Genomic DNA, 57,671 nt, shown 5'->3' with positions numbered 1-57,671 from the left:
AATTTTCATAACACCAATTATCAATATCTATAGCATCTAATGGTTTTGCTCCTTTCATTTCAGCAAAAATTGCTAAAATTCCAGTTCCGCATCCCATATCTAATACTTTTTTATTTTCTAAATCTAATTTTAACAAATGCTGAACCATCATATGGGTAGTTTCATGATGCCCTGTACCAAAACTCATTTTTGGTTCTATAACAATATCGTATTTTAAATTAGGGTTTTCATGAAAAGACGCACGAATACTTACTAATTCATCTACTTGAATTGGAGTAAAATTCTTTTCCCATTCTGAATTCCAGTTGGTTTGAGCAATTTCATTTTGGTTGTATTCAATAGAAAATTCCTCTGATTTTAAAACAAAAATATCTTCTAAGACATCTGCCGTCCAATCTGTTTTCTGAATATACGCTGTTACTCCGTTTTCATTTTCTACAAAACTTTCGAAACCAACACTTCCTAATTCTGCAATTAGAATTTCTGTAGCCGGTTCTTTTGGTGAAACTGTAAAATTGTACTCTATATAAATATTATCCATAAATTATTAAATCAAAAAAAAATGCATCGAGATTAAAAAAATCTCGATGCAAATTTATTGGTTTTCTTTGGAAATTACCTAATTAGATCGCATTAATAATTCCTGTAAAATCTTCTACTTTTAAAGCTGCTCCACCAATTAGCCCACCATCTACGTCTGGCTTAGAAAAAATCTCTTCAGCATTTGCAGGTTTTACACTTCCTCCATACAATATAGATACTTTATCTGCTACTTTTTTATCGTATTGTTTCTCTATAATACCTCTAATAAAAGCATGCATTTCTTGTGCTTGTTCTGGGCTAGCAGTTTCACCTGTGCCAATTGCCCAAACAGGCTCATATGCCAAAATAATATTTTTCCAATCTTTTGCTTCTATATGAAATAAACCATTTTTTAATTGGCTTTCTACAACTGCAAAATGATTTTCAGATTTTCTATCTTCTAACAATTCTCCAAAACAGAAAATTGCTTCCATTCCTTTTTCTAAAACTGTTGTTACTTTTTCTGCTAAAGCAGCATCCGTTTCATTAAAATAGGTTCTTCTTTCTGAGTGTCCTAAGATTACAGTTTCAACACCAATTGCCTTTAACATATCTGCAGAAACCTCACCAGTAAAAGCACCGTTAGAAGCTTGGTGCATATTTTGCGCAACAACTTCTATTTTAGATTTTTTTGCAGCTTTTACAGAAGACGCCAAATTAACAAATGTAGGAGCAACAATTACACGTGTATTCTTAAGTTTTGTGTCTTTAATTGCTTTTTTTAATTTTTTTATTAATTTTTTACTTTCTTCTTTGTCGTTATTCAACTTCCAGTTACCTGCAACAATCTTAGTTCTCATAATTATAATTTTAAAGCTTTTTACAGCTATCTGTTCAATATTTAATTCTGATGTAAATTTAAGAAATGGAATGTTAATTTGTAGTTGGAAACGGAAATAGTTACTAAAACGATTTATATAACTATTTTTAAAGCTTCTTCTATTAAAGAATCTGAAGCGCCTGTAGCTTTAAAAAGTGTTATTTTTCCTACCTCATCAATTACCATGTACCTAGGAATCCACCCTAAATTTATAAAATCTACAAAATCACCATCTTTCATTCCTTTTGGTAAATTGTAATGTTCTCCTTGTATACGAAATCTTTTAATCCCTTTTTTCCATGCATTTTTACTTTTATCAACAGATAAAAATAAGAATACAACTTCTGGGTATTCTTTCTGAAGGTTTTTAACACTTGGTAAACCTTTTATACAATCTCCACACCAAGAAGCCCAAACATCAATTAAAACCTTCTTCCCTTGGTATTTCTTTAAAACATCTTTTACCGAAAAAGATCTATTATCTATACTATAAACTTGATCATTTAAAGCCAAATCAGAAAATACTGTAGGTTTTTCTAAACTACAACTTGTAAATACAATTATAAATACTAGTATTATTTTTTTCATTTTTAAAAAGGTTATTTTCAAATTATTGTCTTCTTTACTTCTTAAAACTTACAAAATAACTTCTAAATTAAGTATTTTTGTACAACTTTATAAAAATTATGACAACACAAGAATTAGTAGCGCAAATTAAAAAGAAAAAATCATTTTTATGTATAGGATTAGATGTCGATCTAGACAAAATCCCATCACACTTATTAGATGAAGAAGATCCTATTTTTGCATTTAACAAAGCTATTATAGATGCAACGCATCATCTTTGTGTTGCTTACAAACCAAACACCGCTTTTTATGAAGCTTATGGTTTAAAGGGTTGGAAATCTCTAGAGAAAACAATTATATATCTAAATAAGAATTATCCAGAAATTTTTACCATTGCAGATGCAAAACGTGGTGATATTGGAAATACCTCTACGATGTATGCAAAAGCTTTTTTTGAAGATCTAGCTTTCGATTCTGTTACAGTTGCACCTTATATGGGAAAAGATTCTATAGAGCCTTTTTTAGCTTTTAAGAATAAGCATACAATAATGCTTGCATTAACTTCGAATGAAGGTGCTTTTGATTTTCAAACAAAAAAAATAGCAGAAAAAGAAGTTTACAAGCATGTTTTAGAAACTTCTAAAAATTGGAAAAATACTGAAAACTTAATGTATGTTGTTGGTGCTACAAAAGCAGAATACTTTAAAGAAATTAGAAAAATAGTACCTAATTCTTTCTTATTAGTACCTGGTGTTGGCGCACAAGGTGGTAGTTTAGAAGACGTATGTAAATATGGCTTATCAGAAAATATAGGACTTCTAATTAATTCTTCTAGGGGAATTATTTATGCTTCTAAAGAAGATAATTTTGCAGAAAAAGCAGCTGAGAAAGCAAAAGAATTACAACAAAAAATGACTCAATTTTTATAGCCTTTGATACAAAAATTAAGAATAATCTGCTTAGTACCTAGCTTAACCGAATTGTTAGTAGATTTAGGTTTGGAAGAAAATATTGTTGGTGTTACCAAGTTTTGTGTTCATCCAGAAAACTTAAAGAAAGATAAAGTTATTGTTGGCGGAACAAAAAACATCAACCTAGAAAAAATAAAAGCGCTAAAACCAGATTTTATTCTTTGTAATAAAGAAGAAAATACTAAAGAAATAGTAGAAAACTGTAGTGTAATTGCAACAACGCATGTTTCAGATCTTTTTACAATAGAAGATGTTATTGACTTAATTAAATATTATGCTACTATTTTTCACTGTAAAAAAAAGGCTACTATTATTATTGATGAATTAAGGAATACTATTAAAAAATTTAAACTTTACATTAAAGATAAATCGACTTTAAAAGTAGTTTACTTTATTTGGAAAAAACCTTGGATGATAGCTGCCAATAATACGTTTATAAATCATTTATTGGAACTTAACAAATTTGAAAATTGTTTTAAAAACCAAAACAGGTATCCCGAAATAATATTAGAAGATTTAGAGTTAAAACAAGTTGACGCTATTTTATTGTCTTCAGAACCATATCCGTTTAAAGAAAACGACTTTTCAGATTTTAATAATTACACAGAAAATATAAAAGTGGTCTTAGTTGACGGAGAATATTTTTCTTGGTATGGTAGCAGATTGCTAAATGCTTTTGAATATTTTAAAGAATTAAGAGAAAAATTATAGTTTACTAATACATACAATTTAGACTTAATATAGTATAAAATAAAAGCCACCTCAAATATGAGGTGGCTTTTTTAAATATACTTTTTAAAACTAATACTAGTTTTGGTCTGCTTGAGTTAAATTTGGATTTGAATCAATTTCTCTTTGAGGAATTTTAAATATCCAATTATTGTTTACAGATGGTTTAGCTTGTGTAAAACCATCTTGATATAATTCTTTGGAAGCCCCTGAGTTTGTTAAATCAATCCCTTCATCCCAACGAATGTGATCATGATAACCAAAACCTTCAGCATATAATTCAATACGCCTCTGCCATTTTATATGATTCATTAGTTTTTCTGCCGTATCATATATAGTAACATCATAAGCACTATCTCTTTTTTCACCTAATGGTTTTAATGCCGCTTGTGCTGCCGCAACATTGTCCATCATTGCTTGTGCCTCTGCTTCAACCAAATACATCTCAGATGCTCTCATAAAAGTAACATCATCAGGATCTATAGTTCCTGGGTTTTTATTTCTAAATTTCACATGCATGTAAGGATGCTGATTATGTCTAGAAGTTACACCCCATTTATTTTCTATTTCTGTTCTTGCAGCTTGAAATGTAGCTAAATCTGTATAGTTTGGGTCATTTCCAAAACCACCTTCACCATTTGCAGCTGATCCATTTGTATTAGGTGCCATAGGTAAATATAAATCAGCTCTATAATCTGTTGCTGGAGTAATATCATAAACTTTTTTACTTATAAGTTTAGGGTTTCCTCTATTTTGACTCCCTTGAAAAGTAGGAGACATATAATAGAAATAAGAAGTAAAAAATGTAGTTTCAGTAGAAATAACTCTAGCTCCCCAAATTACCTCAGATAAATCTGTTGTGTTAAAACCAGAATTCCATCCGGCTTCATCTATAAGCGGATAACCATCTCTAGCTTTAATAGCATTCTCTGCCGCTAAAGACCAATTTCCTGCAGATAAAGCAATTCTTGCTTTAATACCGTATGCAGTATTAAGGTCTAAGTTAGATTTATTATCACTAGGAGCAGCATTCTGAAAATAATCAATAGCTGTATCAATATCAGCGTATACTTGATCATAAATTACTTGTACAGTAGACCTAGGCTCACTTGTGTAAGGAGCTTCTGTTGCAAATAATAAAGGAACTCCAGGGTCTGATGTAGGATTTCCAATTAAATATCCTTTACCATATGTAGAAACTAACGAGTGGTACGCCCAAGCTCTATAAGCATGTGCTTGACCTAATATATCATTCAAATTAGCATCTTTAGTTAAACCATCTTCTTCTACTTTATTAATAATAGAATTACAACTTGCAATAATTTGATAACGCTGATACCATAACTGGCTAACAGTAGCTGAAGTTTCAAGAGTATGTGTATTCCACTGTAATTCTGCTCTCATCCATCCATTACCTCTAGAAGAATGTATTAAGTCTCCACTTATTACATCATACATTGGTAAGAAATATTGCATACCAGATCTAGTGTTTGAACCTCCTGGTATTAAACCGTTTTGAGCATACATTATTTTATGAAGACCATTTATAACTAAACGCATATTCTCTGGAGAATTCAAAGCATCTGCAGCAGATATAGCATCTGTTGGCTTAGTTTCTAAAAAATCTTCGTTACATGATGTTAATGTGATTGTTAAAACCACTAATAACAATAAACTTATTTTTTTTAACATGATTATTATATTTTTTATCATTAATTTAGAAAGATACATTTAAACCAAAAGTTACTGTTCTTGCTGGATTAAAATTGGTACCATCACCTGTTCCAGCTAAATTGAATTGAGGATTAAGACCTGTTCTTGCACTATTTAAGAATAGGTTTTCTCCAGAAACGTAAACTTTTAAGTTGTTTACTCCAAGTTTATCTGTAACATCGTCATTAAAACTGTACCCTATATTTGCATTTTTAAGCGCTAAAAAAGAAGCATCTGTTAAAAATCTAGTAGATTGAGTTTGTACTTGATCTGTATTACCTACTTCTAATCTAGGCACATTTGTAATATCTCCTGGTTGTTTCCAAGCATTTAAAGCATCTGGATGGTAAGAACTACCAAAATTTCCTGTATGTAGCATTGCAGAATACCCATTATCTAAAACATTTCCTCCAATAGCATAAGTAAATAATAAATCTAAAGTAAATCCTTTATAACTAAAATTATTAGAAATAGAACCTAAAACATCTGGAATAGTACTTGCCTCTGAATAAGCTCTTTGTGCTTCTTGCCAATCATTTGTTGTTTCATGTTCTCCATCTACATTTATAATAGGAACTCTGTTACCATCCAAATCATCTTCATATTTAAAATACAATGCATCTCCATTAGCTGGATCTACACCTGCAGAATGAAAAAGGAAAAAGTCATATCTAGATCTACCTTCTTCCCATCTCTTAGAACCTGTTACAAAAGGATCTGGTAAACTAATAATCTCATTTTTAAAAGTTGAAGCTTGAAGAGTTGCATCCCATTTAAAATCTTTATTAATTAAATGAGCAGTTAAACCAAGTTCAAAACCAGTATTACTCATATCGGCAATATTAAAAGGAGCGGTATTAATACCATTAGATAAAGCTATTGGCAAATTATATAATAAATCTGTTGAGTTTTTCTCATAGTATTCTATAGAACCTTCTAAAAAGTTATTAAACAAACCAAATTCTAAAGCTACTTCCCAACTACCTACAGTTTCCCATTCTAATTGTTCATTTCCAGGGTTTGTATAGACTATTGCGGGTACACCAGCATTAGATGTTAATGAGTACCTTGCTTGAGACACAAAGAAATCATTTAAATTATCATTACCTACTTGACCATAAGAAGCTCTTAATTTTAAACGATCTATAAAAGAGATATTTTCCATAAATTTCTCTTGATCTATTCTCCATGCACCACCTACAGAGTAGAAAGTACCCCATCTAGAATCTGTACTAAAAACTGATGAAGCATCTCTTCTAGCAGAAGCACTCAAGTAATATTTATTGTCAAAATCATATTTTAATCTAGAAAAATATCCCTCAACTCTTTTTGTAGTAGTAGAACCTCCTAAATTTACTGGAACAGTGAAATTATCAAATTCAAAAATACCAGCAGCTGTTTGTGTTGTTGCTAAAGCATTGTTACTAGAGAAATCTCTTTGGTAACTTTCATGACCCAATGTTAAATCAAAGTTATGCACATCTTTAAAAGTCTTATTGTATGTTAAAATTTGAGAGAAATTTGTTACATCTCTTCTAAATCTTGTTTCACCATATCTACCAGTTGGCTGACCATCTCCTACAGTAGGGTTTTCATAACTTTTATTAATTCTTTCATTTATATCTCTACCATAATTAAGTCTAATATTAAGACCTTCCATAATTTTGAATCCTGCATAATATCTAAATCCGTAGGTATTATCTCTATTTAATTCATCATTTAATATCGCTTCTGCGATTGCGTGACGTCCTGGATTATTAGGTCTAGAACCTTGGTTTAATGCAAAGTCACCTTCACCTACATCAAAAATAGGATTACCAGCAGCGTCAAGAACAAGGTTTCCATCTAAATCATTTAAATATACAGGATAAATAGAACCAATATTTTTAGCAAAGCTAAAAGGGTTTACAATACCAGTTCCTGTAGATACACCATTCGATTCTGATATAGTAACATTTGCACTACCACCAATGGTTAGCCACTTATTAACATCAAAATCTGCATTTAGACGAGTTGTAATACGATCGAAGTCTGAAGTAATTACGTATCCTTCTTCTTCTAAATAAGAAGTAGAAAAGAAAACTTTATGATTATCACCACCTGTAGCTACATTAACAGAGTGATTAGATCTACGACCAACTTGGTCTAAAACATCATACCAATCTAAACTCTTGTAAATTACTTTTGCATTTGGATTTAATTTTCCATCAGTACCAACTATTTGGTCATTTGGCACATTAAAAGGATTGTAACCAAGACGGCTATATATTCCAGCCGAAGCTTGTGCAGCAGCATCTGTTCCTCCTAAAGAATTCTTATATGCTTCCCACATTAACTCATAGTATTGCCCAGGACTTGCGTAATCGTACCTTGGAACTCCTCTTGTAACTAGACCAAACTGAGTAGAAACATTTACTTGAGTTTTACCTTTCGTTCCTTTTTTAGTTGTAATTAAAACAACACCATTGGCAGCACGTGCACCATATAGAGATGTCGATGCTCCACCTTTTAATATTGTCATTGAACCAATGTCATCTTGGTTTATTGTACTTAATTGACCTTCAAATTGAATTCCATCAACAATATATAAAGGGTCTGAAGAACCGTTTAAAGTACCTACACCCCTAATTATTATTCCTGGTGAAGAACCTGGTTGCCCTGAAGCAGATGTAAATTGAACACCTGTTGCTTTACCTTCGATAGCTGCAATTGGAGAAGTAACATTTCTTAATGCTAAATCTTTCGCACCAATTACATCTGCAGAACCTGTAAAAGCTGCTTTCGTTGTTGTACCATAAGCAACAACTACGATCTCATCTAGAACACTACTATCTTCTTTTAATGAAACATTTATAATATTAGAGTTACCTATCTTCTTATCGATAGACTTGTAACCTAAATAACGGAATACTAAGACATCTCCTTTATTGGCTTTAATCTTGTAATTTCCATCAAAATCTGTTTCTGTTCCTTTAGTAGTACCTTTTACCAATACACTTACACCTGGTAAAATACCTGAATCATCCGTAACTTTTCCGGAGATATTCTTTTCTTGTGCTAATATTGAGGAACCAATAAATATGGCCATCAAGATTAGAAATTTTTTTACTTTCATAAAATACATTTTAGTTAAACAATTTGAATTGATTTTTGTAAATGAAAAAAGAAAAGAAGGCATTAACTAAAAAATGTTTTTTGTGCAAAAACAATCTCTAATTGATAAAAAATCTTAACACCTTCTTGTTAATTCAAATACTTTTCAAAAGAAATGCTTTTGACCAAAAACAACGTTAATCCCTATAAAAACTAACTATTCCGATAAGGTTTTACTCGTATTTTACTCTATTTTTTTTTACTTTTAATAAAACTAACTATAAGAGAGTTGATACTCTTGTATTATTAATTAATCTTATAAAACTTGCTATTAGAAATCTACATATATTGATAAAAAATAAGGTCTCTAGAAATAAAGTTGAAAGAAATAATTATTGATTTTCCTCAAATAAACTTCATATGAGACAACAAATTATACCTAAGATTAGATATAGAGCATTATTTTATTTGTGAATAAGAAGTAATAAATTCTATAAAAGGAAGTGAAGAAAAGGAAAGATACCTACTAATATAAAATTAGAGGTTAAGATAAAATTTAGACAAAAGTATCTTACTCGATTTAAGAAATAAATCCTAACGTATCCTTTTTATTTATAAACTGACTAGGTGTCATTTTTATTTCTGCTTTAAAAGCCTTATTGAAAGTCACTTTATTATTAAATCCAACATCATAAGCTACATCTATAATTCGTAAATTGTTATTAAAATTATTTTTCAGTATTTCTGTAGCTTCAATAATTCTAAATTTATTTATTAAATTAAAAAAGTTCATATCGAAATGCTGGTTTATAACTTGAGAGACATTATGCCTTGTTGTACCCAACTTCTCCGCCAGTTTTTCTAAAGTAATGTCGCTTTTTTTATATATTTTTTCTTCGTAAAACAATTTTAATAATTCTTTTTTTAGCTCTATAGAAAATCCATCTGTTAATCCAGATTTTCCATATTTTAATTTGTCTAAAATAAAATTATTACTAAATATTTCTGGTTGAACGTAAGCTACAGTGCCTACATATAAAATAATTATAGACAGTAAAAAAGATTGCGTGTAAATAAAAACGTAGGGCATGTTTAAAAATAAACAAATAACATATGGCAAATAAACAAGAGCATAAAGCAGGTTAAGAATCATCATATTTTTTTGCCATCTTAAAGCTTTTGAATGGGGTTTTGTTAGTTTGGTTTTATTTTTACAATAAATTAAGTAAACTAAAACACCATAAGTTAATAAAGAGATGGCTTTTAATACTATAACACTTATTAGACCTAAATCGAAAACGGTATCTTTAGTATGGAAAAAATGTACTTTTCCTTCAGAAAGAAAGAGATAATTTTGAAAAATATACCCTAATAAAAATATAGTTGGTAATAAGTGTAATATATCTGTCGTTTTAAAAATATATTGTTCTGTAGTTCTTTTAAAATAGAAATATAACAAAGGTCCATATAGAAATGAAGATGATAATATAAAACCAATAATATTGAAAAAATTACAAATATAATTAGATAGGTATAAGCATAAAATTATGATAAATAAAGAATGAAGTAAGACAAATAAACTTATTAATAAATTAGCAATAGTATCTCCTTTTCTTCTTAGGTTTAGAGCAACTGAAATAAAGAAACCTATTGAGCCAGAAGCAAAAAAGAAAATAAGAAAAATGTCTAAAATTGTTTTATACTTTTTCTCAAAATCAACATACCCATCAGATTTTTGTACTAATTCAGAAGTTCTATAATCTAACAAATTAACTTGTTTCCTTAAATCCTTTACAGTTTCTTTTTCATCCTGTAGATAAGGTAGTTTTATTACTAAACTTTCTATTTTTTTGTTTGTTGAAGATGCTATTATTTCTTTTATATAATTAGCCTTTACTTTTTTAGTTTTAATGTTTGAGGCTTGTATGTTATTTACGTTGCAAAAAAATAGTACAATTAATAGTGATATCGTTTTGTAAAGACTAAACACCATAAATCTTATATTAATACGCATCTAGTTATTGTTTTATTTTAATAATTTGAATTAGCAATAACTAATCTAATATTTTATAACATTAAAAAATATTCTTAAGTACTTTACTCTCTTCTCCTAACGACAAACGAAACAAACTTAGAAAAATTTTAATTTTTTAAAAAAACTCTAAATAAATCTTATAATTAAAAGTTACTATACATCTAGAGAAAATATTATTACTGAAATCGAATTTCTCTATACTTCATTTAATTAAAACTATAGTCGATATAAATAATTCCTACTTACAAACGAATTAATTAAAATTAAACTTAAGAAACCTAAACCCTTAAAAACAAGCACACAAGTTTTAACTTTATATAAAAACATTTTTTATTTTCATAAAAAAAGCAGGAGTTTTAGATAAAAATCTAAAACTCCTGCTTTTAAATACAATTATTAAAATGTGTCTTACACCTTAATATTTTTGTTTAATTAATCTTGCAAAGCAAATACTTGTTTTAATAAAGCAGAATTTCTTAAACCTACTTTTTCACGAATTCCTTTTTCTTCAACCTCAATCATAGTAAAAACACCTTTTAGAGCTTGTTCTGTAACATATTGTGTTAAATCTGGATTAACACTTTTAACAAAAGGAATAGAATTATATCTAGAAATTAAGTTACTCCAAACTTTATCTGCTCCTACCTTAGAAAATGATTTATCTATTACAGGTGTAAAACTTGCATATAAACTTTGTTGTGTTTTTGTTTGAAGAAAACTTGTAGCTGCATTCTTATCTCCCAAAAGGATATTTTTTGCATCATTAAATGTAATTTCTTTAACAGCGTTCACAAAAATTGGAGTAGCAGTTTTTACAGCATCTTCTGCAGCTCTATTTAAAACTTTAATACCTTCATCTGCTAAATTACCTAAACCTATTTTACGTAAACCTTTATCTACAGCTTGTAATTCTTCTGGTAAAATAATTTTTACTAATTGGTTTTTATAAAAACCGTCTTTAGAAGTTAATTTAGAAACTTGGTTCTTAATTCCGTTATCTAAAGCTTCTTTTAAACCATTACCTATTTGGTCTTGAGACAAAGCGCCTCCACTTGGTAAATTATTTACTACTTTTTGTAACTCTGCACATCCTGCAAATTGTATTGCAATTACTAAAACTAAAATTTTTTTAATCATTTTTTTATTTATCTATTCTTATGAAACTTATTTCTTGTAAACGTCACTTTATTTAAAGGTATCTGTCTTTTTATCATAACCATAAGGGCAGTGTTTACAACCGCTTTTACAGCAATGACCTCTCTTTAAATGAAACTTCTCTGTAAAAACATTATAACCCTGTTCATTTACATAATAGTCTCCTTCTTCTAAGGGAATTCTTTTATTATACATGTTGCAAAAATAACACATTCGAGCATAAAAAAAGCGTTCATAAGAACGCTAATTTTAATTTATTTATTTTTCCCTGGAGGAAACCTAGAAACTATTTCTTTAACAAACTCTTTAATTCTAGCTTCTTTTTTTTCTCTATTATCTATTTTTAAAGCACCTGTACCAACACCTTGCCAAACCAACTCTTTCTTTTCTTTATCTATAAAATCGATAAAAAGAGTTCCTTCTGTATATTGAGAAACATTAACGTTATTATTCATTCCATTTCCCATCCAAGGATTCCAACCCCAACCGAAACCATAACCATAATTATTTCGATTTTGATTTACATTTACTTTCTCTCTAGATTTTGTAAAAATACTCACTAACATATCTGGGTTCGAAGCTTTAGTCATTCCTAAAATAGAAAGTTCTGCTTCAATAGCTCTTAAAATCCTTTTTTTATCTAAATCAGAAATTTCAGCTTTATCTATACCCGTTTTGTAAAAAGCATATGTTTTATATTTATTAAAGTCTACTTTAGTATCATAATCTGTAGCAACTTTAACAGAACTACAAGAAGAGAATGCTATAACAAGTAGTAATAATAGTGGTTTTATATATTTCATAATGAAGAATTTAAAATATTAATTATCTTTTTAAAGATACCAATAATTATGCCATATTCTAATGTACTTTGATCATAAAAAGAACACCTTGTTAATTTTATTTTATAAAACGTTAAAGAATTCTATATTTTTTTAGGATTTTCGTAAATTGCACACACAAAATATAACATTTATTACGAATGGAACAAATTAAACCATATAAACCTACATACAAAGTACGAATTGTAACTGCTGCTGCTCTTTTTGACGGACACGATGCTGCCATAAATATTATGCGCAGAATTATTCAGTCTACAGGAGTTGAAGTTATTCACTTAGGCCACGATAGATCTGTTGAAGAGGTTGTTAATTGTGCAATTCAAGAAGATGTAAATGCCATTGCAATTACATCTTATCAAGGAGGACATAATGAGTATTTTAAATACATGTTCGATTTACTGCAAGAAAGAGGTGCAGGACACATTAAGATTTTTGGTGGTGGAGGTGGCGTAATTCTGCCTGCAGAAATTAAAGAATTAATGGATTATGGAGTTACTCGAATTTATTCTCCAGATGACGGTAGAGCTTTAGGTTTGCAAGGTATGATTAACGATTTGGTACAAATTTCTGACTTTGCTGTTGGAGATGAATTAAATGTAGATCTAAAAGAATTAGCAAATAAAGAAATTGGTAAAATTGCAAGAGTAATTTCTTCTGCAGAAAATTTTCCTAAAATTGCAAAAGAAACTTTAGATAAAATTCATATTAAAAATAAAGATTCTAAAACACCTGTTCTAGGAATTACAGGAACTGGTGGCTCTGGAAAATCTTCTTTGGTAGATGAATTAGTTCGTCGATTTTTAATCGATTTTCCAGAAAAAACTATTGGTTTAATTTCTGTAGATCCATCAAAAAGAAAAACAGGTGGTGCACTTTTAGGTGATAGAATTAGAATGAATGCTATAAACGATTCTCGTGTATATATGCGTTCTTTAGCAACAAGACAATCTAATTTAGCTTTGTCTAAATATGTAAATGAAGCGGTACAAGTTTTAAAGGCTGCAGAATTCGATTTAATTATTTTAGAAACTTCTGGTATCGGACAATCCGACACCGAAATTATAGAACATTCTGATACTTCTTTATATGTTATGACACCAGAATTTGGTGCAGCAACTCAGTTAGAAAAAATTGACATGCTAGATTATGCAGATTTAGTTGCCATTAATAAGTTTGATAAACGTGGCGCTTTAGATGCTGTTAGAGATGTAAAAAAACAATATATGCGTAACAATAATTTGTGGCATATTCATCAAGATGATTTACCTGTTTATGGTACTATTGCTTCTCAATTTAACGACCCTGGAATGAATACTTTGTACAAAAGTATTATGGACAAGTTGGTTGAAAAAACAGGTGTAGATTTAAAATCTAAAATGGAAATTACCAAAGAAATGTCTGAAAAAATCTTTGTAATTCCGCCTGCAAGAGTTCGTTATTTATCTGAAATTGCAGAAAGTAACAGAGCGTATGACAAAAAAGTAGACGACCAAGTTGTGGTTGCTCAGAAATTATATGGAATTTATCAAACTATTGAGTCTATCACAAATTCATCCGTAGAAATTATTAAAACGGGCTTAAATGAAGATAAAATTCTTTCTCTTGAAATTACTGAAGATGATAAAGAATTTCTAAAATTATTGTTGGCTCAATTCGAAAAAGTAAAATTAAATCTAGATCCTTATAATTGGGAAGTTATTTTGAATTGGCAAGAAAAGGTTCAGAAATATAAAGACCCAATTTACACGTTTAAAGTTCGTGATAAAGAAATTAACATAGAAACACACAGCGAATCGCTATCGCATACACAAATTCCTAAAGTTGCTTTACCAAAATATAAAGCTTGGGGAGATTTATTACGTTGGAATTTACAAGAAAATGTTCCGGGAGAATTCCCGTACACAGCAGGTTTGTATCCGTTTAAAAGAACAGGTGAAGATCCTACAAGAATGTTTGCTGGTGAAGGTGGACCAGAAAGAACAAACAGACGTTTTCATTATGTAAGTTTAGGTATGGACGCAAAACGTCTTTCTACGGCGTTTGATTCTGTTACCTTATATGGTAATGATCCAGGAAAAAGACCAGATGTTTATGGGAAAATTGGTAATGCAGGAGTTTCAATTTGTTGTTTAGATGATGCTAAAAAATTGTATTCTGGTTTCGATTTAAGTCATCATATGACTTCTGTTTCTATGACTATAAATGGACCAGCACCTATGTTGTTAGGTTTCTTTATGAATGCTGCCATTGATCAGAATTGTGAGAAATACATTATAGAAAACAAGTTAGAAAAACGTGTTGAAGCTACTTTTTTAGAAGTTTATGATCTAAAAGGATTAGAAAGACCAACATATCAAGGTGAATTACCTGAAGGAAATAATGGTTTAGGGTTAATGCTTTTAGGTTTAACTGGGGACTTAGTTTTACCATCAGACGTTTATCAACAAATAAAAAAAGACACACTAGCACAAGTTAGAGGAACGGTACAAGCGGATATTTTAAAAGAAGATCAGGCACAAAATACCTGTATTTTTTCTACAGAATTTGCATTGCGTTTAATGGGTGATGTGCAAGAATATTTCATCGAAAAACAAGTAAGAAATTTTTATTCGGTTTCTATCTCTGGATATCATATTGCAGAAGCGGGTGCAAACCCAATTACGCAATTGGCGTTAACATTGTCTAACGGATTTACCTATGTTGAGTATTATTTAAGCCGTGGAATGGACATTAACAAATTCGGTCCAAACTTATCTTTCTTTTTCTCAAACGGAATTGACCCAGAATATTCAGTTATCGGTAGAGTTGCTCGTAAAATTTGGGCAAAAGCCATGAAAAATAAATATGGCGCAAACCCAAGAGCACAAATGTTAAAGTATCATATTCAGACTTCTGGTCGTTCTTTACACGCGCAAGAAATCGATTTTAACGATATTAGAACTACGTTGCAAGCTTTGTATGCAATTAATGACAATTGTAATTCGCTACATACAAATGCCTATGACGAAGCAATTACAACGCCTACAGAAGAGTCGGTAAGAAGAGCCATGGCAATTCAATTAATTATCAACAAAGAATTAGGTTTAACTAAGAATGAAAACCCAATACAAGGTGCATTTATTATTGAAGAATTAACCGATTTAGTTGAAACTGCAGTATTAGATGAATTTGATAGAATTACAGAACGTGGTGGCGTTTTAGGCGCTATGGAAACGATGTATCAGCGTTCTAAAATACAAGAAGAAAGTTTGTATTATGAAACCTTAAAACACAATGGAGAATTCCCAATTATTGGTGTAAATACTTTTTTAAGTTCTAAAGGTTCTCCTACGGTTCAGCCTGCAGAAGTAATTCGTGCAACGGAAGAAGAGAAACAATTTCAAATTAAGACGAAAGATTTATTAAACAATGCAAACCCTACTGAAGTTGCTGCTCAAATTGCAATTTTACAGGAAGCTGCAATACAAAATGAAAACTTATTTGATAAATTAATGGAAGCAACCAAAATTTGTTCTTTAGGGCAAATTACAGAAGCGCTGTTTAAAGTTGGTGGACAGTATAGAAGAAATATGTAGCAAACAATGTTTGCATATAAGTTATAAAAATCCGCACAAATTTGTGCGGATTTTTTATTTTTAAACTTTACAAAAAACTAATACTTTGTGTATTCTGTTTTCCCTAATTTTAAATAATTAACAATATGTTCAATTGCTCTTTCTTTTGCTTTTTGAAAAGTTTTTGTAAAATTAAATAAGAAAACGGAAGCTTCTCCAATGGCTACAAAATCTAAAACTTCTTTATTGTTCTTTGCGTCATAGATCTCTACTTTTATATTTAAAATACAATATTCTACAGATGTAGTTTGCATTCCTCCCATTCCATTCATTCCCATTCCTCCAGAATTTCTCCACTCTACTCTATTTGTAACTTCAATATTCGAAAAATAAATTACATAATCTGTATTCTCTAAATTTACAGAAGAATAAGCTGTACTTTTATTATCTATTGAAACCTTAGAAAAAAGGTTATTAAGTTTTGCTTGCTTAGAAAAATCTGTCATAAAATCATTTACAAAAACTCTTTTATCAATAAAATTCTTGTCAAATGTTTTTTTAAATTCATTTACCCTTATATCTTCTGTTGCAAAAACAATAACATTCTTTGTTTCTGGTGTTATAATATTTTCTTTTTTAGAAATATACTGAACATATTGTTTAGATGCTTTACAAGAAGACAGGCTTAAAACGACTGCAACAACTGCTAAAGTTAAAAATATTTTTATTTTCATAATTTTTATTTAAGCGACAAAACTACAGAATTCATCAAAATTAGAAGTAGAAAACTCAAATCCTTTTTCTAATAATTTTTCAGGATATACTTTTCTACTTTTCAAAATTAATTCAGCTTCTGTACCTATGATTATTCCACCTATTTTTAATAAAAACTTCGGCGTTGGTATTCCAATGAAACAATTCATTTTCTGTCTTAATTTCTTCTGAAAGTCTTTGTTTTTAATAGGATTGGGAACGCATAGATTATAAACCCCAGCTTCTTTATCAATTAAAAACTCAATTGCATTTACATAATCTTCCTCGGTAATAAAACTTATAAACTGATTTCCGTTGCCTTGTTTTCCTCCAAATCCAAATTTTGTTAACCTCTTAATAATAGGAAACGCTCCACCATTGTTACCCATTACAATAGAAGTTCTTGTAATTATTTTTGTAGTTTTTGGTAAATGAAATGAATTAAAAGTGGTTTCCCATTTCTTGCAAACATCCATAGAAAAATCGGTACCAATTTCTCCTTTTCTTTCTGTCATCAATAAATCTTCTGAATGTCTATAAATAGTTGCTGATGAAGATTGAATAAATACTTTTGGCGGAAACTTTAATTTCTGAACAACATTACAAAGTAGATTTGTACTGTCTATTCTACTGCTATAAATTACCGCTTTATTAGCCTCTGTATAGCTACAATTTACAGATTTTCCTGTTAAATTTATCAATACATCTGTTCCTTCTAATAAGTTAGTCCAATATCCTTCTGTACTTCCATTCCATTTTAGATAAGAAACACGCCCAGTATTTATTAATTGCTTTCTACTTAGTATATAAATTGAATTCTTTTTGTCTTTTAAAAAATGATTTATTAAAAGTTCTCCTAAATATCCAGTTCCACCAGCGATTACTATTTTCATAATTTCTACGAATTAGTTTTTAAATTATTCTCTTTACTTGCTTTTCTTCCTTTTAAAAAGAACAGAATAAAAGCAATCATTACAACCCCTAAATAAATAGAGAAACCACCTATTTTACTACTTAAGGTTTCTACTAAATCTGTATAATCTGCTAACCCATAAATTTTGATAATTCTTAAAGCAAAACCAATGTTTAGTAAATAAAATCCTATTTTAAAGAGCTTGTTGGTTGCCATTGCAATTTCTACTTTCTGATGAAAAATATCTAACATAAATATTTTACTGTTTTTAAATAAATGTTGAGACACCAAAGTTGTAAGTCCTATAGCAATTGGTAAATAAATGATGTACGCGATTAATTCTAATGAAGTGTTCATAATTATTGATTTTTAGTATTAATTTAAATTTATTTAGTCCTTTTTAAAATGTTTATGGATTAAATACACTGTATAAATATTGATAAAATGAAGCGCTGCAATTATCAATAAAATAAAACTTAACCTTCTACTTATTTCTATAATTACCTCAACTGAGTTATTGATTTCTCTTATAGAATGTAAGCTCCAAATTGCCAAACCAAGATTTAATAAATAGTAGGCTATTCTTAGTAGTTTATTAATTCCGTTACCAAAATTAAGATCATCAGGAAAATAACTTAAGATGTATACTTTTCCGTTTTTATAACACCAATTTCCAACGAGAATTACAATTGTACTTGAAAGTAAAACGTAGAGTATGTAGGTTAATTGGGTCATATTTTATTATTTATAGATTCTAATATGTATGTCCAGAGAAGAGATAATACTACTGGTAGTGTCCAAAAAATAATTTTTATGAATTCTTTCTCTTCAAAAAGAGTATAAACTTCCAAAAGAAGATAACTGCTTACAAAATATAGTAACACAATACTTATATAAATTGACATGTTTTTTCTTGTACTACTCGCTAATCGATTAAAGTAGCATAGCGTTAATAGAAATGAAAATAATTGAAAACCACCAACCGCTAAAGCAATTAATGCTCCATAGTATAAAAACTCTAAATTGACAATTCCTGCAAGTAAACTGATTACAAATGGAAGCATTAAAACTCTATTAATCCAAGTTGTTATTAAGATATTTATTTTCATAGTTTCAGAAATATTTGAAAGTTTATTTGCAAATTTTTTTACTTTTTTATTAGTTTTGTGAAATTAGATAACAACCAATGTTCATCTGCTTTAATGGCTTTTTCTAATAGGTTATTCACTTTTGTAGTAACGGTAGACAAATCTCCTAATACCTTTTTAAATTGAGCTCCTTCCTCTGTAAAATCATCAACTTGTTGTAAATCTTCTAGTACTTTTAAAACAGGTTCAATTTCTCTTTTCTTGCGCTCTTTGGTTATTTGTTTAAACAATTCCCAAATATCTTTATCGGCAACAAAAAACTCTTTACGTTCCCCTACTACAAATTCCTTAGATACAATTCCCCAATCGATTAAAGCTCTTACATTCATATTTACATTTCCACGAGAAATCTGTAAAGTATCCATAATTTCTTCTGCAGAAAGTGGCTTTGTAGAAACTAATAACAAAGCATGTACTTGTGCCATTGTTTTATTAATTCCCCAAGAGGTTGCTAAACTTCCCCAAGTTTGTATGTATTTGTTTTTTGCCTCGTCTAATTTCATAGGTCAAATATACAAAATCTTTTTAAACTTTCAGTAATTATTGAAACATAAATATTTAATTAAATAAGTATTAATTATTACCTTTAATTTAAATCTTAATATACTTAGATTCTATTTATAAGAGATTTGAAAAAAAATTATAAAATAATGCATCTTTTTTAAGATTAGTTTGTCTATTAAATGAACAATAAAAAATATTATCATGAAAAATACAAATTGTAACTGTAATTGTGACGGATGTAAAACTGGAGATTGTAAAAATTGTACTTGTACAAACTGTACATGCAATAACTGTAATTGTTAAAAAACTTTATTACGAAGAACGAAGTCGTTTTATTTTATTGAAAATTGCTTCGTTCTAGTAATAAATAAAACTTTTATTTATGAACACAAAACAAGTTTGGGCTTCTTATTCTAACGATTTAAAACGTTTTATTATCAGTAAAGTAAAAAATACTACAGTTGCAGATGATATTCTACAAGATACTTTTATAAAGATTCATACAAAACTACACACATTAAAAGATGATACTAAAATAAAGTCTTGGTGTTTTACAATCGCTAGAAATTCAGTTTTAGATTATTGGAAATCTACAAATAAAACATTTGAAATTGCAAATTTCGAAAACGAAACAGCTCTTTTAAAAACACCTCATACAGAAAAAGATTGTTTAAAAGGAATCTTAGAACATTTACCCAAAAAATATAGAGATCCTCTATTTCTATCAGACATAAAAGGATTAAAACAGCAAGAGGTTGCAGATAAACTTAAACAGAGTTTATCTACTACAAAATCTCAAATTCAACGTGCTAGAAAATTAATATCTCAAGGTTTTATGGATTGTTGTGGGTTTACTTTAAATAAAAATGGTGATTTAATAGGCGAAATTCAAGAAAAAGAAGATTGTAAGGTATGTAGTTTAACTTTTTAACGGAATGTTTAAACAATTTTTTATAGCTTAGCAGTTAAATTCAAAATTTTATTTTAAAATGAGAAGTAATTTAGCTAATATGAAGTGCTTAGATTTGTTTATCTCTTCGCAAGATGAGCAAGAATACAATGCAATAAAACCACTTCTTACACGTTCTGAATCTATTCAATTACCAATAATGAGTTTCGACTTATACATCGATTATTTTTCTGATGAGATGGAAAAACTGAATAGAGAAAATGATATAAATACCATAAAAGAGTTTGCTTCTAAGTTTCAATGGACTAATAATCTTGATAACATTTTTAAGGGTGAGACTTTTGAAACTATCGTATTAACTAACATTAAACAAGAAATACTTTGGGTTAATGATGGTTTTAAAAAAATGACTGGTTTTAATAAAAACTTTGCCTTAAAGAAAAAACCTTCTTTTTTACAAGGAAAAGACACTTGTAAAAGAACAAGTGCTAGAATTAGAGAAAAAATACTTCAGAATAAGCCTTTTAAAGAAATTGTATTAAATTATAGAGAAGATAAAACGGCTTATGAATGTGAAATAAAAGGATTTCCACTCTCTTATAAAAACACAACTCATTATATTGCGTTAGAAAGAGTCTTTTAATATTAAAAAAACTCGATAAAATTTAAATGACAATGAAACAAATAAAGAAAGAAGATATTAGTCAAGAAGTGTTTGACTTATATGATGATTATGCTCACAACAAAATGGATAGAAAAGAGTTTTTACAAAAACTATCTTTATTTGCTGTTGGTGCTATGACATTACCTGCTTTATTAAGTTTTATTTCACCAAATTATATAGATTCTATTGTAGTAAAATCTAATGATCCTAGATTAAAATCTGAAACCATAAATTATGCTTCTCCAAAAGGAGGTTTAAAGATGACTGGTTTATTAACAGTACAGAAAGATATCAAAACAAAATTACCAGGTATTATAGTTGTTCATGAAAACCGCGGATTGAATCCGTATATAAAAGATGTTGCTAGAAGAGCAGCATTAGAAGGCTTTATAACTTTAGCTCCCGATGCACTTTCACCAATGGGCGGTTATCCTGGAAGTGATGATGAAGGTAGAGAAATGCAAAGTAAAAGAGATAAAAATGAAATGCTAGAAGACTTTATAGCAGGTTATAACTATTTAAAATCTCATAAAGATTGTAACGGAAAAGTTGGTGTAGTTGGTTTCTGTTTTGGAGGATGGATTTCTAATATGATGGCTGTAAGATTACCAGACTTAAGTGCAGCTGTACCTTATTATGGTAGACAACCAGAAGCTAAAGATGCTGCCAAAATTAAAGCTCCTCTATTACTACAATATGCAGAATTAGACAAAAGAGTTAATGAGGGTTGGCTAGCTTTTGAAAAAGTTTTAAAAGAAAACACAATTACACACGAAGCACATTTCTATACAAATGTAAATCACGGGTTTCATAATAACACAACTCCTAGATATGATGAAACTGCTGCAGATTTATCTTGGGAAAGAACCATTGCTTTCTTTAACAAGCACTTAAAATAATAAATTACATTTTTATCATTCCCTCGAAAGCAGGAAACTATTTCACTATATTTTAATTACTTTTATCCTTTAAATATTTAAGGTGAAAAAGAAAACTCTTATAAGTAAAGAATTAGACGATTTTTATAATAAAGCTTCAGAAGAAACCAGACTAGAAAAAGGAATGGGTATTTTTGAATTTGAACGTATTAAAGATCTCATACAACAACATATATCTAAACCAAACAGTACTATTATAGATGTGGGCGGTGGAACAGGAAAATATTCTGAATGGTTAGCAAAAAACAACCATACAGTACATTTAATAGAACCTGTTTTAAAACACATTAAACTAGCTGAAAAGAGAGCAAAGAAATTAAAAAAACCTTTTACTGTTGCAATTGGTGAAGCAAAAAAACTACCTTTTAAAGAAAATACTGCAGATTTAGTTATTCTTCACGGACCTTTATATCATTTACAAAAAAAAGAAGATAGAGTTGCTGCTATTATAGAAGCTAAAAGAGTCTTAAAAAAAGGTGGAATTATCTTAGGCTTCGCAATTAACGCAACAGCTTCTACAGTAGTTGGTTTAATGAACGGAATGATACATGCAAACTCATTTTTCGACATGTGTAAAGCAGAACTTACAACAGGTGTGCACGATGCACCAAAAGACTTTCCTTTTCTATTAGCAGATGCTTTTTACCACAAACCAGAAGGTTTAAAAGCAGAGTTTTTAGAGCAAAATTTAAAGTTTGTAAATCTTTTTGCAGTTGAAGGAATGATTTGGTTAGACAACGAATACTTTGCAAATATGCTAGATAAAAAGAAATCTAAAACTTTAAAAGCATTACAAAATCTTACTCAGAATGATGAGTATTTATTACCTTTTAGTCCTCACATGATGATTGCTGTAAAGAAATAATTAGAATTTTCTAAAAGTTTAAAAAAGAACTTCCTTATTGCTTTTTAGAGAGGCGAAATCGAAGAACTTAGTAAAGATAAAATAGTTGGAAGAGGAAGCGAAAAAAGATACTAATTGGACTATTTGCAAGAACTGTAAAGGTAATGGCAAAATAAAGCAACGGGTTCGAAAGAAAACGTTGCTCAATTATGAAAAAGCCTTAAAACAGTTTAAAGAACAAAATTGTAACGGAGTTGCTCCTATTCTTCCAAAAAATCAAATAACCACTTGTTTAAAATGTAAAGGTGCTGGTTTGGTTAAAGTTACCAATCGTAATAACCCAGACAAAGAAAAATTTCCTCATGTAGCTATTATTGGTGGTGGAATTGGTGGAGTTGCACTTGCTGTAGCTTGTTTACATCGAGGAATTCCTTTTACACTTTACGAAAGAGATGCGAGCTTCGATACTCGATCTCAAGGATACGGTCTTACTTTGCAACAAGCTAGCAAAGCAATAACAGGCTTAGGTATTGTTTCTTTAAAAAACGGAATAACCTCTACCAGACACGTAGTTCATACTACAGAAGGAGAAATTATAGGTGAATGGGGAATAAGAAAATGGGGACGACCAGAAGCTAAAACATCACCAAAAAGAACCAATATACACATTGCAAGACAGTCTTTACGTTTAGCATTGCTAGAACAACTTGGTGGAGATAATAAAGTAAGTTGGGGACATCAATTATTAAACTTTAGTACCTCTAAAGACGAAGGTGTAAAATTAAGTTTTCAAGTAAATAACAAAATAAAATATGCAACAGCAGACCTTGTTGTTGGTGCAGACGGAATTCGAAGTACCATAAGAAAATTACTTTTTGGTGAAAAAATATCACCTTTACGCTATTTAGATTGTATTGTAATTTTAGGTATTTGCCCCTTAAATAAATTAGAAGAAATTAGAAGCCCTTTATTAGATGCTGCAACTGTATTTCAAACTGCAAATGGTAATGAAAGAATTTATATGATGCCGTATGATTCAGACTCGATAATGTGGCAACTTAGCTTTCCTGTATCAGAAAAAAAAGCAAAAGAACTAAATTTACAAGGTGCTAGAGCTCTTAAGGAAGAAGCAATTAATAGAACTAAATGGCACACTCCTATTCCTCAAATTATAGCTGCAACTAATGAAACACAAATTTCTGGTTATCCTGTATACGATAGAGAATTATTAAAAGCAGATTTATTACAAAAAGAGAGTAATGTTACACTTATTGGAGATGCAGCACATCCTATGAGTCCGTTTAAAGGCCAAGGTGCAAATCAAGCATTATTAGATGCACTTTCATTAGCAAGAGAAATATATAAAGGGTGCAACTCCTTATCTCATTGGAAAGAAAACGGAATAAGAGAAAATGCATTAACTACTTTTGAAACTGAAATGTTAGAACGAAGTGCTTCTAAAGTAAAAAGTTCTGCAGAAGCCGCTCAGTTATTACATTCAGAAATTGTACTTTATAAAGGAGATGGACCAAGAGGAAAACATAGAAAATCTCCCAAAGAACCGAATTAAAAATTAATCTTTTGTACTTTAAAAAACTCAATTTAATAAGCTAAAAATAGATATCTTGTTATACAAACACCTCATCTATAAAACTTTGTTAACTAAATAAATAGACTTTCCGTTGCTTACATTAGAATTACCGCTTGTCATATTTTTAAATAAAAAAACGAAACTGTAACATACATTTACATTATAATTCTAAAATCGACCAAATTATGATTATTATAGTTAAAGCAGCAGTAGAGATCGTTAAAGCAATAGTAGAATTTGTTATACAAATAGTATTGTGGTAAGTTTAAAGTAGCATTATTAATAATTTACAAGTAAAAAAACTTACAATTTAAATTGTAAGTTAGATCATTACAAAATTAATAAATGAAATTATCTCTTAATAAATTTTATATAACATCTAACCTATTGGTATGGTTTCTTTTGTTTACAGCAACATTAGCAGGCCCAAAACTATTTCTTACCGAAGCAGAATTACCGCCAGAAAAAATATTATATTATTGGTTAGAAACTTTTGCATGTGCACTTTTAGCTTTTACTTTATCGTTTGCAATCTCTTTTTTTATTGATAAGAAAATTAACTTTAAGGATAATTGGAAAACAATTGTCTGGAAAATTCTTATCACTTTTCTTATTGTTCAAGTATTATACACGTTGCTAATTTGGCCAATTCTTAATATTGTTCAACAATATGCTAAATACCAACCAAGTTCAGAGATGACTTTTACTGGTAAAATATATAATGTATTCTATTTTGCTACCTTATTTATTATCTGGCTTTTTGTTTTTTTAACAATTAAGATTTTTCATCAATTAAAAACAGTACAATTTAGACAATTAGAACTAGAAGCAAATCTAAAAGAATCTCAACTAAACACTTTAAAAGGGCAAATTAATCCGCATTTTATGTTTAACAGCTTAAATAATATTCGCGGCCTTATGCTAGAAGATGTTGGTAAAGCTAGAAATATGCTTACAAGTTTATCGGAAACGCTGCGTTATTCTTTAACAAAAAGCGATATAAATTCTATTTCATTAGAAGATGAATTAGAAATGGTAGAAAATTATGTTGCTATTTCTAAAATCCAATTTGAGAATCGTTTACATTTCGAAACTCATATAGACAATGCTTCTTTAAGTAAACAAATTCCGCCAATGATTGTTCAAATGCTAATTGAAAACGCTTTAAAACACGGAATATCTAATTTAAAAAACGGTGGTAAAGTAAGTTTATCAACTTCTATAAAAGATACTCAATTACAAATTGAAGTAACCAATTCTGGGTCTTTACAGAGAAGTGAAAATAGTACACAATTAGGTTTAAAAAACATTAAGAAAAGACTAGAGTTACTTTATGGTGAAGCTGCTACTTTTAAATTAAGAGAAATAGAAAACCAAGTGGTTGCCACTATTAAAATTCCACTAACATGATAAAATTAAAAGCTGTTATTGTAGAAGATTCTCGTTTAGCTCGTAATGAATTAAAAGAATTAATTAAAGAGCACAAAGAAATTGAAATTTTAGGAGAGGCAGAAAATGTAGACGATGGTTTTAAGTTGATTAATGAAACAAAACCCGATGTACTTTTTTTAGATATTAACATGCCAGAAAAAGATGGATTCGAATTGTTAGAAATGTTAGATGAAGTTCCTACTACCATATTTACAACTGCTTTTGATGAATATGCTATTAAATCTTTCGAGTACAATGCTTTTGATTATCTATTAAAACCAATTAATCAAAAACGTTTTTCTAAGAGCATAGAGAAAGTAATTGAAAGCATTAGCAATACCACAAAAACTGAAACTAAAAACGTAGACGCTTTAAGCTTAGATAAACAAATCTTTATAAAAGATGGTGAAAAATGCTGGTTGGTTAAAATTGAAGATATTTCTTTATTCGAAATTTTAGGAAACTATACGCGTGTCTACTTTGAGAATAATAAACCATTAATCTATAAATCGCTGGCACAAGTAGAAGAAAAATTACCTAAAGAAGTATTTTTTAAAGCCAATAGACAACAGATTATTAACATAAATCATGTAAAAAAAGTAGTCTCTTGGTTTAATGGAAAATTAAAAGTGGAAATGAATTCTGGTGAAGAAGTAGAAATTTCTAGAAGACAATCTTACTTATTTAAAGAACAACTTAGTTTTTAATAAAAAAAAGTCATTGTTTAATTACAATGACTTTTTTTTTATTAAAATTTGAATATCAATTTAAGCTTATCTCCTTTTTTTCTTAGGAGCTCTACTTACTTTTTTCTTTCTCTTATTAAAAGGAACAGGCACAGCATCATCAAAAGTATTCTTTACTTCTTTCGCATTTTTGTTCTTTTTCCAAGAATTATTTTCTGGTAATAGTTTTTGTAATAAATCTTGTCTTCCTACTTTATTCAACGTGTTTTTAATCCAATCTTTATTTTCTTTCTTATACCAAAAGAAAAATTTATGTTGGTCTTCACGTTCCTTTTTTGTTTTTGGCGTTTTTGTAGGTTTTAAAGTATACGGATGATATCCTGAATAATAAATAACCGTTGCAACCGTCATTGGTGTTGGTGTAAAACCTTGCACTTGCTCTAACTGAAAGCCCATATCTTTGGTCTCTGCAGCTAAATTTGCCATGTCTTCTACCTCACTTGCTGGGTGACTAGAAATAAAATACGGAATTAATTGAAGGTTTAATTTCTTCTTAATATTTATCTTATCGAAACGCTCTTTAAACATATGAAAATATTTAAAAGACGGTTTACGCATCAGTTTTAAAACCGGGTCAGAAGTATGTTCTGGCGCCACTTTTAATCGACCAGAAACATGCTTGGTCATTACCTCTTCTGTATACGCATCCAATTCTTTTGGATCTGCGTTTTTATTGAATTCTGGCACCAACATATCATGTCTAATTCCACTTCCAATAAAAGATTTTTTAATCTTCGGATGTTTATCAACCGCTTGGTATAATTCCGTTAAAGGTTTATGAGACGTATCTAAATTAGAACAAATCACAGGCGAAATACAACTAGGCGCAACACATTTATCGCAAATAGATTGTACTTTCCCTTTCATCTGATACATATTTGCAGAAGGTCCACCAATATCAGATAAATATCCTTTAAAATCTGGCATATTTGCCACTTTATCTATTTCCTTTAAAACAGATTCCTGACTTCTACTGGCAATAAACTTACCTTGGTGTGCAGAAATTGTACAAAAACTACAACCACCAAAACATCCTCTGTGAATGTTTATAGAAAATTTTATCATTTCAAACGCAGGTATTGGTCCACGTTTGTCATATTTTGGATGTGGTAAACGTGTAAAAGGTAAATCGAAAGAACCATCAATTTCCTTTTCTGTCATTGTTGGGTATGGCGGATTTATTACCAACGTTTTCCCTTCAACTTCTTGTAAAATTCTCCTTGCCTTTAACTTATTAGACTCCTGCTCTATTACTTTAAAATTAGAAGCAAAAGTCTTTTTATCTGCTAAACAAGCTTTATGAGAATTAATTGTAACATCTTCCCAATCATTTACATTCGGTAATTTCTCTACCTTTTCATCAACAAAAACAGCTGTTTGTTTAATATTTTTTAAACTAGAAAACGGCACTCCTTTTTGCATTAATTCTACAATTTCACGCAAAGGTTGTTCTCCCATTCCATAGACCAACATATCTGCTTTAGACGTTTCTAAAATAGACGGTAATAATTTATCAGACCAATAATCATAATGAGTTACACGTCTTAAAGAAGCTTCGATTCCTCCAATTAATACAGGTATATCTGGGTATTTATCTTTTAGTATTTTCGAATACACAGAAGTTGCATAATCTGGTCTAAAACCTTTATCACCATTTGGCGTATACGCATCTTTATCTCTTCGTTTTTTACTCGCAGTATAATTAGAAACCATAGGATCCATACAACCACCCGTAACGCCAAAAAATAAACGAGGCTTTCCTAATTTTTCAAAATCTTGCAAATTATCATTTACACTTGGTTGCGGCACAATTGCCACACGCAAGCCATAACTTTCTAAAATACGACCTATTACTGCAGGTCCAAATGATGGATGATCTACATAAGCGTCTCCACTAAATAAAATAACGTCTAGTTCTTCCCAACCACGAATTTTCACTTCCTTGTTTGTAGTTGGTAACCAATCTGTTAACTGATGTCTTTTAGGTTCTTGCATAGTTTGCAAAAATACAAGAAATTTTATGGAATAAACACTTATTTTATAAATGTCTTTTAGAATCGTATTTGAAGCTATTTCCTGCTTTACGCACTCGCTTTTTTTATTCAGAAAAAGAATAAAAAAGAGCTCAAACAAATGCTTCAATCAGGGCTAGACTTGTTTGCCAACTAATAGAAAAAGTAAAATCTATTTTATTAGAAAAACACAAAAAATCGCCAACTTGTCATTTAGACGCTTAAAGAAATCTCATAACAGTGATATCATAACAACAACTAAACTTTATGCGATTTCTCCTAAAGTCGAAATGACAGTTGTTCAAAAAATATACGCTTTATTCCCAGAGACAACTCCTCTATTCTCTGCTAGTGCTCGTTTGTAACGAGTACCGAACCTAATCTTCTATATACTATTGACACTCGATACAAACGAGCGAGAGCAAAATAAATCAAAGAAAAAAAGCTAAAATATAAACAGTTATTCGAATGGATTCAAACCATAACGCGTATTGAAAACCTAATAAGGAAGGTTTTTAAAAAAAAATCCCAAAACATATTCAGACCTCACAGGTTTTCAAAACCTGTGAGGTCTTTTTAAACGCACAATTCACCACAAACTTGTCATTTCGACGAAAGGAGAAATCTCATAACAGTAATAACCCAACACTCACCAAAATTTATGCGATTTCTCCTAAAGTCGAAATGACAGTTGTTGAAAAAATATACGCTTTATTCCCAGAGACAACTCCTTTATTCTCTGCTAGTGCTCGTTTGTAACGAGTACCGAATAAAATGTTCTATAGGTTATTGGCACTCGATACAAACGAGCGAGAGCAAAATAAATCAAAGAAAAAAAGCTAAAATATAAACAGTTATTCGAATGGCTTCAAACCATAACGCGTATTGAAAACCTAATAAGGAAGGTTTCAAAAAAAAATCCCAAAACATATTCAGACCTCACAGGTTTTGAAAACCTGTGAGGTCTTTTTAAACACACGATTCACCACAAATTTGTCATTTAGACGAAAGGAGAAATCTCATAACAGTGATAACGCAACACTAACCAAAATTTATGCGATTTCTGCTAAAGTCGAAATGACAATTGTGTAAAAAAAACTCTTTTTTCTAGGAGACAAATTAATTACTCTACAATTAAATGCGGAACCTTATCTACATTCCAATCTATTACCAAACCGCCAGCTAAAGATTTTGCCACTTCTTTTCCGTATAAAAATTCACATAAATACAAAGCGGCTTCAAAAGATTTTGCGCCACCGGCAGAAGTAATATATTTTCCATCATGTACAAACAACACCTCTTTTCTTATATCCAAATCAGGAAAAGTCTCTCTCATTTGATCTATATCACTAGGAAAAGTTGTAGCAACTTTGCCATTTAACAACCCTGCTTTTGCTAGAACAAAAGCACCATCGCAATGAGAAGTAATATAAGTTGCCTCTTTATCTACTTGTTTTACAAAGTCTATCATTGCAGTATCTTCTAAATCTGTATCTAAATGATGTTCTGCAGACGGAACTACTAAAATATCAATTTCTGGTAGCGAATCTTTTAAGTAATTAAAATCTGGTAGAATTCTTATTCCTTCGAAAGTTGTAATTGGGTTGTCTGTATTTGCAACTGTAAACACATTCATTGCCTTTATATTCTTTCTAAAAATGGTGTGCTGAAAAATATCGAAAGGCGCTGTTAGTTCTGTATTAAAAGTTCCGTCCATAATTAAAAAAGCAACATTATACCTGTCTTTTTCTAATTTTGGAAATACTTTTTTAACCTGAACTTCCTTTATATTTTCTGTGTTATTTTCTACTTTTTTAGATTGACAACCTATAACGGTAATTAGCAATAAGGATAAAAAAACTCTTTTCATTTTTATATGTTTTAAGCAACCATAAAAGTATTCAAATTGATTTTAACAACATCTTAATAAACAATTATTTTACTTTCTATTTTAAACTAAAGTTGGCAAAAACTCTTAGCCCTGATTGAAACGGCATCCTTTTTTTTGAGGTACGAAAAAAAAAGATATAGTGTAAAGCAGGAAATAGCTTCTAAAAAACAATTTTCATTTTAACAGAAGAATTTTCATCAACTCTTTTTTGTTTCGTAATTTTATGCAAAACAAATCAACATTCAAATGAAAAAACTCTTACTCTTAACCATTTTTAGTCTTTTTTTATTTTCTTCTTGTAATTCTACAAAAGAAAAAGAAGAAAAAAGCAAGAAAAAAAACACTTATGTAATTGATAATTATACAAAGAAAGAAGTAGATATTGTAATGAGAGATGGCGTTAAGCTGCATACAACAATCTATTCTCCAAAAAACACATCAAACAACTATCCTATTTTAATGCAAAGAACACCTTATAGTTCTGCGCCATATGGAGAAGGAAAAATGAAAACCAAAATTAGTCCGAATGTTCATTTAATGAAAGAGGGAAATATTGTGGTGTATCAAGATGTTCGTGGACGCTGGATGAGTGAAGGTGTTTATGATAATATGCGTGCGTATATCCCTAATAAAACAGCAAAACAATCTGATGAAGTTTCAGATACCTATGACACCATCGATTGGTTGATAAAAAATGTAGAAAACAACAACGGAAATGTTGGTACTTGGGGAATTTCATATCCTGGGCATTATGCGACAATTTCTACTATTGACGCACATCCTGCTTTAAAAGCAGCTTCGCCTCAAGCGTGTATTGGCGATTTTTTCTTTGATGATTTTCATCATAATGGCGCTTTTATGTTAAGCTATTTTAGAGCGATTTCTTTATTTGGTACTTACAAAGATACACCAACAGATTCTGCTTGGTATTCTTTTCCTAAAATGAATTCGCAAGATCAATATCAGTTTTTCTTAGACAAAGGACCTTTAAAAAACTTAAACGAATATTTTCAGTACGACAAATTAGATGTTAAAACAGCTGAGAATAAAGATAGAATAGATGATTTTTTCTGGAAAGAAATTGTAGAACATCCTAATTATGATGAAAACTGGAAAAGTAAAGGTATTATTCAGCATTTAGATAAAGTACCTTCTACTGTTGCAACAATGATTGTTGGTGGTGAGTTTGATGCAGAAGATTTATACGGACCTTTATCTACTTACAAAGCGATAGAAAAAAACGGTAAAGACAATTATAACACTTTAGTTTTTGGTCCTTGGGATCATGGGAAATGGTCTAGAAATACCGTAGAAAATTATGTGGGTAATTATTATTTTGGAGATTCTATTTCTTTGAAATTTCAGTCTAATATAGAAACAAAGTTCTTTAATCATTTCTTAAAAGGAAAAGGTGATAAAAACTCTGGTTTGCCAGAAGCATATGTTTTTGATTCCGGTAAAAAAGAATGGAACTCTTTTGATGTTTGGCCTCCTAAAAATGTGGTAAAAGAAGATTGGTTTTTGTCTGAAAATCAAGAATTAACTTCAACTAAAAAATCAACAGAAAAAATTAGTTTTATTAGTGATATAAAACATCCTGTTCCTTATTCTGAGGATATTAAAACGGTTTTTACGCCACGTAAATACATGACAGACGACCAACGTTTTGCTGCAAGAAGACCAGATGTTTTGGTTTTTGAAACTGATGTTTTAACGGAAGAATTTACGTTGGCCGGAGATATTTTAGCAAAATTAAAAGTAGCAACTACGGGTTCTGCTGCAGATTGGATTGTGAAGGTAATAGATGTTCATCCTGATAATTTAAAAGAAAACAACAATAAATTACAAGATCATTTAAAAATGAGTAATTATCATTTAATGGTTAGAAGTGAAGTTTTACGTGGTCGTTTTAGAAATAGCTTCGAAAAACCAGAACCTTTTACTCCAAATAAAAAAACAGATGTGAATATTACATTACAAGATGTTTTTCACACGTTTAAAAAAGGTCATAAAGTGCAAATTCAGGTGCAAAGTACTTGGTTTCCTTTAATCGATTTAAATCCGCAAACGTATGTAGACAATATTTACAAAGCAGATGAGAAAGATTTTAAAACACAAACACATACCGTTTTTACAGATTCTTCAATTGAATTCTCTGTTTTAAAATAAACTAAAATGAAAAAAATACTTTTATTACTTTTATTTGTTTTTGCAGCAAAAACAAATGCACAAGAAAAAGCAACACCAATTTTTAAAGACGGTGAAGCACAAATTGTTGAAGCGTTTAATGATACTAGCAAATGGATTCGTACAGATTTATGGGTAGAAACTACGTTTGACACAGACGGTGATGGTAAACTAGATAGAATGCATGTAGATGTAACTAGACCTGCGCAAACAGAAACAGAAGGTTTAAAATTACCTGTAATTTATGAATCTAGCCCTTATTATGCTGGTGTTGCTGCAGATACTCCTGGTTTATTTTGGGAGGTAAAACATGAAATTGGTGCAAAAGAAAAACAAAGAACAAGAGTAGAAGTTCAACGAAGAGGAAAAAGACCTATTATTTCGAATTCTCAAGTTAAAACTTGGGTACCTAGAGGTTATATTGTTGTGCATTCTTCTTCGCCAGGAACTGGTTTATCTGATGGATCGCCAACAGTTGGTGGAGATAACGAATCTTTAGCGCCAAAAGCAGTTATAGATTGGTTAAACGGACGAGCAAAAGGTTTTACAGAAAGAGAAGGTAATGAAGAAGTAAAAGCTTTTTGGGCTACAGGAAAAGTGGGAATGACAGGTACTTCTTATAACGGAACAATTCCTTTAGCAGCAGCTACAACTGGTGTTAACGGTTTAGAAGCAATTATTCCTGTTGCACCAAATACTTCTTATTATCATTATTATCGTTCTAACGGTTTAGTGCGTTCTCCTGGAGGTTATTTGGGTGAAGATATAGATGTTTTGTACGATTACATTCATAGTGGAAAAGAAGCAAATAGACCACATAATAATAAGGTTATAAGAGATACAGAATTAGCAAATGGAATGGACAGAGCTTCTGGAGATTATAATGATTTTTGGGCTGGTAGAGATTATTTAAACGATATGAAACCTATGAAAGCTGCCTTGTTAATGTCTCATGGTTTTAATGATTGGAATGTAATGCCAGAGCATAGCTATAGAATTTATAAGAGAGCAAAAGAAATGGGAATTCCTTCTCAAATTTTTTATCACCAAAATGGTCATGGAGGTCCACCACCAATGAAAATGATGAATCGTTGGTTTACGCGTTATTTACACGGAATTAAAAATAATGTTGAAAACGACCCAAAAGCTTGGATTGTTAGAGAAAATGACAAAAAAAATGAACCAACACCATATGCAGCTTACCCAAACCCAGATGCTAAAGATGTAACACTTTTCTTAGGAGAAGGAGCACCAAAAGCTGGTAAATTATCATTAAATAAAACATCTAAAGTAAAAGAAACTTTAGTAGATAATTACTCTTTTTCTGGTGAAACATTGGCGCAAGCAGCTTATACAAATCATCGTTTAATTTATGTTTCTCCTACTTTAAAAGAAGATCTTCATCTTTCTGGTTTAAGCTCTATTACTATAAAAGCAGCAAGTAGTAAAGCTGCTGTAAATTTATCTGTTTGGTTGGTTTCTTTACCTTGGAATTCTGGTAGAAGAACAAAAATTACAGACAATATAATTACACGTGGTTGGGCAGATTTACAAAATTATAAATCATTAACTAAAAGTGCTCCTTTAAAAGAAGGTAAGTTTTATGAAATGACTTTTAATTTACAACCAGATGACCAGATTATAAAAAAAGGGCAACAAATTGGTTTAATGATTTTTTCTAGTGATAACAATTATACTCTTTTACCAGAACCAGGAACAGAATTAACCGTAGATTTAAACGGCACTTCTATTACTATACCTGTAGTTGGCGGTAAGGAGGCTTTTATGAAGGCAACTGAATAATTATACTTTTAGAAAATAAAAAAAAGGTCTTGGTAATAAATTATCAAGACCTTTTTTATTGTTTAAAAAACTTATTTTAAATTTAAATTCTATAAAATAAAAACTTACTCTTTAAAAAATACGTATTTAATTTAAGAAGGTTTTAAAATAGTTTCCTTAGCTTAGAGGAAGCTAAAAGTTAGAATTTTCTTATTATTTTATCAGTAATAATTTTCTAAAAACTGGTATAAAACAAAAATAAAAACAAGCTAGTTTTCTAAATAATGAAAGAGAAATTAATTTACGGAATTCAACAAATTGGTATTGGTGTTGCAAATGCAGATAAGGCTTTTAAATGGTATGCAACAAGATTAGGTGCAGATGCTTTAATTTTTGATGACAGTAATGAAGCTACCTTTATGGCAAAATATATGGGTGGAAAATCTCGAAAAAAAAGAGCTTTACTAGCTTTAAATATGCAAGGTGGCGGCGGTTATGAAATTTGGCAATTTGCAAATAGAACTCCTTCAAAACCTAAATGTAATTTTAAGTTAGGCGATTTAGGAATCCAATTTCCTTTTATAAAAACAAAAGATATCTATAAAACTTTCGAAAGGTTAAAAAACTTAAACGAAAATATTATTTCTGAAATTTGTGAGGAACCAGATACTTCTAAAAGTTTTTACCTAAAAGATCCTTTTAATAATATTTTAAAAATAAAAGAATTTAATTCTTGGTATCAACTTAAAAAAAATGATGTTGGAGGTGTTTTTGGAACAACTATTGGTGTTTCTAATATAGAAATCTCTCTAAAACTTTATAGAGATATTTTAGGATATGATATTGTAGAATATGATAAAACAGGTGTTTTTGAAGATTTAAAACAACTAAATAATGGAGATAAAAAATTTAGAAGAATCTTACTTTCTCATTCAGAAAATAGAGTTGGTGGATTTTCAAAATTATTTGGTAAAAGTGAAATTGAATTAATACAATCTTTAGAAAATGTGCCTAATAAAATATTTGAAGATCGTTATTGGGGAGATTTAGGCTATATTCACTTATGTTTCGATATTAAAAACATGAAAGTTTTAAAAGATGAATGCCAAGAAAAAGGAGTACCTTTTCAAGTAATTAGCAATCTTTCTTTTAATATGGGAGAAGCTAACGGACATTGGGGATATATAGAGGATTATGATGGTACGCTTATTGAGTTTATAGAAACAAATAAAGTACCTTTATTAAAAAAGTTAGGAATTAATATCAATTTAAAAAATAGAGATCCTAAAAAACCATTGCCAAATTGGATGATTAAAGCGATGAACTTAAAAAGAATTAAAAAATTTAATTAATACAAATAAATGACGTCTACAGAAATTGCACTTCTTTTAAATGACAATGCAGAACAAATTATAAGAATAGGTGAAATTATTGGGAAGAAAATTCCTGAAAGAGATGATTTTAGCAACTTAAATGAGTTTGAGAAAACATTTATCTATATCGATATATTAGAACAAGGAATAACAAACGGTGGGTTTATTCAATTCTTTTTTAGTTCTTCTGGTCAATTTACTCATGAAATTTTTCATGCTTATATGGCTATTAAAGCAGAAAAAACAATAGATATTCTTACCAAAGCAATTCATTTATTCCCACAAATGCCTGTTCCTAAAAACTTAAGAACAAGGCAAGCAATATTAATGCAAAAAGAATCGAATATTGATTTATGGGATGAGCTAGATACAGAGTTTTACAAATATGAAGATGATATTTTAAAGCTTACATTAGATTATGTTAGAAAAAATATTACTCATTTCGATTAAGTTTTACTTTTCTAAAATCTCTTTAATATTTGGCTTAAAATAATCTGGCCCTTTTAGAACTTTACCATCTTCTCTGTAAATTGGCTTACCATTTTCACCTAATTTACTCATATTACTTCGGTGAATTTCATTAAAAACTTCTTCTATTTTGTCTTGCATACCATGTTCTATAATGGTGCCACATAGAATATACAACATGTCTCCTAAGGCATCTGCAACCTCAACTAAATCGTTGTTTTCTGCAGCTTCTAAATACTCTTCATTTTCTTCTTTCATTAAATTAAAACGAAGTAAGTTTCTATCATTACCAATACTTGCTGTTGGTAAATTTTTAATTCCTGCACCAAAAGCAGTGTGAAATTCGTGTACCGATTTTATTTTGTTTTTCATCTATTTTTTAATTAATAGAAGCTTTTAAATTTGTAATTTTGTAACTTCTAATGGTTTTGTTTTAAAAAGACAATATATAGAAAAATATTAAACCCATAATTGTACTATCCATCAAAATAATAAAGAAAATTAAATATGTTTTTAGGCGCTTATTTTACAACTGGTAGAATTATATTTATGACTTTTTTCATTATCGCTTTTATTGCTTTAATGATTTACAGCTACAGAAAAGACATAAAAAACCACGAACGTTATTATAAAAATGCTGGTAAAAAGGTATTAATTTACGGCGGTTTAATTATAGTAGTATTTGTTGCTATTAGACTACTCGCAGGAAATTAGAATTATAAATTTTTTATATTTTTAAGCCTTTGCCAAGATACATTGTGCCTTTGTGTATAAATAAAGAAACAACTAATATCTAATAAAAAATAAAACAAACTTATTCCGCTTGGTGGGTTATTGCTTGGTAAAAAAATAAAAACGCCAAAAGCAGTATTTGGCCATTGCCAACAACCAAAAGCAGTTCCACCAATTTCTAGAATTGCAACTAAAAGATACATAGAGAAAAAAAACAACCTGTCTTTTGGTCTTTTCCATAAAAGCAAAAAAACAATTGCTGTCATTACAAAACCAAATACATCTTTAAAAAACACCAAATATATTGTTGCTAGTAAAATAATTATAACAGCAAATAGTTCTTCAATTGCTTTATTATGTTTCTTTACAATTGGCGCTTTACTAAACATAAAAATTCTCCCGTATAAAGCTGCATGTCCAAAGGGTACATATAAAGGAACATTTTCTAATCTATAAGTGTACATATCTAAGGCTCTAGAAAATAAGTATTCACCACCAAAACCTATAATTACAGCATAAAACATTAATTCTTTAGTTCTTTTATTTGCTCTAAAGTACATCACCAAAAAACCTAATATCATAATTATATTTATAGGTAATTGAGAGTTTGTATAATTCTCTGCAAAATAAGTACTGTCTAAGAAAAAAATGAAAACGAAAAGTATAAAAATGCCTATTCTTCTATTAAATATATAGAAAATAGCCTTTAAATCATTTTTTGGCACTTCTAATATCCTCATTATTTAGAATATTTAAAACAATTTGTTGTGTGGTCATTTACCATACCAACTGCTTGCATGTATGCGTATATAACAGTAGAACCAACAAATTTGAATCCACGTTTTTTTAAATCTTTAGAGATCTTATCTGATAAGCTTGTTGTTGCAGGAACATCTTCCCTATTCTTAAACTTATTAAGAATAGGTGTATCGTTTACATAAGCCCAAATAAACTTAGAAAAAGAGCCAAATTCTTGTTGAATTTCTAGAAATAATTGTGCATTTGTAATTGCACTTTTAATTTTTAATTTATTTCTGATGATACCTGCATCTTGCAATAAGGATTCGTATTTATCATCTGAATAATTAGCTATCTTATTGTAATCGAAATTATCGAAAGCTTTTTTAAAGTTTTCTCTTTTATTTAAAATAGTAATCCAACTTAAGCCTGCCTGAAAAGTTTCTAAAACTAAAAACTCGAAAAGTGTTTCATCGTCATAAACAGGTTCTCCCCATTCTTTATCATGATAATCTATATATAATTGACTATCTGAAACCCAAAAACATCTATTTTTCATTGAAGCTTATTTTGAAAAGGAAAATTAGTGTTAAATCATCTAAAAATCAATCTATTTTAAAATATTTTTTGGAACTTTACTAATACTAAATTGATTGATTATGAAACTCTTAAAAAATATTTCTATAATAATCTGTGTAACTATTCTTTTTTGGTCTTGCGCTGCAACATCAATAAAAAATACTAAAACTATAAAAGAAGAACCTGTAGTTATTGCTAATGATAGCTTAGAGTATGAAATTACAATTATAGACCCAGGTTTTACAGCCTATTTAGCTGGCGTAGCACAACCAGAAGGTTTTTACAGTAAGAATTATATGGAAGCTAGAAATAGATCTTGGGTTATAAGCTGGAACCAAAGGGCACAAAATCCAAGTAACTACAATCAAAATATTTATGAAAACATCATAGATTTTCAATCTACTATAAATTATGGTTATGAGGTAAATTATAAACTATTTAACTATTTCCTTTTTGCTCAAAGAAAATATAAAATGAATTTAGGTGGCGGTTTTAGAAGTGGACGAATAAATTAAATTTTCTTATAAGAAACAAAACTATAATCATATTTGTTTTTTTCATCTGCTATAAAATCTTCTCTAACAACTTCTTTCCATACGTTAGGAGCTATTTCTGGGAAAAAAACATCTGCATCAAATTCATTATGCACTAAGGTAATATCTAATTTATCTGCTAGATTTTTAGCAATAGTTTCTTTATAAATTTGAGCACCTCCTATAATAAAAATTTCTTCTTCTTCTTTTGCTAACTCAATTGCTGCTTCTAAACTACTCGCTATTAAGCAACCATCTTTAAAATAATTTTTATTTCTAGTTATAATTATTGTGGTTCTATTTGGTAAAGGCTTACCTATAGATTCAAAAGTATTTCTACCCATTAATATGTAATGACCAGTTGTAACTTTTTTAAACCTTTTTAAATCTGCTGGTAAATGCCATATTAAATCGTTGTCTTTTCCTAAAGCATTATTTTTTGCAATTGCGGCGATTACTGTAATCATAAATTAAATAAATTTTTAACAAAAATAAGAGAAATGATTTCAGATTTGGCTTTTTTAACTCGTTTTCATCAAAAAAAGTAAAAATACGAAACCGTTTTCGAAGTAAAAACACTGAAAATCAGCATGAAAGAAACCACTTCTTATTAAATAAATTACAATAAATATGTTGATAATTTCTTAATTAACAAGAATATCTACTCTGAAATTATTAAAGTGATAATTCTTTACTAAAACACTAAAAATGGGTTTGTTATCTTAAACTTCTTATCTACTTTTACTATGAAATTTGAATTAATAAAAAAACTATGGCAATTAAAAAACAATTTTTAAAAAGCAAACCAGTATGTAAAGTAACTTTTACAGTACCTGCAGAAGAAGCTAGTAATGTAGCAGTAATTGGTAGTTTTAATGAATGGAATGCCGAATCTACACCGTTAAAAAAATTAAAAAACGGTTCTTTTAAAGGAACAGTTAATTTAGAAGCGAACACTTCACATGAATTTAAATATTTAATAGACGGAGCTTATGTAAACGAGACTGAAGCTGATGCTTATGCTTGGAGTGATTATGCAGGAGCAGAAAATAGCGTAATTAAATTATAAAATAAAACATAAAAAAAGAGCTTTCAAATTAATGAAAGCTCTTTTTTAAACTCTATATTGTTATTAAACAGCCACCTTTCCTTTAATATGAGGATGAGGATTGTAGTCTAATAACTCAAAATCTTCAAAAGTAAAATCTTCTATATTTTTTATTGAAGGATTCATTTTCATTTTTGGTAACGGTCTAATATCTCTAGATAATTGCAATTCTAATTGCTCTACATGATTATTATAAATATGAGCATCGCCAAAAGTATGAATAAACTCTCCTGCTTCATAACCACAAACTTGTGCTATCATCATAGTAAATAGAGCATAAGATGCAATATTAAAAGGAACTCCTAAAAAGATATCTGCACTTCTTTGGTATAATTGACAAGACAATTTACCTTCTGAAACGTAAAACTGAAAAAAGGCATGACAAGGTGGTAATGCAGCTTTTCCGTTTGATACATTTTCTGAAAAACTAACAGAATTATCTGGTAAAACAGAAGGATTCCAAGCAGAAACTAACATTCTTCTAGAATTAGGATTGCTTTTTAATGTAGAAATCACGTCTTGTAATTGATCTATTTCATCACTATTCCAATTACGCCATTGATGACCATAAACAGGACCTAAATCTCCATTTTCATCTGCCCAATCGTTCCAAATTCTAACACCATTTTCTTGTAAATACTTAATATTTGTATCTCCTTTTATAAACCATAATAGTTCATAAATTATAGATTTTAAATGAAGTTTTTTGGTAGTTACCATAGGAAAACCTTCACTTAAATCGAAACGCATTTGATGCCCAAAAACACTTTTTGTTCCTGTACCTGTTCTATCTCCTTTTTCGTTTCCGTTTTCTAAAACGTGTTTTACTAAATCGTGATATTGTTTCATTAAGCTATGTATTCATTTAAAATTATAAATAAACTGATGTAAAAATAAAAAAAGCTTTAGTAATTTTCACCAAAGCTTTTTATATAATATTTTAAAGTTATTAACCATTTAAAATTATTGAAGTTGATTGTACGTTACCCAATAATCATTCCTGCAATTGTAGCAGACATTAAAGAAGCAATTGTACCTCCAATTAATGCTTTTATTCCAAATTCTGATAACGTTTTACGTTGCCCTGGCGCTAATGAACCAATACCACCAATTTGAATACCAATAGATGCAAAGTTTGCAAAACCACATAGCATATAAGTTGCCATTATTATAGATTTATTATAAGCTAAATGTGTAGCACTTGTTACGTCTTTTAATTCGGCTAATTGAATGTAACCTACAAACTCACTTGCAGCTAATTTAATACCCAATAACTGCCCCATTAAAGTCATATCTTCTCCAGGCACACCAATTAACCACATTAGTGGAGCAAAAGTATACCCTAAAATAAACTCTATAGAAAGCTTATTATAAGCTGTGTTTGCAGCAATAATATCATTTAAAGACGTAAGATTTCCTATTAAGTCTAAACCACCGTTTAACATTGCTATAACTGCTACGAAAACCAATAACATTGCACCTACATTTACAGCTAAACGCAAACCTTCTGTTGTTCCGTTTGCAATAGCATCTAAAATGTTAGAACCTATTTTTTCTTGAGAAACAGTAACATCTTTATTTACTTCTTCTGTTTGTGGATATAAGATTTTAGAAATTACAATTGCACCAGGAGCTGCCATAACAGAGGCTGCTAATAAATGTTTTGCAAAAACCAATTCTAATTCTTTATCTCCGCCACCTAAAAAGCCTATGTAAGCTGCTAATACGGCACCTGCAACGGTTGCCATACCACCAATCATCACTAAAAGCATTTCAGATTTATTCATCTTTTCTAAATATGCCTTAATTAGCAATGGAGCTTCTGTTTGTCCTAAGAAAATATTTCCTGCTACAGACAAGCTTTCCATACCAGAAATACCTAAAAATTTAGATAATACAATTGCCAAAACTTTAACAATCCACTGAATAACACCTAAATAAAACAATAAAGAAGTTAAGGCAGAAAAGAATATAATAGTTGGTAATACTTGAAAAGCAAAGATGTATCCGAAAGAATCCATATCTGAAATTAAACCAGCAAATAGAAACGAACTACCTGCTTTTGTATATTCTAAAATTTCTATAAAAAGCTTACCTACTAATTCAAAGCCCTTTTGAATAAAAGAAACCTTTAAAACACCAATAGCAATAACTAATTGTAACGATAAACCAATAGCCACTTTTTTCCAGCTAATCGCTTTTCTATTAGAACTGAATAAAAACGCTATAACTATTAAAGAGAACATTCCTAAAACACCTCTCCAAAAACTAGTAAAAGTAAAACTAGTACTAGCTATAATACCATTACTTGTTTTTAATTTTTCTGTAATATTTGTTGATGTATCTGTAGTTAATACCTCTTCTGTTTCACTAACTATAGTTGCTTCTGGCAACAAAATCTTAGCGTATTCTTTAGATACAAATTCATAGGTAACATCTCCTTCAGATAAAACTAAACTAGCATTATCAAAAGAAACAATATTAAAATATCTTAATGCTGGTTTGTGTTCAGAAAAATTGAATATGATTAAATTATTCTGACGAATATAAGTTCCTGATGATTTTTCATTTTCACCAAAAACAGGGAAACTGAATTTACCGTCTGCTAAGGTAAAAACTACTGGTTCTTCTGTTTGTAATAAAGAAGATCCGTCTGATTTTGTAACTTTATTAAATTTCCAATCTTGTTCTAAATCTTGTCCTAAAAAAGTTATTGAAATAAAACAAAAGGCAATTAATAATAGATTCTTCATAAGTAAGTTCGTTAGTAATTTAAGAGCGTTTGCTAATTTCGTCTCTAATTTCTGCTGCTAATTCATAATTTTCATCAGAAACTGCTGCGTCTAATTTTTTATTTAATTCTGAAACTGATAGTTTTGAATAAGGTGCAGCAGTATCAATTTCTAAAATAGTTTCTATTTCTGTAGAAATATCTTGTGTTTCTGAAGTGTCTGTTATACCTAATTCTTCTTCTAACTTTAAGTAAACACCCGCTTTATCTAAAATATTTTCGTAGGTAAAAATTGGGGCTTGAAAACGAACAGCTATTGCAATTGCATCTGACGTTCTTGTGTCTATTACCTCTTCTACGCCGTCTTTTTCACAGACTAAACTAGAAAAGAAAACACCGTCTACCAATTTATGAATGATAACCTCTTTGATTTCTATAGAGAAACGGTCTGAAAATGTCTTAAACAAATCGTGTGTTAAGGGTCTTGGAGGTCTAATTTCTTTTTCTAAAGCAATGGCGATAGATTGTGCTTCGAAAGCACCAATAATAATTGGTAAAGTTCTGGTTCCATCCATTTCACTTAAAACTAATGCATATGCACCTGTTTGAGTTTGACTGTATGAAATTCCTTTTATTGTTAGTTTTATTAAACTCATATATATTGCTACGAAAAATAAAAATAGCTTTTAAGCACTTATTGTAAGCTTATTTTTAAGGGCACAATTTACTAAAAAATTATATAGTGAAAACCCTTATTGCTGCTGAATTTGTTTTTTTGCAATAACTGAAGCCCGCGTGAGGGATTGAGCTATTGTTTGAGCTCTTTTCTTTTGTTGATTGAAATGAAACAAAAAAGAAAAAGCGAGTAGCGAAAGCCCGACGAAATTATTTTATAACTGTTTACATTAAAAAACCTATCAAAAAAATTAATCTCGATAGGTTTTAAAATTCTATATAAAATAATTTGGGCACGCCCAAAAAATATTAAGCAGCTTTAAATGCTTTTAATTTTTCTATTAATTTAGGTACTACTTCGAAAGCGTCTCCTACAACTCCGTAATCTGCTGCTTTAAAAAACGGCGCTTCTGGGTCTGTATTAATTACAACTTTTACTTTAGATGCATTAATACCTGCTAAATGCTGAATTGCACCAGAAATACCAATAGCGATATACAAATTAGATGCTACTGGCTTACCAGTTTGCCCTACATGCTCGCCATGAGGACGCCAACCTAAATCTGAAACGGGTTTAGAACAAGCTGTTGCTGCTCCTAAAACGGCTGCTAATTCTTCAATCATTCCCCAGTTTTCTGGTCCTTTTAAGCCTCTACCTGCAGATACTACTGTGTCTGCATCTGCAATTGTTACTTTACCTGTAACTCTTTCTACACTTTCAGATTTTACACCAGATGCAATAACCTCTGCTTCGAAACTTTCTAGGCTTCCTGAAACAACGTTTTCATGAATTCCGAAAGAATTTTTAGCTAAACCTATTACCTTTTTATCTGTAGAAATTACTGTATTTGAAAATGCTTTGTTTGAAAATGCTTTTCTTTTTACGGTAAAAGGACTTGTACTAGAAGGTGCAGCTACAGTATTAGAAGCATAACCTGCCTCTAAATTAATTGCTACTAGTGGTGATAGATATAAACCATCTATACTAGAATCTACTACTATTACTGTTGCACTTTCTTTGGTTGCTGCTTGTGTTATAACACCAGCATATTCTTTTGCATTAAAAGTTGATAAGCTATCGTTTGAAACAGTTAATACTCTTTCTGCACCATAAGTATAAAGTTCTGATGCATCTGAAGCGTTAATAGTTAAAGCAACTAATTTAACACCTAACTGTTCTGCTACTTTTTTTCCGTAAGAAACTACTTCTAAAGCAGTTTTCTTAAATTTTCCGTCTGTTGAATCGGCAAAAACTAAAACTGACATATTTTTTATTTTTATATTTCTAGAAAACTTAAATAGTTTACAAGAAATGAATTCTTAATTATTTTTATTAATGAAACTTAGTCTCTTTTTAAATTTCTAAAGAAATTTAAATCACTTTTGCTTCATTATGCAATAAGCTTATTAACTCATCTAAATTATCTGCATCTACCAATTTAACAGCTCCTTTTGGTGCTGGTTTTTCAAAAGACTCGATATTTGTTGAAGCGTTTGCCCCTGTTGCTTCTAAAACTTGCAAAGGTTTTTTACGCGCCATCATTATTCCTCTCATATTAGGTATGCGTAAATCTTTTTCTTCTACGATTCCTTTTTGTCCTCCAATAACTAAAGGTAAAGAGGTAGATAATGTTTCTGTACCACCATCTATTTCTCTCTTTGCAGTTACTTTTGCATCTTCGATTTCCATCTCTACACAACCGTTTACAAAGTTAAAATCTACTAAAGAAGCTAACATTCCAGGAACCATTTGCCCATTATAATCTGCAGATTCTTTACCTGCTAAAACTAAATCATAACCGCCGCTTTTTACAACTGCTGCCAATTCTTTTGCAACTAAAAACCCATCTGTAGGATCTATATTTATTCTAATAGCATCATCTGCACCAATGGCTAATGCTTTTCTTAAAGTAGGTTCTGTTTCTGCACCACCAACATTTACTACAGTTACAGTAGCACCTTGTTTTTCTTTAAACCACATTGCTCTGGTTAAACAAAACTCGTCATAAGGATTAATTACAAACTGTACTCCGTTTTTATCAAACTCAGCATCATTATTTGTAAAATTAATTTTTGAAGTGGTATCAGGTACATGACTAATACAAACTAATATTTTCATAAATTATAATTTTATATTCTTTTCTTGTTGACGAAATTACGTCTTTTTTTTAAATTTACTATGCATGCATAGTAAATTTTTTAATTATTTAACAATTTCAATATTATTACAGTGATAATTATTGACGCATTTATGAAACAAATAAGAATAAAAACACAATTTACTTTTTGATATTAAGCCTTAAAATAAATTGCTTAAAAAACAAAATAAATCATGTTAAATACAATTTAAGCTCATAAACATAGGAAAAATCAACTTTTGTCTTGTGTTTTTTTTATTGAAAATGATTAAATAAAAATAATATTATAATAACAAAAACCAACCTAATTCATTTGAAAAACATCTTCCTATTAATAACAAAATAAGGAAAAACGTTCAAAATATAAACTTCTGCTATTTTGATAAAAAAGTATCTTTTTTTTACTCATAAATTCCTTACTTTTGCGTATCATAAAATTAATATAATTTAAATTCAATGAAAACAGTTCAATTCAGACAGGCAATTTGTGAAGCCATGAGTGAAGAAATGCGCAGAGATGAAAGCATTTATTTAATGGGTGAAGAAGTTGCAGAATACAACGGAGCTTATAAAGCTAGTAAAGGAATGTTAGACGAGTTTGGAGCAAAAAGAGTTATAGATACTCCTATTGCTGAACTTGGTTTTGCAGGTATTGCAATTGGTTCTGCTATGAATGGCTTAAGACCTATTGTAGAATACATGACGTTTAACTTCTCTTTGGTTGGAATTGATCAAATTATAAATAATGCTGCAAAGATTAGACAAATGTCTGGTGGACAACTTAATTGTCCTATTGTTTTTAGAGGACCTACAGCTTCTGCTGGTCAATTAGGAGCAACACACTCACAAGCATTTGAAAACTGGTTTGCAAACACACCCGGTTTAAAAGTTATTGTACCATCTAACCCATATGATGCTAAAGGTTTATTAAAAGCAGCTATTAGAGATGATGATCCCGTAATTTTTATGGAGTCTGAACAAATGTATGGTGACAAAATGGAAATTCCTGAGGGAGAATACATTATACCAATTGGAGTTGCAGATATTAAAAGAGAAGGAACAGATGTAACAATTGTTTCTTTTGGAAAAATCATCAAAGAAGCGTACAAAGCTGCAGATGAATTAGCTAAAGAAAATATTTCTGTTGAAATTATAGATTTAAGAACAGTACGTCCTATGGACCATGATGCTATCTTAACTTCTGTAAAGAAAACAAATAGATTGGTAGTTTTAGAAGAAGCGTGGCCTTTCGCAAGTGTTGCTTCAGAAATTACATATAGAATACAAGAAGAAGCTTTTGACTTTTTAGATGCACCAATTAAAAGAATTACAACTGCAGATACACCTGCACCATATTCTCCGGTATTGTTCGAAAAATGGCTTCCTAATTCTGATGATGTTATAAAAGCTGTAAAAGAAGTAATGTATTTATAATACATTATTAATAATATTTACCTAAAATCCTTTTTCCTTTTTATGGAAAAAGGATTTTATCGTTTAATAGATGTTATATTAATCGAAAACCATTGCGTAAATAGAATGTAAATTATATTGAAAAACTTAATAGATTTACTATTTTTGTACCAAGTTTAAAAGATAAATAAGAAATTTATGAGTCAAGAAAATAAAAAAACTTTCGATGTTTTAATTGAAATTCCAAAAGGAAGTAGAAATAAATATGAGTACGATTTTGATTTGAATAAAATTCGTTTTGACAGAATGTTATTCTCTTCTATGATGTATCCTGCAGATTACGGTTTTGTTCCAGAAACTTTAGCTTTAGATGATGACCCATTAGATGTTTTAGTTCTTGGTCACGAGCCAACTTTTCCAATGTGTGTTATTGAAGTAAAACCTATTGGTGTATTTCATATGACAGATGAAAAAGGACCAGATGAAAAAATTATTTGTGTGCCAATTTCAGATCCTATTTGGAATAATAAAAATGATATTTCAGATTTAAATCCTCATAGATTAAAAGAAATAGAACATTTCTTTAAAGTTTATAAAGATTTAGAAAAGAAAAAAGTAGACGTTGGTGGTTGGGGAGATGCTGAAGAAGCATACAAAATATTTGCAGAATCTGTAAAAAGATATGAAGAAAGCGACTACAAAAAAGTAGATCAATTTAAAATATAATTTTACTTTTAAAGTAAAAATTAAAAACTCTTTAAGAAATCTTAAAGAGTTTTTTTTTGCAATTATTTAAAAGGATTACAAAACACTTAATATTCACCAAAACCACTTTAATAATCATTGTCTCAAAATTTTATATAATTCATAATTTTAAGTCTAAAAAATATGAATATTGAATTTTTTTATACTTTAAATTGAATTTACTACATTTACATTCATTTTAAATTAATTCAAATAATATATAATTTATGGAGTCATTAATGATTTGGATGCCAATTGCAATGGCAGTATTAGGTTTAATCTATATGTGGGTTAAAAAATCTTGGGTAATGAAACAAGATGCAGGAGATGGTAAAATGAAAGAAATTTCAGATTATATCTACGAAGGTGCATTGGCTTTTTTAAGTGCAGAATACAAGTTATTAGCAATTTTTGTTGTTATAGTTAGTATTGCCTTAGCTGCAGTTTCTTTTATTGTACCTACAACTCATATTTTAATTGTAGTTGCTTTTATATTTGGCGCTGTTTTTTCTGCTTTTGCCGGAAATATAGGAATGAAAATTGCTACAAAAACAAACGTAAGAACCACACAAGCTGCAAAAACAAGTTTACCTAATGCTTTAAAAGTCTCTTTTGGAGGTGGAACAGTAATGGGACTTGGTGTTGCTGGTTTAGCTGTTTTAGGTTTAACAGCATTTTTTATCCTTTTTTATCAAAAATTTATGGGAGGAGTTTGGACTTCCACTGCAGATATGACTATAGTTTTAGAAACTTTAGCTGGCTTTTCTTTAGGTGCAGAATCAATTGCACTTTTTGCTAGAGTTGGTGGTGGAATTTATACGAAAGCCGCAGATGTAGGTGCAGATTTAGTTGGTAAAGTAGAAGCTGGTATTCCGGAAGATGACCCAAGAAACCCTGCTACAATTGCAGACAATGTTGGTGATAATGTTGGTGATGTTGCTGGTATGGGAGCAGATTTATTTGGTTCTTACGTTGCTACTGTTTTAGCTGCAATGGTCTTAGGAAACTACGTAATTAAAGATATGGGAGGAACTATTTCTGATGCTTTTGGAGGAATTGGACCAATCCTATTACCAATGTCTATTGCTGGTATAGGAATAATTATTTCTATTATTGGAACCATGTTGGTAAAAATAAACGATAATAATGCTAAAGAATCTCAGGTTATGGGAGCACTAAACAAAGGAAACTGGGTTTCTATTGGCTTGGTAGCTATAGCTTGTTATGTATTATGTAAATGGATGTTACCAGAAACAATGAAAATGGAATTCTTTGGTGAAGGTTTACAAGAAATATCATCTATGCGTGTTTTCTATGCAACCTTGGTTGGCCTGGTAGTTGGCGCAGTAATATCTGCTGTAACAGAATATTATACAGGTTTAGGAAAAGCTCCAATCTTAAAAATAGTACAACAATCTTCTACAGGAGCAGGAACAAATATTATTGCAGGTTTAGCAACAGGTATGATTTCTACATTTCCTTCTGTGCTATTATTTGCAGGTGCTATTTGGGCTTCTTATGCTTTTGCTGGTTTTTATGGTGTAGCATTAGCCGCTTCTGCTATGATGGCAACAACTGCAATGCAATTAGCTATCGATGCTTTTGGACCAATATCAGATAATGCTGGTGGAATTGCAGAAATGAGCGAGCAAGAACCAATTGTTAGAGAGCGTACAGATATTTTAGATTCTGTTGGTAACACAACAGCTGCAACGGGTAAAGGTTTTGCTATTGCTTCTGCTGCATTAACTTCTTTGGCTTTATTTGCTGCGTATGTAACTTTTACTGGAATCGACGGAATTAACATCTTTAAAGCACCAGTTTTAGCCATGTTATTTGTGGGTGGAATGATCCCTGTAGTCTTTTCTGCTTTAGCAATGAATGCTGTTGGTAAAGCTGCGATGGAAATGGTACAAGAAGTTAGAAGACAGTTTAAAGAAATTCCTGGAATTATGGAAGGAACCGGAAAACCTGAATATGATAAATGTGTAGCTATTTCTACCAAAGCATCTTTAAGAGAAATGATGCTTCCTGGTTTGTTAACAATCGGTTTCCCATTAATTATAGCTTTTGTTCCATTATTATTTGGAATGGAGAAATTAGCCATCGCAGAAATGTTAGGTGGTTATATGGCTGGTGTTACTGTATCTGGTGTTCTTTGGGCTATATTCCAAAACAATGCAGGTGGCGCATGGGACAATGCTAAAAAATCTTTTGAAGCTGGTGTAGAAATAGATGGTAAAATGACTTATAAAGGTTCTGAAGCTCATAAAGCTGCTGTTACTGGAGATACCGTTGGAGATCCTTTTAAAGATACTTCTGGTCCTTCCATGAATATTTTAATAAAACTTACTTGTTTAATAGGTTTGGTAATTGCACCTATTTTAGGTGGGCATTCTTCGGAAGTTAATAAAGCCTCAATTGTTAAAACAGAAGTTATTAGTAATTATGAGGGTATAAAAGGTGGTGAAAATATGAGTAATAAAACAGAAACCTCTGTAAAAATGCTTTCTAATGATTCTAATGGAAACATTACCGCAAATGTAGAAATTAGAAAAACTGTAAATAACAAAACCACTATTACTAAAAAAACAATAATAGGTTCTGAGGAAGAGGTTAGAGCACAATTAAAAGATATAGAAGGAATAAAAATTAAAATTAAAGATAAAAACTAATTTCTTATCATCTTAAAAAACTAAAAAGCTACAATAAAATGTGGCTTTTTTTTTGACTTTTTGTATATTGAAAATAAAAATGTCCTTTTTTAAAAAAGATCCTTTACAAATAATAGTTTACCAAAGTTATGGCACAAATAGCCACTTTTATATTAGAGGAAGAGCTTTACAAGATGAAAATATTAATCTAGAAAGAAGAAATATTTTTAGCTTATTCATAAATTCTTGGAAACGTTTCGAAAGTGACGAAGTTAAAAATACTTCTTTAACAATAACACTACCTAATAATTATAAAATAGAAACTATAACAAATAATGAAGGTTACTTTATTGTAGAAAAAAATATAGATAACCTCTCTAAATTAACAAATACAGAAGGTTGGTTAAACTTTGAAATATCTTATACAAATAGTAACCAAGGGAGAAAAATAAATAATAAAAACAGATTTTCTGGGGAGTTGTTAATTCCTTCTAAAAAAGCAGAATTTGGAGTTGCAAGTGATATAGACGATACTATTTTACATACAGGTGTAATTTCCAAGTTAAAATGGAGACTTTTAATAAACACCTTTTTTGTATCTCCCACTAAAAGAAAAGCACTCGTTGGTGCTTCTCATTTCTATAATTTACTGCACCTTGGTAAAACTGGTAAAAATGCAAACCCTATTTTCTACGTAAGTCATAGTCCCTGGAATTTGTACAACTACTTAGATCACTTTTTAAAAAACAATAACTTTCCTAAAGGTGCAATACTACTAAGAAGTGCTTCAAATATCTTTCAAAAAAAACCATTACAAGAAAAACCTCAAAAACAAAAAGAAATCATCAATATTTTAAAAACTTACCCAAACTTACCTATTATTTTAATTGGTGATGCTGGTGAACATGATGCAGATATTTATATAGAAATTGCTAAAAACTATCCAAATAGAATTAAAGCAATTTACCTGCGTAGTGTTCTTCATTCTAAAAAGATGAAAAGAATTGAACTACTTATTAAAAACTATACAAACACAGAGTTTATAATTGTACATTCTTCAAAGGAAGCCATACTACATGCAAAAAAACATAATTTTATAGCATAAAATCTAAGTTTTAAAAAACAACGTTATTATTACTTTTACACTTTCTAACTATTAAATAACTTTTAATATAGATTGATAAAAAATTAAAAATTGCTAACCAGCTTTAGAAGCTAAGAATTATCTTTTTAAAAGACTTAAAAACAACTCTCTATCAATTTCTTTTGCACCTAAACTTGCTAAATGTTCATTGTAGATCTGGCAATCTATCAATTCATATTTTTTATTTGTAGCTAAATGTATAAAAGCTACTTTAGAAGCATTGGAAACATTGCTAAACATACTTTCTCCACAGAAAATATTGTTTATTTCTAAACCATACAAACCGCCAACAAGTTCATTATTTAACCAAACTTCTATAGATTTTGCTACTCCTTTTTTATGCAGATTAATGTATGCTTGCTCCATATCATCTGTAATCCAAGTTCCAAAACCATCGCTTCTTTCAATATTTTTACAATTATAAATAACCTCTTCAAAAGCAGTATTTTCTGTAATTGTAAATTCTTTTTTATTGATAATTTTTCGCATCGATTTAGAAACCTTTATTTCATGAGGAAATAAAACCATTCTTTCAAACGGACAATACCAAACAATAGGATCATCTTCAGAAAACCAAGGGAAGATTCCGTTTTTGTACGCGTAAATTAATCGTTCTGCAGATAAATCTCCTCCTAAAGCAATAACACCTTCATCTGAAGTAAATTCATAGGGTGGAAATTCAATTTTATCTGTAAGCCAAATCATATTAAAAAATGCATATTAATTTAAAGCGAATTTACAGTTTTCTTAAAAAATAGTTAATCTAAAATTCTAATCTTATTTATTTAGATTTTGTTTCTATTTTTGTAAATTCACAAAAAAATATCTTCTTGGAAAAAAAGAAAAAAAAAAGAAAAAAGAGAACTGCATTTATTGGCAAAAGACTCCATAATTATTATGGTAGAACTGGCTTTTATATGTTTGTTTGGGAAAGCTTAAAAAAAGCTTTCTTACCTATCGTATTAGTTGTTTTAGGCTTATTTCTTTTCAACAAATACGTATATGACATTAATAATGGTTTAGAAACCATTACAGAAACCTTTTCTAAAACAGGTATTTTAATAACTTTCTTTATTTCGGAAACTATTTTAGGATTAATTCCGCCAGAAATTTTTATTGCTTGGACAAAAAAGACAGAAGACCCAATTTTAAATTTAGCAATTTTAGCTACGCTTTCTTATTCTGGTGGACTACTTACTTATTTTCTAGGAAAAATGACTTTAAAAATTGAGTCTATAAAAACCTACTTAGAAGTTAAGATGGCAGCAAATTTAAAAAACACCAAAAAATGGGGAGGTATTTTAATTTTAGTTGGCGCATTATTACCATTGCCTTTTTCTATTGCTTGTTTAGCAGCTGGTATGATAAAATATCCTTTTAGAAGCGTTGTTTTATTTGGTTTGTTTCGTTTTTTACGATTCGCAATTTATGCTTGGGCAATTTTTAAAGTAGTTACATAAAAAACTTACATTTGCATTATGGGATTAACAAATAACGATATTTTAAAGAAATTACGTGTTGCTCACAAATTACGTGACACAGACATTGTAGAAATCTGCGCATTAGTAGATTTTAAAGTTTCTAAAGGAGAATTAGGTGCTTTATTCAGAAATGAAGAGCATGAAAAATATGTAGAATGTGGAGATCAGATTTTACGTAATTTTTTAAACGGTTTGGTTATTCATTTACGTGGACCAATGCCAAAAAAAGGAGAAAAGAAGTAAACTTATTTTCTACTCGAAAAAAAAAACAGAATATTTTGCATAAATAAAAAGAGAGAATTCAGTAATGAATTCTCTCTTTTTATTTATGTGATTTTTATTCTTATTTAGAAAGGTAAATCATCTGGCTCTTCGTTAGATACGTTAGATGCTGGCTCAAATTGATCTACTGGAGGCAAGTTACTTGGCGCTCCTGTTTGAGATACATTTTCAACTCTCCATCCTTGTACAGAGTTAAAGTATTTAGCTTCACCTTGTGGGTTAATCCACTCTCTACCTCTTAAGTTGATAGAAACTTTTACATCTTGCCCAACTTTATAACTGTCTAACAAATCACATTTATCTTGCACAAATTCTATCATAATCATTTGTGGATATTGATCATCTGTTGTAACAACTAATTCTCTTTTTCTAAAACCGTTAGCTCCAAAAGTTTGTACATCTCCTATTAACTTAACTTTACCAATAACTTCCATAATATAATCTTAACTATTTAATTAAAAGCACTTTCCAAGCACTCTCTACATCATTCTTTTTTAAATACTCTTGCGCAAATGTATGTTTTTTTGTGGTTTCTAACCCAATAAATTGCGGATGTTCTTTCGCAAAGTTATTAACACTATCTTCTGTAGGTAGTTGTTCTATGTTACCTAACATACCTAAATTATTCCCTGTTAAAATAGTACTATTTCTAATTGAAGGCGCAATAACATCTACTCCAATACCTAAAGTAGAAATTGGTTTTGCTATTTCAAAGAAACCATCTCTAGCTCTTGTATAATAATTACCTCCTGCTCTTGCAACTAGATCTATTTTGTGTTGGTCTATCGTTCCGTTTTCATCTAAAACGTCTTCAGAAATATGAATTTTCACAACTTCACAAACTATTAAGTTCCCTGCTCCACCTTCATCACCTGTAAAAATAACATCGTTTACTTTACACTCAAATTGTACAGGAGATTCTGCCACTCTAAATGGCTTTATTTTATCAGACGGTAACATGGTAAAACCTGCTTTTTCAAACTCATTTACACCTTCTGCATACTCTGTAGAACTTAAAGACATTTGTTGTACAATATTATAATTTACAACATTTATAACCACTTCTTTGGTTGCCAAAGCATTTTCTAAAGTATGTTTTGTAGTATTATCTCGCACTCTTCTTGCAGGAGAAAAAATCATAATTGGCGGGTTTGCACCAAATACATTAAAAAAACTAAAAGGTGATAAATTAGGGTTTCCATCTGCATCAATTGTACTTGCAAACGCAATTGGCCTTGGCGCAATAGCACCTAATAAGTAACCGTGTAATTGTTGTGTAGAAATTTCTTTTGGATCTATAGTAAGCATTCTAAAATATTTTGTCTTGTAAAGATACTATCAAAATCACAAATGAGTTATATAAGGAAACCTTTATATTTGTTTTCATGAATTTTCTAACCAACACACTTTTATTTAAAAGAATTGCTGTTTTAATTTCCTTAATTATTGTTTCTTTAATTTTATGGAATACCTATATGTTTTTTCAGAAATTTAAAAACGAAGAAAGAGTTAAAATGGAAATTTTAGGAATCGCTCAAAAAGAACTTGCAAACGCAGACTTAAATTCTGACATTACTTTACAAGATAAAATTATTACAACCAATACTAATATTCCTTTAATTTTAGTAGATGATAAAGGAAATATTGAATCTTTTCAGAATTTAGACCCAATTAAATCTTTAGATTCAAAATACATAGAAGAACAATTGGAGAAAATGAAATTCGAAAACGCACCAATTGAGATTAGTTATAATGGTAATAACAAACAATTTATTTATTACCAAAACTCAGATTTACTAAACAGATTAACCTACTACCCTATTGCCTTAATTTTAATTTTATTCTTATTTCTAAGCGTCATTTATTTATTCTTTAACTCTAACAAAGCTGCAGAAACCAATAAATTATGGACGGGAATGGCAAAAGAAACTGCCCATCAAATTGGCACACCATTGTCTTCTCTATTAGGTTGGATTGCTATTTTAAAAATGGAAAAAGTTGACGATAAATACGTAGAAGAAATAGAAAAAGATGTTGCTAGACTTAATACAATTGCAAATCGCTTCTCTAAAATAGGATCTAAACCAGAACTAAAAAAAGAGAATATTGTTACAGTTACAAAACAAGCATTCGATTATTTAGAATCTAGAAGTTCTAAACAAATAACATTTCATTTTACAACTTCAGATAAAGAAATTCTTACCAATTTAAATACAGAGTTATTTGGTTGGGTAATAGAAAATCTTATAAAAAATGCAATAGATGCAATGCAAAGAGAAGGCTCTTTAAATTTAAATATAGAAAACACACCAAAAAAGTTAAAAATAACAGTTTCAGATACCGGAAAAGGAATGCCTAAAAAGTTGTTTAAACAAATTTTTACACCTGGTTTTACGACAAAAAAACGTGGTTGGGGTTTAGGTTTATCGCTTTCTAAACGTATTGTAGAAGATTACCATAAAGGAAAAATATTCGTACAAAAATCTGAAATAGGTAAAGGAACTACATTTCAAATTTTGTTAGATAAAATTTAATTTTAGAAGCTATTTCCTGCTTTCACTACTCGCTTTTTTCGTTCCTCAAAAGAGCTCAAACACACCGTTCAATCAGGGCTAAACTTGTTTGCAAACTATTTAGATAAGTAAAATGATTCTATTACTAATTTATAGATTCCAAAAACCAGAATTACACCTATTAACAACCAATAAAATCTTTGCTTTTTATCTACTTTTACAATTTTCTCTTCTAATAATTTATTATTATTTTTTAATTCAAGCTTAATCTCACTTTCACCAAATTGCTTGTATTTAGATTCTAATATTAAATTATTTGAATTCAGGTTTATTTTATGTTTAATTCCAGAAAAAGAAAACTTTTTAGAAATCGTTTTTCCATTTAGTAAAACACTTTCAACACCAAAAGCAGAATTTAAAAATTCTATTTTGTTAGATTCTATATTAAATTCTGCATATTTCATATTAAATTTAAGATACTTTTAGTATTCATAATTTTTATTAAAAATTCTTAGCAATACTTTCTGCCAAAGCAACAAACTCATCATTTGTTAAGGTTACTTTTTTAGCAAACTGAATATCTGCCATTTCATTTAAAGGAATTAAATGCACATGCACATGAGGTACTTCTAAACCAATTACACTTAAACCAACTCTTTTACAAGGCACTGCTTTTTCTAGTGCTTTTGCAACAGTATAAGAAAAATCCATTAAATCTTTATAGGCATCTCTAGATAAGTCGAAAAGCTTGTTTTCTTCTTTTTTAGGAACCACTAAAGTATGCCCTTTTGCATTCGGATTAATATCTAAAAAAGCAATAAAATTATCATTTTCTGCTACTTTATAACTTGGTATTTCCCCTGTAATTATTTTTGTAAAAATGCTCATAAGTAATTATTAACGTATAGTTGATAGTAAATATAAAAAAGAATTCGGGTTTCGACATAGCCAAAACCCGAATTTATAATAAATTCTTGTAGAATAATCTACTTTATTTTAATCTCTAGAAATGCTCATAACCTCAAACTTCATAATTCCGCTAGGAACTTGAATCTCTGCAACATCACCAACCTCTTTACCTAATAAACCTTTACCAATTGGCGAGTTTACAGACAATTTACCATTTCTAACATCAGTTTCAGAATCTGCAACCAATCTATATTTAAACTCCATTCCGTTTGTTGAATTTTTAATAACAACACTAGAATGAATTAAAACTTTAGACGTATCTAACTGAGATTCATCTAAAATACGTGCATTAGAAATTACATTTTTTAATTTTGCAATTTTAAATTCTAAATGAGATTGCTCTTCTTTTGCCGCATGATATTCAGCATTTTCACTTAAATCTCCTTTGTCTCTTGCATCTGCAATTTCTGTAGTTACTCTTGGTCTTTCTACTTGTTCTAATTGAACCAATTCTGCTTTTAATTTCTTTAAGCCTTCTGCAGAATAATATGATATTTCACTCATGATGTTTAAATTTAAAAATCCCATTGCCTTTTCAGGAATGAGATTGTCTTACAAATGTACAAAATATTTGTAACTTGCCATCGTTATTAAGATAACAAAGATAATTTTATGATTAAAAAAGTGTTTTTATTTATTTGTACTCTTAGTGTTTTAAGCTGTGTAGATAACGATATTCCTGCTAATTGCTTAAGACCTTTTTCTGTATCTATAAGTACAGATTTAAACAATCCTCAACTAATTAATGTACAAACACCTGGTGGTTCTGTAGAGCTTTCTGGTGGCGCTAAAGGAATTATACTTTTAAATGTTAATGGATCTGATTTTGTTGCTTATGACAGAGTTTGCCCACAAGGAGATTGCAACTCGTCTATGATTTACGACAGATTAAACAGGCCTAATATTTTAAAATGTTCTTGCGACGGAAGCGAATATGGTTTAGGATTAGGTATTGGAGGAGCACCCCAAACCGAAGGTTTCTTATGTTCTGCAATCGAATATAAAGTTTCTAAAAATGGTT

57 protein-coding genes (2 of these 57 only partly in view) are annotated in these 57,671 nt (G+C 29.7%); 25 read left to right on the top strand and 32 right to left on the bottom strand.

Annotation, left to right across the window (positions count from 1 at the left end):
- The 3 genes from prmA to SHK09_RS12470 form a co-directional block, all read right to left on the bottom strand.
- Positions 1–541, bottom strand: partial view of a 50S ribosomal protein L11 methyltransferase gene (prmA, locus tag SHK09_RS12480; protein ID WP_319811117.1) — the 5' portion only. It extends 293 nt beyond the left edge of the window; 541 of the gene's 834 nt are visible here — the first part of the coding sequence; it begins with the start codon at positions 539–541; the stop codon falls past the left edge of the window.
- Positions 542–623: 82 nt separating this feature from the next.
- Positions 624–1,382 carry a triose-phosphate isomerase gene (gene tpiA, locus SHK09_RS12475; RefSeq protein WP_319811116.1) on the bottom strand — a complete coding sequence of 253 codons (759 nt, stop codon included), beginning with the start codon at positions 1,380–1,382 and terminating at the stop codon, positions 624–626.
- A 113-nt stretch (positions 1,383–1,495) separates the two neighbouring features.
- Positions 1,496–1,990 carry a TlpA disulfide reductase family protein gene (locus SHK09_RS12470; RefSeq protein WP_319811115.1) on the bottom strand — a complete coding sequence of 165 codons (495 nt, stop codon included), beginning with the start codon at positions 1,988–1,990 and terminating at the stop codon, positions 1,496–1,498.
- Positions 1,991–2,088: 98 nt separating this feature from the next.
- Between SHK09_RS12470 and pyrF the strand changes: the two genes are divergently transcribed.
- Both pyrF and SHK09_RS12460 read left to right on the top strand, forming a co-directional pair.
- Complete coding sequence (gene pyrF, locus SHK09_RS12465) at positions 2,089–2,898, top strand: orotidine-5'-phosphate decarboxylase (RefSeq protein WP_319811114.1); 810 nt, start codon at positions 2,089–2,091, stop codon at positions 2,896–2,898.
- 3 nt (positions 2,899–2,901) lie between these two features.
- Positions 2,902–3,651: a helical backbone metal receptor gene (locus tag SHK09_RS12460; RefSeq protein ID WP_319811113.1), complete on the top strand. Its 750-nt coding sequence runs from the start codon at positions 2,902–2,904 to the stop codon at positions 3,649–3,651.
- Between the two features lie 96 nt (positions 3,652–3,747).
- On the opposite strand, the gene SHK09_RS12455 is transcribed toward SHK09_RS12460, so the two are convergent.
- The 6 genes from SHK09_RS12455 to SHK09_RS12430 all read right to left on the bottom strand — a co-directional run bounded on the left by SHK09_RS12455 (position 3,748) and on the right by SHK09_RS12430 (position 12,468).
- Positions 3,748–5,361, bottom strand: coding sequence for a RagB/SusD family nutrient uptake outer membrane protein (locus tag SHK09_RS12455; protein WP_319811112.1), 1,614 nt, complete (start codon positions 5,359–5,361; stop codon positions 3,748–3,750).
- 25 nt (positions 5,362–5,386) lie between these two features.
- Complete coding sequence (locus SHK09_RS12450; protein WP_319811111.1) at positions 5,387–8,497, bottom strand: SusC/RagA family TonB-linked outer membrane protein; 3,111 nt, start codon at positions 8,495–8,497, stop codon at positions 5,387–5,389.
- 558 nt (positions 8,498–9,055) lie between these two features.
- On the bottom strand, positions 9,056–10,489 hold the full coding sequence (locus tag SHK09_RS12445) for an AraC family transcriptional regulator (RefSeq protein WP_319811110.1): 1,434 nt from the start codon (positions 10,487–10,489) through the stop codon (positions 9,056–9,058).
- A gap of 453 nt (positions 10,490–10,942) precedes the next feature.
- A complete protein-coding gene (locus SHK09_RS12440; protein ID WP_319811109.1) occupies positions 10,943–11,647 on the bottom strand; it encodes a DUF4197 domain-containing protein in 705 nt (234 codons plus the stop codon).
- Between the two features lie 48 nt (positions 11,648–11,695).
- A complete protein-coding gene (locus SHK09_RS12435) occupies positions 11,696–11,860 on the bottom strand; it encodes a DUF5522 domain-containing protein (protein WP_319811108.1) in 165 nt (54 codons plus the stop codon).
- A 59-nt stretch (positions 11,861–11,919) separates the two neighbouring features.
- Positions 11,920–12,468, bottom strand: a complete 549-nt coding sequence (locus SHK09_RS12430; protein WP_319811107.1) for a DUF4136 domain-containing protein — start codon at positions 12,466–12,468, stop codon at positions 11,920–11,922.
- A gap of 179 nt (positions 12,469–12,647) precedes the next feature.
- Here SHK09_RS12430 and SHK09_RS12425 point away from each other — a divergent pair, with 179 nt between their 5' ends.
- Positions 12,648–16,082, top strand: coding sequence for a methylmalonyl-CoA mutase family protein (locus SHK09_RS12425; protein WP_319811106.1), 3,435 nt, complete (start codon positions 12,648–12,650; stop codon positions 16,080–16,082).
- Between the two features lie 77 nt (positions 16,083–16,159).
- Here SHK09_RS12425 and SHK09_RS12420 read toward each other — a convergent pair whose 3' ends face one another.
- From SHK09_RS12420 to SHK09_RS12395, 6 genes are read right to left on the bottom strand one after another with little or no spacing between them, the layout of a single operon-like run.
- On the bottom strand, positions 16,160–16,795 hold the full coding sequence (locus SHK09_RS12420; protein WP_319811105.1) for a hypothetical protein: 636 nt from the start codon (positions 16,793–16,795) through the stop codon (positions 16,160–16,162).
- Between the two features lie 9 nt (positions 16,796–16,804).
- A complete protein-coding gene (locus tag SHK09_RS12415) occupies positions 16,805–17,707 on the bottom strand; it encodes a TIGR01777 family oxidoreductase (protein ID WP_319811104.1) in 903 nt (300 codons plus the stop codon).
- Positions 17,708–17,712: 5 nt separating this feature from the next.
- Complete coding sequence (locus tag SHK09_RS12410; RefSeq protein WP_319811103.1) at positions 17,713–18,084, bottom strand: hypothetical protein; 372 nt, start codon at positions 18,082–18,084, stop codon at positions 17,713–17,715.
- Positions 18,085–18,117: 33 nt separating this feature from the next.
- Positions 18,118–18,462 carry a hypothetical protein gene (locus SHK09_RS12405; RefSeq protein WP_319811102.1) on the bottom strand — a complete coding sequence of 115 codons (345 nt, stop codon included), beginning with the start codon at positions 18,460–18,462 and terminating at the stop codon, positions 18,118–18,120.
- A complete protein-coding gene (locus SHK09_RS12400; protein WP_319811101.1) occupies positions 18,459–18,836 on the bottom strand; it encodes a hypothetical protein in 378 nt (125 codons plus the stop codon). The genes SHK09_RS12405 and SHK09_RS12400 overlap by 4 nt, the downstream gene beginning before the upstream one ends.
- Before the next feature lie 38 nt (positions 18,837–18,874).
- Positions 18,875–19,378: a GbsR/MarR family transcriptional regulator gene (locus tag SHK09_RS12395; protein WP_319811100.1), complete on the bottom strand. Its 504-nt coding sequence runs from the start codon at positions 19,376–19,378 to the stop codon at positions 18,875–18,877.
- A gap of 383 nt (positions 19,379–19,761) precedes the next feature.
- Between SHK09_RS12395 and SHK09_RS12390 the strand changes: the two genes are divergently transcribed.
- The 7 genes from SHK09_RS12390 (at position 19,762) to SHK09_RS12360 (ending at position 26,464) form a co-directional block, all read left to right on the top strand.
- Positions 19,762–20,310, top strand: coding sequence for a sigma-70 family RNA polymerase sigma factor (locus SHK09_RS12390; RefSeq protein WP_319811099.1), 549 nt, complete (start codon positions 19,762–19,764; stop codon positions 20,308–20,310).
- Positions 20,311–20,368: 58 nt separating this feature from the next.
- Positions 20,369–20,932, top strand: a complete 564-nt coding sequence (locus tag SHK09_RS12385; RefSeq protein ID WP_319811098.1) for a PAS domain-containing protein — start codon at positions 20,369–20,371, stop codon at positions 20,930–20,932.
- 32 nt (positions 20,933–20,964) lie between these two features.
- Positions 20,965–21,852: a dienelactone hydrolase family protein gene (locus SHK09_RS12380; RefSeq protein ID WP_319811097.1), complete on the top strand. Its 888-nt coding sequence runs from the start codon at positions 20,965–20,967 to the stop codon at positions 21,850–21,852.
- 82 nt (positions 21,853–21,934) lie between these two features.
- Positions 21,935–22,756, top strand: coding sequence for a class I SAM-dependent methyltransferase (locus tag SHK09_RS12375; RefSeq protein WP_319811096.1), 822 nt, complete (start codon positions 21,935–21,937; stop codon positions 22,754–22,756).
- Positions 22,757–22,841: 85 nt separating this feature from the next.
- Positions 22,842–24,305: an NAD(P)/FAD-dependent oxidoreductase gene (locus tag SHK09_RS12370; RefSeq protein WP_319811095.1), complete on the top strand. Its 1,464-nt coding sequence runs from the start codon at positions 22,842–22,844 to the stop codon at positions 24,303–24,305.
- A 366-nt stretch (positions 24,306–24,671) separates the two neighbouring features.
- Positions 24,672–25,736 (top strand): sensor histidine kinase, encoded by a 1,065-nt coding sequence (locus SHK09_RS12365; RefSeq protein WP_319811094.1) that lies wholly within the window; start codon positions 24,672–24,674, stop codon positions 25,734–25,736.
- A complete protein-coding gene (locus tag SHK09_RS12360; RefSeq protein WP_319811093.1) occupies positions 25,733–26,464 on the top strand; it encodes a LytR/AlgR family response regulator transcription factor in 732 nt (243 codons plus the stop codon). Before SHK09_RS12365 ends, SHK09_RS12360 begins: the two co-directional genes overlap by 4 nt.
- A gap of 66 nt (positions 26,465–26,530) precedes the next feature.
- Here the strand turns inward: SHK09_RS12360 and SHK09_RS12355 are convergent, their stop codons facing one another.
- Positions 26,531–28,498 (bottom strand): YgiQ family radical SAM protein, encoded by a 1,968-nt coding sequence (locus SHK09_RS12355; protein WP_319811092.1) that lies wholly within the window; start codon positions 28,496–28,498, stop codon positions 26,531–26,533.
- 1,140 nt (positions 28,499–29,638) lie between these two features.
- The gene (locus tag SHK09_RS12350) at positions 29,639–30,385 is read right to left on the bottom strand and encodes a DJ-1/PfpI family protein (RefSeq protein ID WP_319811091.1); all 747 of its coding nucleotides are present in this window, start codon (positions 30,383–30,385) and stop codon (positions 29,639–29,641) included.
- Between the two features lie 267 nt (positions 30,386–30,652).
- Here SHK09_RS12350 and SHK09_RS12345 point away from each other — a divergent pair, with 267 nt between their 5' ends.
- The 4 genes from SHK09_RS12345 (at position 30,653) to SHK09_RS12330 (ending at position 36,198) form a co-directional block, all read left to right on the top strand.
- Positions 30,653–32,575: a CocE/NonD family hydrolase gene (locus SHK09_RS12345; RefSeq protein ID WP_319811090.1), complete on the top strand. Its 1,923-nt coding sequence runs from the start codon at positions 30,653–30,655 to the stop codon at positions 32,573–32,575.
- A gap of 6 nt (positions 32,576–32,581) precedes the next feature.
- Positions 32,582–34,396, top strand: coding sequence for a Xaa-Pro dipeptidyl-peptidase (locus tag SHK09_RS12340; protein ID WP_319811089.1), 1,815 nt, complete (start codon positions 32,582–32,584; stop codon positions 34,394–34,396).
- A gap of 263 nt (positions 34,397–34,659) precedes the next feature.
- Positions 34,660–35,727, top strand: a complete 1,068-nt coding sequence (locus SHK09_RS12335) for a VOC family protein (protein WP_319811088.1) — start codon at positions 34,660–34,662, stop codon at positions 35,725–35,727.
- 9 nt (positions 35,728–35,736) lie between these two features.
- Entirely contained in the window at positions 35,737–36,198 is a 462-nt protein-coding gene (locus SHK09_RS12330; RefSeq protein ID WP_319811087.1) for a DMP19 family protein, read from the top strand.
- A 3-nt stretch (positions 36,199–36,201) separates the two neighbouring features.
- Here SHK09_RS12330 and SHK09_RS12325 read toward each other — a convergent pair whose 3' ends face one another.
- The gene (locus tag SHK09_RS12325; RefSeq protein WP_319811086.1) at positions 36,202–36,588 is read right to left on the bottom strand and encodes a nucleoside triphosphate pyrophosphohydrolase family protein; all 387 of its coding nucleotides are present in this window, start codon (positions 36,586–36,588) and stop codon (positions 36,202–36,204) included.
- Positions 36,589–36,765: 177 nt separating this feature from the next.
- Between SHK09_RS12325 and SHK09_RS12320 the strand changes: the two genes are divergently transcribed.
- Positions 36,766–36,930 carry a hypothetical protein gene (locus SHK09_RS12320; RefSeq protein WP_319811085.1) on the top strand — a complete coding sequence of 55 codons (165 nt, stop codon included), beginning with the start codon at positions 36,766–36,768 and terminating at the stop codon, positions 36,928–36,930.
- A 2-nt stretch (positions 36,931–36,932) separates the two neighbouring features.
- Here SHK09_RS12320 and SHK09_RS12315 read toward each other — a convergent pair whose 3' ends face one another.
- Positions 36,933–37,688, bottom strand: a complete 756-nt coding sequence (locus SHK09_RS12315) for a hypothetical protein (RefSeq protein WP_319811084.1) — start codon at positions 37,686–37,688, stop codon at positions 36,933–36,935.
- The gene (locus tag SHK09_RS12310) at positions 37,688–38,245 is read right to left on the bottom strand and encodes a DNA-3-methyladenine glycosylase I (RefSeq protein ID WP_319811083.1); all 558 of its coding nucleotides are present in this window, start codon (positions 38,243–38,245) and stop codon (positions 37,688–37,690) included. Before SHK09_RS12310 ends, SHK09_RS12315 begins: the two co-directional genes overlap by 1 nt.
- Before the next feature lie 100 nt (positions 38,246–38,345).
- Between SHK09_RS12310 and SHK09_RS12305 the strand changes: the two genes are divergently transcribed.
- Positions 38,346–38,780, top strand: a complete 435-nt coding sequence (locus SHK09_RS12305; RefSeq protein WP_319811082.1) for a DUF6146 family protein — start codon at positions 38,346–38,348, stop codon at positions 38,778–38,780.
- Here the strand turns inward: SHK09_RS12305 and SHK09_RS12300 are convergent.
- Positions 38,777–39,265, bottom strand: coding sequence for a dihydrofolate reductase (locus SHK09_RS12300; protein WP_319811081.1), 489 nt, complete (start codon positions 39,263–39,265; stop codon positions 38,777–38,779). The genes SHK09_RS12305 and SHK09_RS12300 overlap by 4 nt on opposite strands.
- 305 nt (positions 39,266–39,570) lie before the next feature.
- Between SHK09_RS12300 and SHK09_RS12295 the strand changes: the two genes are divergently transcribed.
- Positions 39,571–39,867: an isoamylase early set domain-containing protein gene (locus tag SHK09_RS12295; protein WP_319811080.1), complete on the top strand. Its 297-nt coding sequence runs from the start codon at positions 39,571–39,573 to the stop codon at positions 39,865–39,867.
- A 63-nt stretch (positions 39,868–39,930) separates the two neighbouring features.
- Here the strand turns inward: SHK09_RS12295 and SHK09_RS12290 are convergent, their stop codons facing one another.
- The 5 genes from SHK09_RS12290 to SHK09_RS12270 all read right to left on the bottom strand — a co-directional run bounded on the left by SHK09_RS12290 (position 39,931) and on the right by SHK09_RS12270 (position 45,431).
- Positions 39,931–40,755 carry a thymidylate synthase gene (locus tag SHK09_RS12290; RefSeq protein ID WP_319811079.1) on the bottom strand — a complete coding sequence of 275 codons (825 nt, stop codon included), beginning with the start codon at positions 40,753–40,755 and terminating at the stop codon, positions 39,931–39,933.
- Positions 40,756–40,889: 134 nt separating this feature from the next.
- Entirely contained in the window at positions 40,890–42,659 is a 1,770-nt protein-coding gene (locus SHK09_RS12285) for a NupC/NupG family nucleoside CNT transporter (RefSeq protein ID WP_319811078.1), read from the bottom strand.
- Between the two features lie 19 nt (positions 42,660–42,678).
- On the bottom strand, positions 42,679–43,293 hold the full coding sequence (locus SHK09_RS12280) for a bifunctional nuclease family protein (RefSeq protein WP_319811077.1): 615 nt from the start codon (positions 43,291–43,293) through the stop codon (positions 42,679–42,681).
- Between the two features lie 328 nt (positions 43,294–43,621).
- On the bottom strand, positions 43,622–44,578 hold the full coding sequence (locus SHK09_RS12275) for an electron transfer flavoprotein subunit alpha/FixB family protein (RefSeq protein WP_319811076.1): 957 nt from the start codon (positions 44,576–44,578) through the stop codon (positions 43,622–43,624).
- A 106-nt stretch (positions 44,579–44,684) separates the two neighbouring features.
- A complete protein-coding gene (locus SHK09_RS12270) occupies positions 44,685–45,431 on the bottom strand; it encodes an electron transfer flavoprotein subunit beta/FixA family protein (protein WP_319811075.1) in 747 nt (248 codons plus the stop codon).
- Between the two features lie 475 nt (positions 45,432–45,906).
- On the opposite strand from SHK09_RS12270, the gene SHK09_RS12265 reads away from it, so the two are divergent.
- From SHK09_RS12265 to SHK09_RS12250, 4 genes are all read left to right on the top strand, one after another.
- Positions 45,907–46,884 carry a pyruvate dehydrogenase complex E1 component subunit beta gene (locus tag SHK09_RS12265; RefSeq protein WP_319811074.1) on the top strand — a complete coding sequence of 326 codons (978 nt, stop codon included), beginning with the start codon at positions 45,907–45,909 and terminating at the stop codon, positions 46,882–46,884.
- A gap of 177 nt (positions 46,885–47,061) precedes the next feature.
- On the top strand, positions 47,062–47,589 hold the full coding sequence (locus tag SHK09_RS12260; RefSeq protein ID WP_319811073.1) for an inorganic diphosphatase: 528 nt from the start codon (positions 47,062–47,064) through the stop codon (positions 47,587–47,589).
- Positions 47,590–47,834: 245 nt separating this feature from the next.
- Entirely contained in the window at positions 47,835–50,282 is a 2,448-nt protein-coding gene (locus tag SHK09_RS12255) for a sodium-translocating pyrophosphatase (protein WP_319811072.1), read from the top strand.
- Between the two features lie 79 nt (positions 50,283–50,361).
- Entirely contained in the window at positions 50,362–51,366 is a 1,005-nt protein-coding gene (locus tag SHK09_RS12250; protein ID WP_319811071.1) for an App1 family protein, read from the top strand.
- Between the two features lie 117 nt (positions 51,367–51,483).
- On the opposite strand, the gene aat is transcribed toward SHK09_RS12250, so the two are convergent.
- Complete coding sequence (gene aat / locus SHK09_RS12245) at positions 51,484–52,110, bottom strand: leucyl/phenylalanyl-tRNA--protein transferase (protein WP_319811070.1); 627 nt, start codon at positions 52,108–52,110, stop codon at positions 51,484–51,486.
- 125 nt (positions 52,111–52,235) lie between these two features.
- Between aat and SHK09_RS12240 the strand changes: the two genes are divergently transcribed.
- Both SHK09_RS12240 and SHK09_RS12235 read left to right on the top strand, forming a co-directional pair.
- On the top strand, positions 52,236–52,865 hold the full coding sequence (locus SHK09_RS12240; RefSeq protein ID WP_319811069.1) for a short-chain dehydrogenase: 630 nt from the start codon (positions 52,236–52,238) through the stop codon (positions 52,863–52,865).
- Positions 52,866–52,883: 18 nt separating this feature from the next.
- On the top strand, positions 52,884–53,129 hold the full coding sequence (locus tag SHK09_RS12235; protein WP_100947201.1) for a DUF1456 family protein: 246 nt from the start codon (positions 52,884–52,886) through the stop codon (positions 53,127–53,129).
- Between the two features lie 104 nt (positions 53,130–53,233).
- On the opposite strand, the gene SHK09_RS12230 is transcribed toward SHK09_RS12235, so the two are convergent.
- Both SHK09_RS12230 and SHK09_RS12225 read right to left on the bottom strand, forming a co-directional pair.
- Positions 53,234–53,602 (bottom strand): DUF3127 domain-containing protein, encoded by a 369-nt coding sequence (locus SHK09_RS12230; protein ID WP_319811068.1) that lies wholly within the window; start codon positions 53,600–53,602, stop codon positions 53,234–53,236.
- 13 nt (positions 53,603–53,615) lie between these two features.
- Entirely contained in the window at positions 53,616–54,476 is an 861-nt protein-coding gene (locus SHK09_RS12225; protein WP_319811067.1) for a flavin reductase family protein, read from the bottom strand.
- A 77-nt stretch (positions 54,477–54,553) separates the two neighbouring features.
- Here SHK09_RS12225 and SHK09_RS12220 point away from each other — a divergent pair, with 77 nt between their 5' ends.
- The gene (locus SHK09_RS12220) at positions 54,554–55,702 is read left to right on the top strand and encodes a HAMP domain-containing sensor histidine kinase (RefSeq protein WP_319811066.1); all 1,149 of its coding nucleotides are present in this window, start codon (positions 54,554–54,556) and stop codon (positions 55,700–55,702) included.
- Positions 55,703–55,797: 95 nt separating this feature from the next.
- Here the strand turns inward: SHK09_RS12220 and SHK09_RS12215 are convergent, their stop codons facing one another.
- The 3 genes from SHK09_RS12215 to greA all read right to left on the bottom strand — a co-directional run bounded on the left by SHK09_RS12215 (position 55,798) and on the right by greA (position 57,154).
- On the bottom strand, positions 55,798–56,145 hold the full coding sequence (locus SHK09_RS12215) for a hypothetical protein (protein ID WP_319811065.1): 348 nt from the start codon (positions 56,143–56,145) through the stop codon (positions 55,798–55,800).
- Positions 56,146–56,182: 37 nt separating this feature from the next.
- On the bottom strand, positions 56,183–56,569 hold the full coding sequence (locus SHK09_RS12210) for an HIT family protein (protein WP_319811064.1): 387 nt from the start codon (positions 56,567–56,569) through the stop codon (positions 56,183–56,185).
- 108 nt (positions 56,570–56,677) lie between these two features.
- Positions 56,678–57,154 carry a transcription elongation factor GreA gene (greA, locus tag SHK09_RS12205; protein ID WP_319811063.1) on the bottom strand — a complete coding sequence of 159 codons (477 nt, stop codon included), beginning with the start codon at positions 57,152–57,154 and terminating at the stop codon, positions 56,678–56,680.
- 108 nt (positions 57,155–57,262) lie between these two features.
- Between greA and SHK09_RS12200 the strand changes: the two genes are divergently transcribed.
- A protein-coding gene (locus SHK09_RS12200; protein ID WP_319811062.1) for a phosphoribosylaminoimidazole carboxylase crosses the window boundary here: on the top strand, positions 57,263–57,671 show its 5' portion. Its footprint extends 26 nt past the window's final position; only the first 409 of its 435 coding nucleotides appear in the window; it begins with the start codon at positions 57,263–57,265; its stop codon lies off the right edge, out of view.

The sequence above is a fragment of the Polaribacter sp. PL03 genome (assembly GCF_033875165.1).
In the GTDB taxonomy this organism is placed as follows: Bacteria; Bacteroidota; Bacteroidia; order Flavobacteriales; family Flavobacteriaceae; genus Polaribacter.
This window is presented reverse-complemented; position numbering and strand designations above follow the sequence as displayed.

Bases quoted from the DNA above. Each gene is read 5' to 3' on its own strand.
- tpiA (WP_319811116.1), bottom strand. From the start codon at position 1,382: ATGAGAACTAAGATTGTTGCAGGTAACTGGAAGTTGAATAACGACAAA.
- SHK09_RS12470 (WP_319811115.1), bottom strand. From the start codon at position 1,990: ATGAAAAAAATAATACTAGTATTTATAATTGTATTTACAAGTTGTAGT.
- pyrF (WP_319811114.1), top strand. From the start codon at position 2,089: ATGACAACACAAGAATTAGTAGCGCAAATTAAAAAGAAAAAATCATTT.
- SHK09_RS12455 (WP_319811112.1), bottom strand. From the start codon at position 5,361: ATGTTAAAAAAAATAAGTTTATTGTTATTAGTGGTTTTAACAATCACA.
- SHK09_RS12450 (WP_319811111.1), bottom strand. From the start codon at position 8,497: ATGAAAGTAAAAAAATTTCTAATCTTGATGGCCATATTTATTGGTTCC.
- SHK09_RS12445 (WP_319811110.1), bottom strand. From the start codon at position 10,489: ATGCGTATTAATATAAGATTTATGGTGTTTAGTCTTTACAAAACGATA.
- SHK09_RS12440 (WP_319811109.1), bottom strand. From the start codon at position 11,647: ATGATTAAAAAAATTTTAGTTTTAGTAATTGCAATACAATTTGCAGGA.
- SHK09_RS12435 (WP_319811108.1), bottom strand. From the start codon at position 11,860: ATGTATAATAAAAGAATTCCCTTAGAAGAAGGAGACTATTATGTAAAT.
- SHK09_RS12430 (WP_319811107.1), bottom strand. From the start codon at position 12,468: ATGAAATATATAAAACCACTATTATTACTACTTGTTATAGCATTCTCT.
- SHK09_RS12425 (WP_319811106.1), top strand. From the start codon at position 12,648: ATGGAACAAATTAAACCATATAAACCTACATACAAAGTACGAATTGTA.
- SHK09_RS12420 (WP_319811105.1), bottom strand. From the start codon at position 16,795: ATGAAAATAAAAATATTTTTAACTTTAGCAGTTGTTGCAGTCGTTTTA.
- SHK09_RS12415 (WP_319811104.1), bottom strand. From the start codon at position 17,707: ATGAAAATAGTAATCGCTGGTGGAACTGGATATTTAGGAGAACTTTTA.
- SHK09_RS12410 (WP_319811103.1), bottom strand. From the start codon at position 18,084: ATGAACACTTCATTAGAATTAATCGCGTACATCATTTATTTACCAATT.
- SHK09_RS12405 (WP_319811102.1), bottom strand. From the start codon at position 18,462: ATGACCCAATTAACCTACATACTCTACGTTTTACTTTCAAGTACAATT.
- SHK09_RS12400 (WP_319811101.1), bottom strand. From the start codon at position 18,836: ATGAAAATAAATATCTTAATAACAACTTGGATTAATAGAGTTTTAATG.
- SHK09_RS12395 (WP_319811100.1), bottom strand. From the start codon at position 19,378: ATGAAATTAGACGAGGCAAAAAACAAATACATACAAACTTGGGGAAGT.
- SHK09_RS12390 (WP_319811099.1), top strand. From the start codon at position 19,762: ATGAACACAAAACAAGTTTGGGCTTCTTATTCTAACGATTTAAAACGT.
- SHK09_RS12385 (WP_319811098.1), top strand. From the start codon at position 20,369: ATGAGAAGTAATTTAGCTAATATGAAGTGCTTAGATTTGTTTATCTCT.
- SHK09_RS12380 (WP_319811097.1), top strand. From the start codon at position 20,965: ATGAAACAAATAAAGAAAGAAGATATTAGTCAAGAAGTGTTTGACTTA.
- SHK09_RS12365 (WP_319811094.1), top strand. From the start codon at position 24,672: ATGAAATTATCTCTTAATAAATTTTATATAACATCTAACCTATTGGTA.
- SHK09_RS12360 (WP_319811093.1), top strand. From the start codon at position 25,733: ATGATAAAATTAAAAGCTGTTATTGTAGAAGATTCTCGTTTAGCTCGT.
- SHK09_RS12355 (WP_319811092.1), bottom strand. From the start codon at position 28,498: ATGCAAGAACCTAAAAGACATCAGTTAACAGATTGGTTACCAACTACA.
- SHK09_RS12350 (WP_319811091.1), bottom strand. From the start codon at position 30,385: ATGAAAAGAGTTTTTTTATCCTTATTGCTAATTACCGTTATAGGTTGT.
- SHK09_RS12345 (WP_319811090.1), top strand. From the start codon at position 30,653: ATGAAAAAACTCTTACTCTTAACCATTTTTAGTCTTTTTTTATTTTCT.
- SHK09_RS12340 (WP_319811089.1), top strand. From the start codon at position 32,582: ATGAAAAAAATACTTTTATTACTTTTATTTGTTTTTGCAGCAAAAACA.
- SHK09_RS12335 (WP_319811088.1), top strand. From the start codon at position 34,660: ATGAAAGAGAAATTAATTTACGGAATTCAACAAATTGGTATTGGTGTT.
- SHK09_RS12330 (WP_319811087.1), top strand. From the start codon at position 35,737: ATGACGTCTACAGAAATTGCACTTCTTTTAAATGACAATGCAGAACAA.
- SHK09_RS12325 (WP_319811086.1), bottom strand. From the start codon at position 36,588: ATGAAAAACAAAATAAAATCGGTACACGAATTTCACACTGCTTTTGGT.
- SHK09_RS12320 (WP_319811085.1), top strand. From the start codon at position 36,766: ATGACTTTTTTCATTATCGCTTTTATTGCTTTAATGATTTACAGCTAC.
- SHK09_RS12315 (WP_319811084.1), bottom strand. From the start codon at position 37,688: ATGAGGATATTAGAAGTGCCAAAAAATGATTTAAAGGCTATTTTCTAT.
- SHK09_RS12310 (WP_319811083.1), bottom strand. From the start codon at position 38,245: ATGAAAAATAGATGTTTTTGGGTTTCAGATAGTCAATTATATATAGAT.
- SHK09_RS12305 (WP_319811082.1), top strand. From the start codon at position 38,346: ATGAAACTCTTAAAAAATATTTCTATAATAATCTGTGTAACTATTCTT.
- SHK09_RS12300 (WP_319811081.1), bottom strand. From the start codon at position 39,265: ATGATTACAGTAATCGCCGCAATTGCAAAAAATAATGCTTTAGGAAAA.
- SHK09_RS12295 (WP_319811080.1), top strand. From the start codon at position 39,571: ATGGCAATTAAAAAACAATTTTTAAAAAGCAAACCAGTATGTAAAGTA.
- SHK09_RS12290 (WP_319811079.1), bottom strand. From the start codon at position 40,755: ATGAAACAATATCACGATTTAGTAAAACACGTTTTAGAAAACGGAAAC.
- SHK09_RS12285 (WP_319811078.1), bottom strand. From the start codon at position 42,659: ATGAAGAATCTATTATTAATTGCCTTTTGTTTTATTTCAATAACTTTT.
- SHK09_RS12280 (WP_319811077.1), bottom strand. From the start codon at position 43,293: ATGAGTTTAATAAAACTAACAATAAAAGGAATTTCATACAGTCAAACT.
- SHK09_RS12275 (WP_319811076.1), bottom strand. From the start codon at position 44,578: ATGTCAGTTTTAGTTTTTGCCGATTCAACAGACGGAAAATTTAAGAAA.
- SHK09_RS12270 (WP_319811075.1), bottom strand. From the start codon at position 45,431: ATGAAAATATTAGTTTGTATTAGTCATGTACCTGATACCACTTCAAAA.
- SHK09_RS12265 (WP_319811074.1), top strand. From the start codon at position 45,907: ATGAAAACAGTTCAATTCAGACAGGCAATTTGTGAAGCCATGAGTGAA.
- SHK09_RS12260 (WP_319811073.1), top strand. From the start codon at position 47,062: ATGAGTCAAGAAAATAAAAAAACTTTCGATGTTTTAATTGAAATTCCA.
- SHK09_RS12255 (WP_319811072.1), top strand. From the start codon at position 47,835: ATGGAGTCATTAATGATTTGGATGCCAATTGCAATGGCAGTATTAGGT.
- SHK09_RS12250 (WP_319811071.1), top strand. From the start codon at position 50,362: ATGTCCTTTTTTAAAAAAGATCCTTTACAAATAATAGTTTACCAAAGT.
- aat (WP_319811070.1), bottom strand. From the start codon at position 52,110: ATGATTTGGCTTACAGATAAAATTGAATTTCCACCCTATGAATTTACT.
- SHK09_RS12235 (WP_100947201.1), top strand. From the start codon at position 52,884: ATGGGATTAACAAATAACGATATTTTAAAGAAATTACGTGTTGCTCAC.
- SHK09_RS12230 (WP_319811068.1), bottom strand. From the start codon at position 53,602: ATGGAAGTTATTGGTAAAGTTAAGTTAATAGGAGATGTACAAACTTTT.
- SHK09_RS12225 (WP_319811067.1), bottom strand. From the start codon at position 54,476: ATGCTTACTATAGATCCAAAAGAAATTTCTACACAACAATTACACGGT.
- SHK09_RS12220 (WP_319811066.1), top strand. From the start codon at position 54,554: ATGAATTTTCTAACCAACACACTTTTATTTAAAAGAATTGCTGTTTTA.
- SHK09_RS12215 (WP_319811065.1), bottom strand. From the start codon at position 56,145: ATGAAATATGCAGAATTTAATATAGAATCTAACAAAATAGAATTTTTA.
- SHK09_RS12210 (WP_319811064.1), bottom strand. From the start codon at position 56,569: ATGAGCATTTTTACAAAAATAATTACAGGGGAAATACCAAGTTATAAA.
- greA (WP_319811063.1), bottom strand. From the start codon at position 57,154: ATGAGTGAAATATCATATTATTCTGCAGAAGGCTTAAAGAAATTAAAA.